Consider the following 57671-nt stretch of genomic DNA (forward strand, 5'->3'; position numbering starts at 1 on the left):
GCTCCCGGCGTTCCAGCGTGGGAGCGGTATTCGAGATTAGCCTCAGTTTCCCGAGGTTATCTCGATCCGTAGGGTAGTTTGGCCACGTGTTACGGAGCTTTCCGCTACGAGTCTAAACTCGTACAACTAGCATGGCTAAATCGGACCCCGATAGCAATGACCTCCGGCAGGATCAACCGGAATGTTCCTGTCCTGACGGACAGGGGGTGGCGGGAATCACGTCAAAGACGTGATCACCTATTGCGTGGTCCGAGCTCAGTGACACCAACCAGGTGTCACCGAACTATCGAGGCTAACATCAGATACCGTCTTGCGGCGGACCGCAGGGGCGGAATCCTCATTTCTTGCGGATTTCAACCAACTCCTGGCAAGGGCATAAACCCTTCGGAGTGGGTCGAACGTCGGCGAACTCGACCGGATGTGAACCGGACGGAATTCGCACGGTGTCTTTCGCATTCCAACCGAATCGCCGTTCACACTTAAGGTCGTCGGAACGGACCCGGCGAGACCCGGATTGGGTCTGCCGGTTTCGTCCGGACCCGACTGCCTGTCCGTGTGATAAGCGTCGGCGTGAATTTGCGACATCGCCCCAGAGGGGCGTGCCGTGTCACCCGGGTTCGGCCCGGGCGACCTTCGCATTCGTTCGGATGGCAGGGCAGCATAAAAGGCCGTCGTTTCAACCGCTCCCAGTCATGCGGTTTCACGGGGACGTGACTCACGGGCACAGTCGAACGATAGGGACCGACACCGGCTGGACGCATCCTGGTCTTCGCGTGGATACGCATACGATTACATGGAGACACGCGTGGGCGGCTCCGTCAGAAGAACGCAGTCGCTCTCGGCGTGGCGGCGCAAAGAACGTCCAGAACTCCGGCGTCAGCTCTCGAGGTGCTCGATGCCCTGCTTCGAGACGTTCGCTTCGGTGATCTCGTCGGGCATCCAGTCGGGCTTGTTGTCGGGCGCCTCTTCGCGCCACGACCAGCCTTCGTAGATGTGGACCTTGTCGGTCCCCTTCTCACGAAGACGGAGCTCGACGCGGTCGGCCGCGTCCTCCGAGCTGGCTGGTTCCAGCCGACGGGCCGCTTTCAGTGCGGCCTGTCGGGGAGTGTTTCCGGAGTAGACGCTCTCCTCGGTTCCGTCCGATTCGCGCAGCGCGAAGTTTCGCTTACCGTCTTCACGTACCATGGTTTTTCGCCTCCGTGTGACGGCAGCACACACGGTATGATAAACGTATCGGGGAAGTGACCCCTACTCGAAGAAAGACTTTTGTATGATAGCGGCTGGTTCCGCCGGTTTCTCGCTACAGACCCGGGCGAAACCGGGCGCGCGTCGGCTCACGGCCCGCGGTACTGCTCGCGCGCGCCGGATTTGCCGACCGCAAGGGGGTAAACCAACACTTATGTATCCCGTGCGGCGAATCACCGGGTACCACAAGGCGATGGTCCGGAAAAAGACGCTCAGTCCGAGTGGCGCCAAGGACGAGAACGGCGAGTACCACAACGTACACGTGAACCTCCACGAGGACGAGCTGGAAGTGGCCGGCATGGACATCGGCGACGAGGTGTTCGTCAGGGTCCGTGACGGCAAGATAATCATCCAGAAAGCCGACGCCGACGACGTCGAACACGACTTCTAATCGGTCCGTACCCCCTGCGTTCAAGCACCCGCGAGCCGAGGCGCTACTCGATGAGGGCGTACGACCTCGCCAAGCCCGCGCTGTTCGCGCTGCCGCCGGAGACCGCCCACGGGGCGACCCACCGGCTGATGCGCGCCGTTCAGGGAACACCCGTCGAGTCGCTCGTGCGTGACCGCTACGCCGTCGACGACCCGCGGCTCCGCACCGAGGCGTTCGGACTGCAGTTCCCGACGCCGGTCGGCGTCGCCGCCGGATTCGACAAGAACGCTCACGTCCCGCGGTTCCTCGCCTCGCTCGGGTTCGGCCACGTCGAGGTCGGCGGCGTCACCGCGGAGCGGCAGCCCGGGAACCGTCGCCCGCGCATGTTCCGGCTTCGCGAGGACGAAGCGCTCGTGAACCGGATGGGGTTCAACAACGACGGCGCCGACGCGGTCGGCGAGCGACTCGAAGCCGTCCCGGACCCGGACGTCCCGGTCGGCGTCAACGTCGGCAAGTCGAAGTCGACGCCGCTGGCGGAGGCCGCGGAGGATTATCTCTACACGTACGAGCGCGTGGGCGCCCACGCGGACTACGTCGCCGTCAACGTCTCCTCGCCGAACACGCCCGGCCTCAGGTCGCTGCAGAACCGCGACGCCCTCGAGTCCATCCTGGGGGCGCTCGTCGACGCCGGCGCGTCGCCGCTGCTCGTGAAACTGTCGCCCGACCTCCCCGACCCCGCCGTCGAGGAGGCGCTGTCGGTCGTCGACGACCTCGGCCTCGACGGCGTCATCGCGACGAACACGACCACGGACCGCCCCGCGTCGCTGCGGAGCCCGAACGCCGCCGAGCGGGGCGGCCTCTCCGGGAAGCCGATAGAGGAGCGCGCCACCGACCAGATCCGGTTCATCGCCGAGCGGACGGACGTCCCGGTCGTCGGCGTCGGCGGCGTCTCGGACGCCGAGGGCGCCTACCGGAAGATCCGCGCCGGCGCGAGCCTCGTCCAACTGTACACCGGCCTCGTCTACGAGGGGCCGAGCCTCGCACGCGACATCAACGAGGGGCTGCTCGACGTACTGGAGCGCGACGGCTTCGACTCCGTCGCGGACGCGGTCGGCGCGGACCTGTAATCGAACCGGCGAGCGGCGGGCGCCGAAAGGAGAACCAGTCGCGGCGACGCGGTCAGGCGCACCGAATCCGGGAGCGGCGCGTCCGGCGGCGTGGGCGGTGAAGATGACGAGGGAGGCGGTGATGAGGCCGGCGGTGAGAGCGGCGGTGACTGTGCCGGCGGGTCAGTCGTGGACGATGACGACGGCGTCCTCGGGTTCGAGCAGTTCGCCGTCGCCGGTGTAGCGGCGTTCGCGTTCCACGTCGAACAGCGACTCGTCGAGCGTCTCGCCGGCGACGTGGAGTTCGCCGTCCTCGATGGTGTAGTCGCCGGCGTCGATGCCGGCGTCGATGTCGCCGACCTTCTCGCCGTACTTCGGGCCGACCTCGGCGTAGTCGAGGTCGATGCCGGTGACGACCGACTCGATTTCGGGTTCGGCGGCGAGCACGTCGAGGTCGTCGACGTTCATGACGCCGCGGATGTCGTCGGCGAACGCCTCGACGTCGCCTTCGCCGTACACTTCGACGCGGTCGAGTTCGGCGTTCAGCGGGAGCTGGCGTTCGCTCTTGTACCGGCGGAGCGCGCCGATGACGGCGGTGGCGGTGCGGCCGGCGGCGTGGTCGGCGTCGACGCCGAGCGGCGCCGGCCAGTCCTGCAGGTGGACCGAGTCGACCGCGTCGTCGCCGGCGGCGTCCGCGGCGTCGGGGTCGGCCGCGGCGTCGGCGTACATGTCGTGCCACAGTTCCTCGGTGACGTGCGCGAGGAACGGCGCGAACAGCTTCAGGAAGCGCCGGTGGGCGACGCGGAGCGCGTACTGCGCGGCCGGGTCGTCGTCGTCGGCCTCGCGGACCCGGGTCTTCGCGACTTCGAGGTAGTCGTCACAGAAGGTGTGCCAGAAGAAGCCGCGGAGGCCGTCGCGGGCCTTCGAGAACTCGCGCTGTTCGAGCTGGTCGGTGAGCGTCTCGGTGAGGTCGTCGAGTTCGGCGAGCAGCCAGCGGTCGAGTTCGCGGAGGTCGTCGTGGGCGACGTCCGGGTCGTCGTCGGGGGTGAGCGAGTCGACGAGCTTCGAGGCGTTCCAGAGCTTCTGCAGCAGCTTCTCGCCGGCGCGCAGCCCCTTCTCGTTGTACGGCAGGTCGTCGCCGACGGCGGAGCCGGCGGCCCAGTACCGGGCGGCGTCGACGGGGAACTGCGCGAGCACCTCCTCGGGGGCGACGACGTTCCCGACGGACTTGCTCATCTTCTCGCGGTTCTCGTCGAGCACCATCCCGTTGATCATCACGGAGTCGAACGGCACCTCGCCGGTGTGCTCGTAGCACTTGACGACGGTGTGGAACAGCCAGAAGCTGATGATGTCGTGGCCCTGCGGCCGCAGGTCGAACGGGAACAGCTCCGGGCGCTCCATGGTGAACTCCTCCGCGTCGGCGTCCCAGTCCCAGCCGGCGTTGACGAGCGGCGTCAGGCTGGACGTCGCCCACGTGTCGAGCACGTCGCTCTCCGGTTCGAACTCGTCGTGGCCGCAGGCGGGGCAGGCGTCCACCGGCGGGTCGTCCGACAGCGGGTCGACCGGCAGGTCTTCCTTGTCGGCGACGACGACCTCGTCGCAGTCGTCGCAGTACCACACCGGGAACGGGATGCCCGAGGAGCGCTGCCGGGAGATGAGCCAGTCCCACTGCAGCCCCTCGATCCAGTGTTCGTACCGCGTGAACATCTTCTCGGGGAACCAGTCCATCTCGCGGCCGGCCTGCAGGTACTCGTCGGCGCGGTCGAGCATCCGGATGTACCACTGCTCGGTGACGAGGAACTCGACGCTGACGCCACAGCGCTCGTGGACGTTGACGGTGTGCGTGATGGCCCAGCGGTCGAGCAGGTACCCTTCGTCGTCGAGGTCGGAGACGATGGCTTCCCGCGCCTCCGAGGAGTGCAGCCCCTCGTAGGCGCCGGCGACGTCGGTCATGTGGCCTGACTCGTCGATGGCGACGCGGAGGTCCAGGTCGTGCGCCTGGTACCACTCGATGTCGTTCTGGTCGCCGAACGTACAGCACATCACGATGCCGGAGCCGGTGTCCATGTCGACGCGGTCGTCGGCGATGACCGGGACGGTCTGGCCGAACAGCGGCACCTCCGCCTCCGCGCCGACGAGGTGCTGGTTGTCGTCGTCGTCCGGGTGGACGAAGACGGCGACGCACGCCGGCAGCAGTTCGGGTCGCGTCGTCGAAATCGTGAACTGCTCGTCCTCGCCGGCGACGTCGAAGGCGATGTCGTGGAAGTGGCTGTCCTGCTCGTCGTCTTCGGTCTCCACCTGCGAAATCGCGGTTTCGCACTCCGGACACCAGATGGCCGGCGCCTTCTCGCGGTACTCGCGGCCCTGCTCGTACAGGTCGAGGAACGACAGCTGGGAGATGCGCTGGACGCGCGGCTCGATGGTCTGGTACGTCTGGTCCCAGTCGACCGAGATGCCGAGCCCCTGGACGTTCTCGGTGAACTGCGACTCGTAGTCGGCGCAGACGTCCCGGCACTTCGCCTGGAACTCCCGGCGCTCGAAGTCCTGGTGGCGAATCCCGAGTTCCTCCTCCGTGAGCCGCTCGGAGGCGATGCCGTTGTCGTCGAACCCGAACGGGAAGTAGACGGTGTCGTCGTGCATCCGGTGGAACCGGGCGACGATGTCCTGCAGCGTGAACCCGTACAGGTGGCCCATGTGGAGACTCCCGGAGACGGTGGGCGGCGGCGTGTCGATGGAGAAGACGGTGTTGGGGTCGGTCGCGGCCTCCTCGTCGTAGGCGTACGTGTCCGCCTCGACCCACCGGCGCTGCCACTTCGACTCGGCGGCCTCGGGGTCGTAGTCTCCGCTGGGCATTTCCGTCCGTCACTACCCCGGAACGCCTGTTAAACGACTCGATTGTCCCGGGACGCCTGCCACGACCGCTCACGGGACCGTTCTCGGGACGCACCGCGGAGCCGTAGACGAGGAAGTTCAGCGACGACCCCCGAGCGGCGGAGATGAGCGACGGTGAACTGTTCTTGTCTCCGGCGCGTGGCGGCCGCGCTACGTCGCGGCCGGGAGCGCGCGAGGGGCGGCGGCACGGCCGAGCGACAGCGAGGCCGCGCCGGCGTCGGCTGGGGAGGGTGAGGCCGGTCGCTGAACCGTTCCCGGAGCCGTGACAGCCGCGACCGCACCGTGGACGCGGCGGCGGCGCGGCGCCGGCCGCCGCCGGCGCGGAACGCCGAGAAGGAAACACCTATCCGCGAAAGCGTCCCGACGTACTCGTAGCTACCGGCGCGGGCCGCGTCGCCGCCGCGGCCCCGCCACCTGCCCTACACTCAACAGATGAAAGTCGCAGACGCAGTCCCAGAGTTCGCCGACGCGTTCGGGTTCGAGGAGTTCAACCGGATGCAGCGCGAGGCGCTGCCGGCGATTCTGGAGCGCGACGACAACATCGTCGCGGCCGCGCCGACCGCCTCCGGGAAGACGGCGCTCGCGGAGCTCGCCATCTGCGAGACGCTGCGCGAGGACGGCACCGCGCTGTTCGTCGCGCCGATGCGCGCGCTCACCAACGAGAAGGAGTCCGAGTGGGAGCGGTTCGAGGAGCTGGGCTACTCGGTGTACGTCGTCACCGGCGAACGCGACCTGAATCCGCGGCGCGCCGAGCGCGCCGACATCCTCGTGATGACGCCGGAGAAGGCCGACTCCGCCACTCGGAAACACGAGTCCGCCCGCTACGGCTTCATCGCCGACGTCGACTGCTGTGTCATCGACGAGGTCCACCTGCTCGACTCCGAGAAGCGCGGCGCCGTCCTCGAAGTCACGATTTCGCGGCTCCGCCGCATCTGCGACCCGCGCGTCGTCGCGCTCTCGGCGACGATGCCGAACGTCGGCGACGTCGCCGAGTGGCTCGACGCGCCGCCGGAGACGACGTTCCAGTTCGGCGACGAGTACCGCCCGGTCGACCTCGAAACCGGCGTGAAGACGTACACGCACGGCGAAAACGGGTTCGCGGACAAGTACCGCCGGCTGTACCGCGCGCTCGACCTCGCCGAGCCGCACATCCGCGAGGACGGCCAGTCGCTCGTGTTCGTCTCCTCGCGGCAGGACACCGTGATGGCGGCGAAGAAGGCCCGGGACGAACTCGCCGAGCGCGACGTCCCGATGGGCGCCCGCGGCGACTACGACTTCCACACCGAGGCGAAGGAGCTGAACAACGAGACGCTGCGCCACTCCGTCCCGGACGGCGTCGCGTTCCACCACGCCGGCCTGTCGAAGTTCGACCGCGACAAGGTCGAAGCGTGGTTCAAGGAGGGGAAGATTCAGCTGCTGTTCTCCACGTCGACGCTCGCGTGGGGCGTGAACCTCCCGGCGCGCTGCGTCGTCATCCGCGACACGAAACACCACGACCCGCTGGAGGGCGACGTCGACATCAGCCCGCTGGACGTCCTGCAGATGCTCGGCCGCGCCGGCCGCCCCGGCTACGACGACGTCGGCTACGGCTGGGTCGTCTGTGACCGCTCGGACGCCGACAAGTACCGCGCGCTGCTCCGAGACGGCAAGGAGATCGAGTCGCGGCTCGCCGCCGAAGTCGAGTCGCACCTGAACGCCGAAATCGCGCTCGGCACCATCACCGGCCTCGACGACGTGATGGACTGGCTGGAGACGACGTTCTACTACGTCCGCGCGAAGTCGAAGCCGGACGAGTACGACTTCGAGGGCATCCGCGACCGCGTCCGCGACACCCTGAACTCGCTGGTCGACAAGGGGTTCGTGGAGACCGACGACTCCCTCGGCGTCGAGGCGACGACGCTCGGCCGGCTCACCTCGAAGTACTACCTGCGGCTCGAAACCGCAGAGCGGTTCAAGCGGCTCGCCGACCGCGACGACGTCGACGAGGCCGGGGTTCTGCGGACCGTCGCGGCGGCCGCCGAGTTCGACTCCGTGTCCGCGCGCGCCTCCGAGACCGACGCCGTCGACCGCGTCCTCTCGGACACGTCGACCGACCTGGAGGACGGCCACCGGAAGGTGTACGCCATCCTGCGCGCCGCCGTCCGCGGGAAGACGCCGTCGGACCTCCGGTCGGACGCGTGGGTGATTCGGCAGAACGCGCTGCGGCTGCTCGCGGCGCTCCGGGAGTTCCTCGACGACTTCGCGGGCGCCCGCGCGGCGAACCTCGCGCGGCGCGTCGAGGCCCGCGTCGAACACGGCGTCCCGGCGGAGGCGGCGGGGCTCACCGCCGTCGACGGCATCGGGTCGAGCCGCGCCGAGAACCTCGCCGCCGGCGGCCTGACGTCGCCCGCTGCCCTCGTCGCCGGCGGTGCGTCCGAACTCGCCGCGGCGGGGCTCTCGGAGGGCGTCGCCGAGCGCGTCCTGAAGCAGGCGAAGCGGCTTCCGCGCGCCGAAGTCGAGTGGGCGGACTTCCCGGACAGCATCGGTGTCGGCGAGAACGACGTCCGGGAGTTGACGGTGCGGAACCGCGGCGGCGGCGCCCGCGCCGGGATTCGCGTCACCGCGAACGGCGTCGAGATGCACGAGAAGACGCTGTACTTCTCCGACGAGACCACGGTCCCGGTCGGCGTGTTCGGCGCGGCCGGCGAATCGGAGATGCGCTACGAGGTCGAGGTCGTCTACCCCGAACTCCCGCTGCTCCCCGAGACCGACGCCCGAACCGTCTCCATCGACTGACCGCGGCACGGCGAACGGGGCTGGTTCCCCGGGCCGTCCCGGCGAAACCGCTCGACCGGGACGGCGTCGCGGACGCCGAGCCGGCCGTGCGAGGTCGGAACGACTAACCGACGACACGCCGCACACTCACCCAACGAAATGCGACGTCCACACGCCCAGGTCGCGCTGCTGGAGGCAGCGAGCGCGACCGACGCAAAGACCGTCGAACAGCTCGCAGACGAGACGGACCTGAAGCCGGCGACCGTCACCCGCGCCGCCTTCGACCTCCGCGACGACGGCCTCGTCGCGGTGACGGAGTCCGTCGAGGAGTCCGCCGAACTCACCGAGGAGGGCCGGCGGTACGCCGAGGCGGGGCTGCCGGAGATTCGGCTGTACCGCGCCGCCGTCGACGCCGGCGCCGACGAGGACCCGGTGTCGATGGGCGAGGTCATCGGCGCCGCCGACCTCGACGGCCCGGCCGTCGACATCGCGCTGTCGAACTTCGCGCGGAAGGGGTACGGCAGCATGGACAGCGGCGAACTCAGCGCCGACCCGGACGCCGCACCCGGCGAGGACGAAGAGGCCGCCGCGCTCGCGGCGCTCGCCGCCGGCGACGACGTGGCCGACGGCGACGTGCTCGACGAACTGGACCGGCGCGGCCTCGTCGAGCTGTCCGAGCGCACCGTCCGGTCGGTGACGCTGACCGACGAGGGTGTGACGGCGCTGATGGAGGGCGTCGAGACGGCGGAGACCGCAGACCGGCTCACGCCGGAGCTGCTGACGTCCGGCGAGTGGGCGGACGTCGAGTTCACCGAGTACAACGTCGAGGCAGACGCCCCCGACGTCGACGGCGGCCGGACGCACGTCCTGCGGAACATGGCCGACCGCGTGAAGGACGTCCTCGTCGGCATGGGCTTTCAGGAGATGGAGGGGCCGCACGCCGACGCGGACTTCTGGATCAACGACTGCCTGTTCATGCCGCAGGACCACCCGGCGCGGACGCACTGGGACCGGTTCGCGCTCGACGTGCCGCCGGTCGACGACCTCCCCGCCGACCTCGTCGACCGCGTCGAGGACGCCCACCGGAACGGCGTCGGCGACGACGGCGACGGCTACCACTCGCCGTGGAGCGAGGACTTCGCGCGCGCCGTCGCGCTGCGCGGCCACACGACGTCGCTGTCGATGCGGTACCTCTCCGGGTACGCCGGCGCCGACGTCGACCCGCCGAAGCGGTACTTCTCCGTCGAGAAGGCGTACCGGAACGACACGCTCGACGCCACGCACCTGCTGGAGTTCTTCCAGATCGAGGGCTGGGTGATGGCCGAGGACCTGTCGGTGCGCGACCTGATGGGGACGTTCGAGGAGTTCTACCGCCAGTTCGGCATCGAGGAGATACGGTTCAAGCCGCACTACAATCCGTACACGGAGCCGAGCTTCGAGCTGTTCGGCGAACACCCGGAGACGGGCGAGGAGATCGAAATCGGGAACTCCGGGCTGTTCCGGGAGGAGGTGCTGTCGCCGCTCGGCGTCGACTGCGACGTGATGGCGTGGGGGCTCGCGCTCGAACGGCTCGCGATGCTCACGACCGGCGCCGAGGACATCCGCGACCTGCACGGGACGCTCGCGGACCTCGAGTTCCTGCGGAACGCAGAGGTGACCTACTGATGCCAGTCGTCGACATCGACACGGACGAGCTACGCGAACTGACCGGCCACGACGAAAAGAGCGACGACGAGTTCAAAGACGACCTGTTCGCGCTCGGCCTCGAGTACGAGGGCGACACGGACGAGGGCGAACTCCAGTTCGAGTTCGGCCCGGACCGGCTCGACCGGCTGTCCGTCGAGGGCGTCGCGCGGTCGCTGCGCTACCAGTACGGCGACGCGCGCGGCGTCCACGTCCCCGACACGAACGACCCGGACTGGACCATCGAGGTGGACGAGTCCGTCCCGGACGAGCGGCCGTACGTGACGGGCGCCGTCGTCCGCGGCGTCGACCTCGACGAGTCCGCGCTCGACTCGCTCATCCAGCTGCAAGAGAAGCTGCACGCGACGATGGGGCGGGGGCGCGCGAAGGGCGCCATCGGCATCCACGACCTCACGATGCTGAAAGGCGCCGGGCTCGGCACCGCCGGCGGCAGCCTCGACCTCGGCGGCGGCCTCGCCGGCGGGAGCAGCGACCTCGACGACGCCGGCGACGACGCCGAACCGGACGTGGACGCCGACCTCGGCGCGGACCTCGACGGCTCCGAGGCGCCCGAGGACGTCGGCGACGGCCGGTCCGCGGCGGAGGCGTCCGCGAACAGCATCACGTACCGCGGCGTCGACCCGGACGGCGACCGGTTCGTGCCGCTCGATTCGGACGCCGCGATGACGCCCGGCGACGTCCTGACGGACCACCCGACCGGCGAGACGTACGCCGACCTCGTCGAGGACCTGGAGCGCTACCCGGCCATCTACGACGAAATCGGGCTGTTCTCGTTCCCGCCGGTCATCAACGGGTCGCGCACCGAGGTGTCGACCGACTCGCGGGACCTGTTCGTCGAACTCACCGGGACCGACCAGTGGACCATCGACAAGATGTGCGTCATCATCTGCTACGCGCTCGCCGCCCGCGGCGGCACCGTCGAGGAGGTGGAGGTCGTCTACGCCGACGGCGCCACGACGCCCGACGAGTACGGCGCGGAACTGGTCCGGCCGGACCTCGACACCGACGAGAAGTCCGTCTCGCACGACCGCATCGAGACGATGCTCGGCGTCGACCTCGACGCCGACGACGTCGTCGACCTGTTCGAGCGCAGCGGCCTGGACGCGACGTACTCGCTCGGCGAGGAGACCGTGTACGACGTGACGATTCCGCCGTACCGCGTCGACGTCCTCCACCCGCTCGACCTCGTCGACGACGTCGGCCGCGCGTACGGCTTCAACGAACTGGAGCCGACGTACCCCGACATCGGCACCATCGGCGGCCGACACGAACACAGCCGGCTCGAAGACGCCGTCCGCACAAGCCTCGTCGGCCTCGGCTTCGAGGACATGCTGAACTTCCACATGACGTCGGCCGCCGAGAACTACGACCGGATGCGGCTCTCGGAGGGCGACGACGACTTCGGGGCGGCGCCGCGCGCGGAAATCACGAGCCCGTACAGCGAGGAGTACACGCAGCTCCGGACGTGGGCGCTGCCGTCGCTGACGCAGGTGCTGGAGAACAACACCCACCGGGCGTACCCACAGGACCTCGCCGAGGTCGGCTTCGTCGCGCACCGCGACGACGACGTCAACACCCGGGTCGCAGAGTCCCGGCACGTCGCCGCCGTCGTCGCCCGCACCGACGCGACCTACGAGGACGCGAAGGCGCGGCTCCAGGCGCTCTGTGACGACTTCGACGCGGAACTGGAGACGCCGGCGACCGCACACCCGAGTTTCATCCCGGGCCGCGTCGCCGACGTCGTCGTCGACGGCGAGCGCGTCGGCGTCATCGGCGAACTCCACCCCGAAGTGCTGGTGGAGCGCGACCTCGAAGTGCCGGTCGCGGCGTTCGAGTTCGACGTGTCCGCGCTCGAATAGGCCGCCACTGAACGGTCGCCCGACGCCCGATTTTTGCGGGGGCGCTTCCACAGCCCACAGCCGCGCACCCAGTGGCGACGAAACCCGACGACACCGGAGGGATTCCGCTTCGGATTCCACCGGAAGCGAGGGGGTTCAGACGCCGCCGGAATCGGCACCCGAAACGCCCCTTCGATGCGGCCGCCGGAACGCGGCAACCCCGGCGACCGCGGCGGCAGCACCGGGAGCCGGCCGGCGACGCCGCCGGAGCGACCACTTCCACCGTGCCTCCGACAGTTTAAACCGCCGAACGGGGCTAGAGACGGCAATGAAGCCATCCGACGTCTCGACCCTCCCGCCGGGCGTCGCCGACGCGCTCGAAGGGGAGGGCATCGAGGAGTTCTATCCGCCGCAGGCGGCCGCGGTGGAGGCCGGCGTCGCCGACGGCGAGTCGGTCGTCGCGTCCGTCCCGACGGCGTCCGGGAAGACGCTGATCGCGGAGCTCGCGATGCTGTCGGCGGTGCAGCGCGGCGGGAAGGCGCTCTACATCGTGCCGCTGCGGGCGCTGGCCTCCGAGAAGAAAGCGGAGTTCGAGCGGTGGGAGGAGTTCGGCGTCGACGTCGGCGTCTCCACCGGGAACTACCAGTCCGACGGCGAGTGGCTGGCCAGCCGGGACGTCATCGTCGCGACCTCCGAGAAGGTGGACTCGCTGATACGGAACGGCGCGCCGTGGGTGGACGACCTCACCTGCGTCGTCTCCGACGAGGTCCACCTCGTCGACGACAGCCACCGCGGCCCGACGCTGGAAGTGACGCTCGCGAAGCTCCGCCGCATCAACGCGGGGCTGCAGGTCGTCGCGCTCTCGGCGACCGTCGGGAACGCCGACGAGGTGGCGTCGTGGCTGGACGCGACGCTCGTCGAGTCCGACTGGCGCCCCATCGACCTGAAGATGGGGGTGCATTACGGCAACGCCGTCTCGTTCGACGACGGGAGCAAGCGCGAAGTCCCGGTCGAGGCGGGGGAGAAGCCGACGTCGGCGCTGGTCGCGGACGCGCTCGACGAGACCGTCGACGGCCAGCGCGGCTCGTCGCTGGTGTTCGTGAACTCCCGCCGGAACGCCGAGGGCGCCGCGAAGCGGCTCGCGGGCGTGACCGCGAAGCGGCTCGAACAGGGCGAACGCCGCGAACTGGAGGAGCTCGCGGCCGACATCCGGGACGTCTCGGACACCGACACGGCCGACGACCTGGCCGACTGCGTCGTCGACGGCGCCGCGTTCCACCACGCCGGGCTGGCGAGCGAACACCGCAGCCTCGTCGAGGACGCGTTCCGCGACCGGCTCATCAAGTGCATCTGCGCGACGCCGACGCTCGCCGCCGGCGTCAACACGCCCGCGCGCCGCGTCGTCGTCCGCGACTGGAAGCGCTACGACGGCGAGTTCGGCGGCATGAAGCCGCTCGACACGCTCGAAGTCCAGCAGATGATGGGCCGCGCCGGCCGCCCCGGCCTCGACCCGTACGGCGAAGCCGTGCTGCTCGCGAACGACCACGACACCCAAGAGGAGCTGTTCGAGCGGTACATCTGGGCCGACCCGGAGCCGGTCCGGTCGAAGCTCGCCGCCGAGCCGGCGCTCCGCACCCACCTGCTCGCCACCGTCGCCTCCGGCTTCGCCAACAGCCGCGACGGCCTGCTCGAGTTCCTCGGCCGGACGCTGTACGCGAGCCAGACCGACGACGACCAGCGGCTCGAATCCGTCACCGACCGCGTCCTCGACTACCTCGACGCGAACGGCTTCGTCGACCGCGAGGACGGCACCGTCACCGCGACCGGCATCGGCCACACCGTCTCGCGGCTCTACCTCGACCCGATGAGCGCCGCCGAAATCATCGACGGCCTCCGGGACGCGCTGGACACCGGCGACACGCGGACGAGCACGCGGACGCGCCGGTCCGCCGGCACCGACGAGAACGCCGACGCCGCAGACGCCGACGACGTCGACGCCGCAGACGCCGAGTTCGTCACGGGCTCGGACCTCCTCGACGCCGCCGGCGACGCTGACAGCGACGACGCTGCCGGCGAGGCCGACGGTACCGGCGAGACCGACGCCGGCAACGACGGTCCTGACGCGGAATCCGACCCGGAGCTGACGCCGCTCGGCCTGTACCACCTCGTCGCCCGGACGCCGGACATGTACCAGCTCTACCTGAAATCCGGGGACCGCGAGACGTACGAGGAGGAGTTCTACGAGCGCGAACCGGAGTTCCTCGGCGGCGCGCCCTCGGAGTTCGAAGACGTCGCGTGGGAGGACTGGCTCGCGGCGCTGAAGACCGCGCGGCTGCTTGAGGACTGGGCGAGCGAACTGGACGAGGACCGCATCGCCGAGCGGTACGGCGTCGGCCCCGGCGACATCCGCGGGAAAGTGGAGACCGCGGAGTGGCTGCTCGGCGCCGCCGAACAGCTCGCCGGCGAACTCGACCTCGGCGTCAGCGTCCAGATTCGCGAGGCGAAAAAGCGGGTCGAGTACGGCGTCCGCGACGAACTGCTCGACCTCGCCGGGGTTCGCGGCGTCGGCCGGAAGCGCGCCCGTCGGCTGTTCGAGGCCGGCATCGAGAGCCGCGCCGACCTCCGCGACGCCGACAAGTCGGTGGTGCTCGCGGCGCTCCGCGGCCGCCGGAAGACCGCCGAGAACGTCCTCGAAGCCGTCGGCCGCCCGGACTCGTCGATGGACGACGTGACCAAGGACGCCTCCGTGTCGGCGGCGACCACCGCGGCCGCGAACGGCGACGACGACGGCGGACAGGCCACGTTCGGTGATTTCTCGTGAGGCTCGTCGACGGCCGCGCGGTCATCGACGACCTCGACGCCTTCCTCGGCGACCTCGACGCCGTCGCCGACGACGCGGGCTGCACCGTGCAAGCGTTCGACGCGCGCTACGTCGTCGGCCGCGACCACCTCGCTCGCGCCGTCGAACTGGCCGACCGGGCGTTCACCCGCGGCGAGAACGTCGCCCGCGACCGCGGCATCGAAATCACGCTGTACGCCGCCGGCCGCCGGCAGATAAACGAGGCGCTCGACCTCGGCGTCGCCGAGGGGGAGCTGCCGGTCGTCGTGCTCTGTGACGGCGGCGACGAGGCGGAAGCCGCCGCAGAGGACCGCGTCCGCGACCTCCTCGACGACTCCGTGGACGCGCTCGGCGACTACGACGAGGCGCTCGTCCGGGAGTTCTTCGACGTCACCGCCACCGAACTGGCGGCGACCGACGGCGACCTCGGCGACGTCGTCCTCGAGCGAGTGGCGCTGCTCGACGTCAGGAAGTAGTTTGGAGCGTCCCGAAGGCCGGGGACGCCCGGAGCGCGCAGAGCGGACAGAGCCACCATCTGACGCGCGTCAGACACACCCCATCATTTCGACTGGAAACAGCGTGACTGCGCAGGGAATCGTCTCGACACGAAACGAGCGGAAGGATAGTCCATACTGGATTCGAACCAGTGTCGTTGCCCCCAGAAGGCAACAGGATTGGCCACTACCCCAATGGACTGCGTGCATTCGCCGACGGCGCCTCCGTCAGCATCACTCCGTAGTCGGTTGGAACATATGAGTGTTGCGAACCCGGTTCGGGCGGCGACCCGCGGCCGTCACGGGTGTCTCAGCCGCCGCCCCCGCCGCGCTCGTCCGTGCATACACCGCCACCTATTTGCCGAGTCGATGGGCAGTATCGTGTATGTACCTCGGCCGTTTCGTCGTCGTCGGCCCGAAAGTCGGCGCCTACCGCGTCTCCTCGCGCAGCTTCCCGAACCGCGAAATCGTGCGCCGCGGCGACGACACCCTGACCGTCGGCCCGACCGCCGAGGCGGAGCCGACCGACAACCCCTACGTGTCGTACAACTGCGTCCGCGTCGCCGGCGACGACCGCGACCCGTCCGCCGTCGTCGGAAACGGCTCGCACGTCGACCCCGTCGCCGAGAAGGTCGACCGGGGCTACCCGGCGCGGGACGCGCTCGTCGAGGCGCTGCACGCGCTCGACTACGAGAAGGACGACTACGACACGCCGCGGGTCGCCGGCGTCGTCGACGACGACACCGCCCACGTCGGCATCGTCCGCCGCGACGCGCTGCTCGTCCGCGAGGTCGACGAGCCGCACCTGGTCGCGACGTACGAGGAGGACGAGCCGCGGCCGTTCGACTTCGAGCCGACCACCGCCGTGTCGGCCGCCCGCACCGCCTACGGCCTCGACTACGAACACGCCGTCTGCGCCGCCGGCGTCCACGTCGGCGACGACAGCGTCGGGCTGGCGGTCGAAAACGGGGAACGCGAGGCGGAGTGAGGGAGCGGAGCGACCGAACGACGCCTCGACTCACGGCGGCGAGGTCCGCAGGGCCGAGCCGCCACGTACTGCTGTAAAACACCGAATAAGCGAGCGAAGCGACCGAACGACGCCTCGACCCACGGCGGCGAAGTCCGCAGAGCCGAGCCGCCACCTACGGTTTTGCGAACGCGGAGCGAGAGAGCGGCGTCGCTGGAGGTAACAGGCGTGACGCCGTACGGTGTCCCGTGCAACTGGGAGTCATCTCAGACGTCCACGGCAACAGGGTCGCGCTGGAGGCGGTGCTCGACGACATGCCGCCGGTGGACGGCGTGGTGTGCGCCGGCGACGTCGTCGGCTACGGCCCGTGGCCGGGCGACTGCGTCGCGGCGCTGCGGGAGCGCGGCGTCCCGACGGTGAGCGGGAACCACGACCGCGCCGTCGTCGCCGGGTCGGCGCCGGGGTTCAACGGGATGGCGAGAGCCGGCGTCGAGTACGCGCGGGAGACGCTCGACGAGGCGGCGGTGGAGTGGCTCGGCGGCCTGCCGCACCGCCGCGTCGTCGGCGGGAACCGTGTCGCGGTCGCGCACGGCCACCCGGCGGAGCCGGACCGCTACACGTACCCGAAGGAGTTCACCGGCGGCCTCGTCGACACCGCGGCCGACCAACTGGCGGTCGACCCGGGCGGGCTGGACGCGCTGATTCTCGGCCACACCCACGTCCAGGGCCACGAGACGTTCCCGGAGGGCGTCGTGTTGAACCCCGGGAGCGTCGGGCAGCCGCGCGACCGCGACCCGCGGGCGGCGTACGCCGTCCTCGACGTCGAAGACCGGTCGGTGACGGAACACCGCGTGGAGTACGACGTCGACGCGGTCGCCGAGGCGGTCGACGACGCCGGCCTCCCGTCAGCAATCGGGGAGCGGCTGTTCGACGGGAAATAGAGGCAGGCGAGGCGGAGAAGAGCAGTGAGGAGCGGAGCGGAGAAAAGCGAAGAAGAGCGGAGCGGCGCGGCGGAAGCCCGACCGCGGCTCAGAACTCCTCTTGGACGATTTCGAGCGCGTCCTCGGCGTCGGCCCAGTCGACGAAGAGGGCGACGGAGGTGGCGGAGGTGATGATGTCGTGGACGTTGATGCCGGCGGCGGCGATGGGGCCGACGATGTCCGAGATGACGCCGGGACGGTTCGGGAGTTCGCCGCCCATGACGCGAACGACCGCGAACTCCTCTTTGACGGTGACCGACGACAGCGACTCGTCGGTGACGACCTCGTCGTGCAGCGCGGTCTCGGCGCGCTCGGCGAGCGCCGTGTCGACGTAGAACGTCACGGAGTCCATGCCGGAGGCGACCGCGTCGATGTTGACGTCGGCGTCGCGGAGCGCCGTCGAGAGGTCCGCGAGGATGCCGGGCCGGTTCCGGATGGCGCGGCCGGCGACCGTGATGCAGGCGAGCGACCCCTCCCGCATGTCGATGAGGTTCTCGAAGCTCCCCTCGATGGTGGTGCCGCCGGCGAGCAGATCGCCGTGCTGGTAGTGGACGACGCGGACGTCGAGGTCTTCGTCCTTGTAGCTGAGCGCCGACGGCGCGACGACTTCGGCGCCGCGGAACGAGAGGTTCCTGAGTTCGTCGACCGTGATGCGCGCGACGTTCCGGGCGCCCTCGACGACGTGCGGGTCGCCGGTCATGACGCCCTCGACGTCGGTGACGATGACGACCTCGTCGGCGTCCATGAACCGGCCGAGCATCACGGCGGTCGTGTCCGAGCCGCCGCGTCCGAGCGTCGTCACCTTCCCGTCGAGCGTCTGCGCGAGGAACCCGGTGATGATGGGGACGACGCCGTCCATCTGCGCGGCGAGTTTCTCCGCGCGCTCGCGCGTTGCCTCGGCGTCGACCTCGCCGTGTTCGTTCGTGATGACCGGCCAGTCGTCGCTCCCCGGTTCGAGGAAGACGGCGTCGACGCCGCGGGCCGACAGCGCCGCCTTCAGCATCCGGACCGAGGTGCGTTCGCCCATCGAGACGATTTCGGCGCGGTCGTCCGGCTCCACCTCGAACTGTATCTCCTCGAGCAGGTCGTCGGTCGTCGACCCCATCGCGGAGGCGACGACGGCGATCTCGTGGCCCTCCTCGACGGCCTTCGCGACGGTGTCGGCGGCGCGGTCGATTCGGTCGCCCGACCCGAGCGACGTGCCGCCGAACTTCGCGACGACCCGCATCAGCACGCCACCTCTCGGCGGCGGAATCGGCAGACTCGACGGTGACAAGCGGCGTCAGGGTTCATGACCGCCCGTAGCACGGGTCGGCGTTTAACGCTGTCCTCCGTCCCGAGGATTGCCGCAGCCGCGCGGACCCGAGTCGTCGGTGCGGGGTCGACCCCCGCGGCGTCGGCCGCGCGGGGCGCCGCCCGCATCGCTTTTGTGTCGGAGGAGTGACTGGGACGTATGGTCGGACGCAGCCGCCGGTACGCGCTCGCGGACACCGCCCAGCAGGTCGTCGGCGGCTTCCTGCTCGCCGGCCCGTTCGTCGTGACCGACGAGGTGTGGGGGCTCGCCGCCAGCATGAGCTGGCTGCAGACCGCCGCGACGGTGTGTCTGGTGTTCGCCATCGGCTACGGCGCGCTGTACAAAGCCGACGACGACCGCGACCCCGACCGGGAAGCGGAGGTCGCCGGCGTCCCGGTTCGGTTCCTGTCGCTCGTCACCGTCTCGTACCTCTCCGTGCTCATCCTGGCGCTGTCGTTCGACGCGCCGGCGACGCTCATCCCGAACCACGTCGAGCCGCCGGTGCCGCTCCGGACGACGGTGCTCGTGACGATGAAGGCCGTCTCCGTCGGCGCCGTGTTCTCCGTCGTCGGCGCCGCCACCGCCGACTCCGTGTTCTGACGGCGGCCGCCGGACTCCGGGCGCCGGACGACGGACGCGGAAGCGGATGCTGAACGCCGAGCGCCCGACGTCACGGCTCGGCGGTCCGAGACTCCAAATAGGAAGCCGAGGGCATCGTCGCCATGCCAGCGACCCTCCGCGTCCTCGCCGGCGACTGCACCACCCGGTTCGACTCGCCCGGCGACGGCCTCCTCCAGCGCGGCCACGTCGTCGTGGTCGTGAAGCCCGACAAGACCGTCCTGGTCCACGACCGCGGCGGCTACCAGCCGGTGACGTGGCTCACGCGGCCCGACTCGGTGACCGTCGAGGCGGACGACGACGGCTTCGCCGTGACCGCCCGCGACGGCGAGCGGACGCTCCGCGTGCAGTCGCACGACGTCGGGCGACGCGTCGCGTTCCCGGTGACGGACGCCGGAACGCCGGTCGGAGACTGCCCGGACTGCGGCGCCGCGCTGGTCCGCGCCGGCGGCGACGTCGTCTGTCTCGGCTGTGACGACCGCTACGGTCTCCCCGCGGGCGCGACGGTCACCGACGAGGCCTGCCCGGACTGCGGGCTGCCGACGATGCGGGTCGCCCGCGGCGACGTGTTCGAACTGTGTGTCGACGTCGCCTGCGAGTCGCTGAACGACGCCGTCCGCGACGCGCTCGACCGCCGGTTCGACTGCCCGGACTGCGGCCGCGACCTCCGCGTCCGCCGGCACCGCGGCCGGCTGTTTCTCGGCTGTGACGGCTACCCGGACTGCAAGACGGCGTTCTCGATTCCGGCCGGCGAGTTCGCTGGCACCTGCGAGTGCGGCCTCCCGCTGTTCGAGACGGCGTCCGGCGTCCGCTGTCTCGACGGCACCTGCGAGCGCCACCCGCCCGGCACCGCCGGCCCGTGACCACCGGGAGATAATCACCGAGGTTAAATATTATCGAGTGCGACCACCCAGTAATGACACGGAGCAGGCGACAGTTCCTGACGGCGGCGGGCGCGACGGGCGCCGCGCTGCTCGCCGGCTGTCAGGCCCAGAAAGTCGACACAGAGACGCCGACGAGCGACACGCCCGGCGGTGCCGGAACCACCACCGGCGAGCCGACGCCCGCGACGGCGAACACGCTCGTCGTCACGTCGTACCCGGCGTTCACGAACGCGCCGAGTTCTAGCCCCGGCGCGTGGCTGAAACGGCGGTTCGAAGACGAGTTCGACGCGACGCTCGTGTACAAGACGCCGCAGAACGAGCTGAACTACTACATCGAACGCGCCGCGCAGGGCGTCGACTTCGAGGCGGACGTCTACATCGGCCTGGACGTGAACGCGCTCATCCGGGCGGACGAGAAGCGCGGCACGGGCCAGTTCACGAAGCCGCTGTTCACCGAGTACCCCGAACTCGACGGCGCGAGCCGAATCAAGGACAACCTCTGGTTCGACCCGAAAGACCGGGCCGTCCCGTTCGACACGAGCTACGTCAGCCTCGTCTGGAACGCCACCAAGGAGGGCGGCGAGTTCGTCGCGCCAGAGACGTTCGACGAACTGACGAAGCCGGCGTTCGAAGGCGACCTCATCACGCAGAACCCGACGTCGGCGGTCACCGGGAAGCGGTTCATGCTGCACACCGTCAAGCGGTACGGCGAGGACGGCTACCTCGACTACTGGGAGCAGTTGAAGCAGAACGGCGTGCAGGTGCTCGGCAACTGGTCGGACAGCTACTCCGCGTACACCAGCGGCGAAGCGCCGATGGTGACGTCGTACTCCACCGACCAGGTGTACGCGAACCGGTACGACCAGAACATGCAGAAACACCAGATTCGGTTCTTGAACGACCAGGCGTACGGGAGCTCCGAGGGGATGGCGCGGTTCCGCAGCAGCGACGCCCCGGAGCTCGCTCGGAAGTTCATGGAGTTCGTGCTGCGCCCCGAAATCCAGGTCGGCATCGCCAAACGCAACGTCTCCATCCCGGCCATCACGGACGCGCCGCTCCCGGAGGACTACAGCAAGTACGCGAAGGTGCCGCCGGAGCCCGTGGAGTTCTCCTACCAGGAGCTGAAAGGGAACGTCACGCGATGGACGGACCAGTGGGCGAAACAGTTCGCCTCGAACTGACCGGCGCGCCCGCCCGACGTGTCGCCTGCGCCGGCTGCGTCGCCTCCGCCGGCGAGGCACGGCGATGAGTCGCGGGCTCGGCAGTCGACTCCGCAGCCGGGCGCTGCCGTTGCTCGCCGCGGCGACGGCGCTGCTGCTGGTGGCGCTGTTCTACTACCCGGTCGCGACGGTGCTCGTCGACGCCGTCGTCGTGGACGGCGAGCTCACGGCGGCGCCGCTCGCGGCGGTGCTGACCAGCGAGTTCTACCTGGGCTGGGTCGGCCGGCTGCTCGCCGACCCCGTCGGCTTCGCCGGCTACCTCGCCGGGACGATGCTCGCGGACCCGCTCGCGGCGCTGTGGACGCTGCAGACGCTCGGCCTGTTCGGGTTCACGGCGTGGCAGGCGCTGCTGTCGACGGTCGCCTCGGTGGCGCTCGGACTGCCGGGCGCGTGGGTGCTGGCCCGGTTCGAGTTCCGCGGCCGCCGGACGCTGCGGTCGCTCACCATCCTCCCGTTCATCCTCCCGTCGGTGATGGTCGCCGTCGGCTTCTACGCGACGTTCGGCGCGTCCGGGACGCTGAACGCGGCGCTCGCGGCGGTCGGCCTGCCGCGGCTGAACCTGCTGCCGTCGCTCACTGCCATCGTCGTCGCGCACGCCTTCTACAACGCGCCGCTCGTCACCCGCGTCGTCGCGGCGTCGTGGGAGCAGGTGGACGCCTCCGCCGTCGAGACCGCGCGGGCGCTCGGCGCGTCGCCGCGGCGGGCGTTCCGCGACGTGGTCGCCCCGCAACTGCTGCCGGCGGTGCTGATGGGGGCGACGCTGACGTTCGTGTTCACGTTCGCCTCGTTCCCCATCGTGCTCGCGCTCGGCGGCGCCCGGTACGCGACGGTCGAGGTGTTCGTCTACGCCGCGGTCCAGCAGCTCGACTACCACGAGGCGGCCGCGCTGGCGACGCTGGAGTCCGGAGTGTCGCTGACGCTGACGGCGCTGTATCTGCGGTACGAGCAGGCGACGACCAGCCAGCACCGGAACGCCCGGAAGCAGCCCCGTCGCCCGCTGCTTCCGGCGTCGTGGACGCCGAAGCGGACCGCGGTTCGGGTCGCCGTCGCCGGCTACGCGGTCGTCGTCGCCGCGGTGTTCCTCGCGCCGCTCGCCAGCATGGTGTACGGCAGCCTCACCGTCGACGGGCAGGTGACGCTGGACGCCTACCGGTTCCTGCTGCAGCGGCAGGTGTCCGGCGGCCAGTTCCAGGTGAAGCCGCTGCCGGCGGTGAAGAACTCGCTGCTGTTCGGCGCCGGGACGCTGGTGGTGGCGCTGCCGACCGGCGTCGCGATGGCCGTCGTGACGACCCGGCGGTTCCGCGGACGGTGGGCCGTCGACGCGCTGTCGATGGCGCCGCTCGCGGTGTCCGGCATCGTCGTCGGCCTCGGGCTGCTCCGCGGGCTCGTGTTCGGCGTCACGCTGTTCGGCTACCGAATCTCAGTCGCCGGCCCCGTCGCCATCGTCGCCGCGCACGGCGTCGCCGCCTACCCGTTCGTCGTCCGGAACGTCGCGCCGCAGCTCGGCCGGCTCGACCGGTCGCTCGTCGAGTCCGCGCGCGCACTCGGCGCCTCGCGGCTCCGCGCGGTCGTCGACGTCGAACTGCCGCTCGTCTGGCCGGGCGTCGTCGCCGGCGCCGCCTTCGCGTTCGCCATCAGCATCGGCGAGTTCGACGCGACCGTCGTGCTCGCGGAGGGCGGCGGCGCCTACACGATGCCCGTCGCCGTCGAGCGGTTCATCGGCCGGCGGCTCGGCCCGGCGACCGCGATGGGGACGGTGCTGCTCGTCGTCACCGCCGCGTCGTTCCTCGTCATCGAACGCGTCGGCGGCGGACTGGGGGGCGACGGGGACGGCGGAGGCGGCGGCGGGGGCGGGGCGCTCTGAAACGTTCGGCGGTCCGTCGTCCGTCGCCGCCGGTCAGGGGGCGACGCCGACGGTGAGCAGCGTCCCGTACGTCCGGTAGCGCTCCACCATCTCCTCGCGGGAGTCCCAGCCGTCGGTCGGGAACGCCGACGCCGGCGGGACGTCGACGTCGCGGTCCGGGATGTTGTCCTGCTCGGCGACGTGGAGGCCGGCGTCGCGGAACGCCTCGCGGTACCGGTCGGCGTCCCACCGCGTCATCTCGACGGAGATGTCGTCCTGCCAGCCGTGGCTGTGGACGTTCTCCTCGTAGTAGTTCACGGCGCAGTAGAACGTCCCGCCGGGGCGGAGGACGCGGGCGACTTCCGCGAGCGTCTCCGCGGGGTCGTCGCTGTAGTAGAACGCCTCCATCGAGAAGACGTGGTCGACGGCGTCGGCGGCGAACGGCAGCGACCCGAAGTCGCCGACGACGAAGCCGACGTCCGCGTCCGGGTCGGCGTCGAGCGTGTACTGACGGGCGTTCCGCGCCATCTCCGGGGCGCCGTCGAGGCCGTAGCCGCGGCCGATTCCTTTCGTCTCGGCGAGCGCGCGGAGCGCGTAGCCGCTTCCGGTGCCGAGGTCGACGACAGTGTCGCCGGCCTCGACGGGCATCCGGGCGAGCGCGTGCTTGGCGGTGTGCCAGTGGCGCTCCTCCATCCCTCTGTCGCGGCCCTGCGCGGCCCAGGCGTCGAACTCCTCGCGGACGCTCATGGTCGTCGGTCCGCGGCGCGGCACGTAAGCGTCGCGGCTCCGACCGTCCGCGACGCCATCGCTGTCGCCGTTTCGGTCCGCGCCACCCGGGCTGTCCGCGGGTTTTACGTCGTCTCGGCCGCAGACCGAGGTATGCACGTCCGTGACGCGGTCGAGGCGGACGCCGACCACATCGCCGCCATCGCCGACGCCCCGGCCGAAGCGATGCGTGACGTCGTCCACGACCGAACGGTCCGCGTCGCCGCCGTCGACGAGCCGCCGACCGACCCGAACGAGGACAACGACGCCGACCCGGCCGACCTCCGCGGGTTCGTCGCGTTCGACGTCCGCGACGGCGTCGTCCACGTCACCGGGCTCGGCGGCACCGCCGACGCCTGCAAACGCCTGCTCGAAGAGCCGATGCGGTTCGCCGCCGCCGAGGACATGCCGGTGGAGCTGTTGCTCGTCGACGACGAGTCGACGCTGCGGGACGCCGCGGCGGAAGCGGGGTTCGACGCGGTCGGCGACGGCCCGCGGTTCGAGGGGAAGCCGACGACTCGGTACCGAATCGAGCGGGACTGACGGCCGACCGGACCGGCAGCGTCGCGTCCGGCACTGCGAACCCTCTTGGGTCCGGGCTCAGGCTCCGTCGCCCCGCCCGGGTCAGCTGAACTTCCGGACCGTCATGTCGAGCGTGTCGAGGTCGAGAATCGGGGCGTAGCCGGCGTCCGGGTCGATGTTGACGGACTTCTGGAACGCGGTCTGCTCCTGCCAGCAGCCGGAGTTGACCGCGAGGACGTTGTGGTACTTCCCCCAGCCGAGCTTGTGGACGTGGCCGGTGTGGAACACGTCCGGCACCTCGTCCATCACGAGGTAGTCCTTCTCCTCGGGGGCGACGCGTGTGTGGCCGCCGAACTGCGGCGCGACGTGCCGCTTTTTCAGGAGCTGATACATCGCCTTGTGCGGCTCGTCGTAGCTCGCCTTCTCCTCGGGGAGTTCGGCGATGACCTCGTCGAGCGAGACGCCGTGGTACATCAGGACCTTGACGCCCTCGACCGTGACGAGCGACGGGTTCCCCGTGATCTGCGGGTCGTGCACCGACATGATGTCCCGGAGCTCCTCGTCGAAGCCGGGCTGTGGCTCCGCGAGCCTGACGGCGTCGTGGTTCCCCGGAATCATCACGATTTCAAGGTCGCCCGGCACCTCCTTCAGGTACTCCGCGAACGCCTCGTACTGGTCGTAGATGTCGATGATGTCGAGCTCCTCGTCCTGGTCGGGGTAGACGCCGACGCCCTCCACCATGTCGCCGGCGATGAGCAGGTACTCGACGGCTTCGGCCTCCTCGGTGTACAGCCAGTCGGCGAACGACGACCACGCGTCGGCCATGAACTCCTGTGACCCGACGTGGACGTCCGAGATGAGCGCCGCCTGGACGTGGCGGTCGGCGGTCGACGGCCGGTGGGTCCGCGGGACGTCCGGGAAGTGGATGGCGTCGACGAACACGATGCCGGCGTCGTCGGCGAGCGTCCCGGACACCGCGATGCACTCGTCGAGCAGCAGTTCGTCGACGAGGTCGGCGATGTCGCGGTCTTTCATCACGAGACACGGGAACGTCCCGGTGGTGTCTTCGAGTTCGACGAGCCAGTGGCCCGACGCGGTCGACCGGATGTCGTTGACGAGCCCGATGAGTTCGACGTCGGCGCCGCCGCCCATCGCCTCGATGGTGTCGGCGGGCCGGTGGTTCACGCGGCCGCGGAGCTGGGAGGCGAGCCGTTCGTACCGGTCGCGGAACACCTCCACGAACTCGTCGTACTCGCCTGTCCCCGTGGACTGGCCGGTGACGTCGTTCGCGACGTCCGCCGGCGGCGGCGACCGTGACCCGACGCGGGACGACCCCCCTGTTTCACGTGGAGCGTCGTCAGCGGCGCTCGCGTCGGTACTTCCCGAAGTCTCGCCGCCTGTTCCAGTCGAAACGGAGGGGGTCGGGTCGCCCTGTCCGCCGGGGACTGCAGACGGCGTCTCCGCCGTCGTCGGCGCCGGTTCGGCCGCCGCGGCGTCGTCCGGCGTGACCGCGTCCGGGTCCGGGACGGGCGCGGTTTCGAGCGCCTCGCGGACGTGCTCGGTGGTGAGAACGAGCGTGTCGTCCGGGGCGGCCTCGACGGCCGCCTCCAGCGCGAGCGCGGGCGCCTCCGCCTCCGAGATGAGCGTGACGGCCTCCCGTTCGGCGTTGTAGCCGCGGCCCGCGAGCGCCTGCACGACCCGGGAGGGCGTCTCCAGTGGCACGGCGCGACGTGGGGCGGCAGCGCGGAAAAGCGTAGCGAACCCGGGGTTCGCCGGACGCCGTCTCGACGTCACCGGCGACCCGGTATCGTCGACGGCACCGGTATCGCCGTCGATGTCGGCGTCGGTGTCGGTGTCGGCGGGGCCCCCGTAGCAGAAGGTTCAACACCGGCGCCCGGGTACGACGGTGCAATGAGCGACGACAGCCCTCCGTCGCCGGGGCCGCTGAGGCGGTTTCTCACGGCGAAGTCGGGGCCGCTGATGTTCGTTCGCGAGGTGCTCTCCTCCGCGCTCGCCGTCGTCCTCGTCGGCATGCTCCTGTTCGCGGTTTCCGGCGTGTGGCCGCCGATGGTCGCCGTCGAATCCGGCAGTATGCAGCCGCACATGCAGAAAGGCGACCTCGTGTTCATCACCCAGCCCGACCGGTTCTCGCCGGAGTACGCCTACGACGAGACCGGCGTCGTCCCGTACGACATCGCAGCGGAGCACAACTACACCACGTTCGGGTCGTACGGCTCCGTCGTCGTCTACATGCCGCCCGACCGGGTCGGGGCGCCCATCATCCACCGCGCCCGGCTCCACGTCGACCGGGGTGAGAACTGGTACGACCGCGCGAACCCGGCCTACCTCGCCGGCGACTCCTGTGCGGAAATCGCGTACTGCCCGGCGCCGCACGCGGGCTTCATCACGAAAGGCGACCACAACGACATGTACGACCAGGCGAACGGCCTCGCGCCGCCCGTGAAGACCGAGTGGATTCGCGGCGTCGCCCGCGTCCGCATCCCGTACCTCGGCTGGGTGCGGCTGCTGTTCTCGGGCGCCGCCTCCACGCCGACGATTCCGACGGGCGTAGCCCCGTCGGTTCCGGTGGAGGTAGCCGCAGGCGCCACCGCCGGCCCGGTGTCGACGGAGTCCGCGAACGCCACCGTTTCACCTGGAACCAGTTCTGGCGGAAAAGCAACAGCAATAGCCGGGTAGTCCAGGAGAAATAGAGGGGTGTCGTCCGGTCGGTTGCGGTCAGCCGTAGTTCAGTTGTCGAACCGAGCCTGGACGAACGGCTGTGCGTCCTCGATGTCGCCGAGCCGGGAGTCCGAAAGCAGGACGGCCTCGGTCTCGTCGATGGGGACGGAGAGGCTGATCTCCTTGGTGCGGCCGTAGCGGCCCTTCGAGACGACGACGGCGTTGACGATGCCGAGCATGTCGAGTTCGGAGATGAGGTCGGTGACGCGCCGCTGAGTGAGGACGTCCGCGTCGATCTCCTCACAGAGCCGCTTGTAGATGTTGAACACCTCGCCGGTGTTGACGTTGTGGACGCCGTTCTTCTCCAGCAGGATGATGCTGAACAGCACGATTTTGCTCTGCGTCGGGAGCGTCCGGACGACCTCCACGACGCGGTCCAGTTCGATCTTGTCCTGCGCCTGCCGGACGTGTGACTCCTCGACGAGGTCGGCCTGTGACCGCTCGGCGAGTTCGCCGGCCGTCCGCAGCAGGTCCAGCGCGCGGCGGGCGTCGCCGTGCTCCTGCGCGGCGAAGGCGGCGCACAGCGGGATGACGTCCTCGGTGAGCGCGTCCGCCTTGAACGCCGTGTCCGAGCGGTGCTGGAGGATGTCGCGGAGCTGGTTCGCGTCGTACGGCGGGAAGACGATCTCCTCCTCGCCGAGGCTCGACTTGACGCGGGGGTCGAGGAAGTCGGTGAACTTCAGGTCGTTCGAGATGCCCATGATGGAGATGCGGGAGTTCTCCAGCTCCGAGTTCATCCGCGAGAGGTTGTACAGCGTGTCGTCACCGGACTTCTCGACGAGCTTGTCGATCTCGTCGAGCATGATGACGACGACGCGCTCGTGGTAGTCGACGGCGTCGAAGAACGTCGAGTAGACGCGGTCGGTCGGCCACCCGGTCATCGGCACCTCCTCCATCTCCTCGCGGTCGTCTTCGAGGTCGGCGATGCGGTCGTCGAGGGCGGCGACGGCGTCGAACTCGGTGCCGGCGATGGCGGCCGGGTCCTCGGTCGCTCGCGACCGGAGGTCGCGGAGTTCGTCGAGCCGGTCGTCGATGAGGGTCTGGTTCTTCTCGATGAACTTGTTCGCGAGCTGTGCGAGCACGCGGTACTGCGTGTCGGTCACCTCGCAGTTGATGTACTCGACCTCGCAGGGAACGTCGTACTTCTGGGAGGTGGATTCGAGCTCCTGGGAGACGAACTTCGCGGAGGCGGTCTTCCCGGTCCCGGTCTTCCCGTAGATGAGGATGTTCGACGGCGTCTCGCCGCGCAGCGCGGAGACGAGGATTGTCGCCATCTTGTTGATCTGGTCGTTCCGGTGCGGGAGTTCGTGCGGCGTGTAACTCGGCCGCAACACCTCCTTGTTCTCGAAGATGGGTTCGCCCGAGAGCAGGTCGTCGAACAGCCCGGTGCTGTCCTCGTCGTCGTCGTCCTCGCCGAGCACCTCGTCGACGTCGAGGTCGACCTCCGTCTCCGTGCGTGCGCGAGAGCCGAACTCGAAGCTCCCGGCGGCGTCGTCGCCGCCGACGGCGTCGCCGTCAACCGAGGTGTCGGCTGAGCTGCCGGTCGACGTGTCGGCCGAGGTTTCGGCCGGGGTCCCGGCCGGGTCGGCCTCGTCGACCGCCCCGTCGTCCGCCTCCACTTCAGGTGGAGCGTCGTCACGGACGTCCGCACCGCCGGTTTCCCCGTCGCTCCCCGGGTCCGTGACCGGCGCCGATTCGGCGTCACTGGCGGCGGTAGCGCCGTCGGCGGTGTCGGCGGCGGCGGGGCCACGGCGGTCTGTGCCGTCGCTGGTGTCGCCGGCCATTCCCTCGCTGGCCGGCGGTTCGTTCGATTCCGCGTCCGTCCCGGACGTGGCGCGCTGTCGGTCGCGAGCGGCGTCGTCGACGGTGTCGCTGTCGGCGGGGACGGCGTCGACGGCGTCGTCCGCGTCGCCGTCGTCGTCGCCGTCAGCCGCGTCGTCGACCGCGCGGGCGTCGTCCGATGGTTGGTTTCTCGTCACGTACAGTCACCCCTCCATTTCAACTGGAACGCGCCCGGGATACCCCGGAGAATTCGGCGTCAGCCGGGGATATACGGAAGAATCCGGCGTGAAGCCGTTGCGTGCGGCGTCCAGGTGATGCAGACGAACCGGACGAAGAGGGGGAACAAAAACCTTGCTCTTCGCCGGATGATTCACCTCGCGTCTGACCGAATCGAACGACGTCGAGCACGGTGAGGCGGCTCCGACGTCCGCTGAGTCGGCGTCCCGACCGATTCCGGCTGGCCTCGGTGTCGTGGTAGGAGGTGGCCACTACCGGACTGCTGACACCGTGCTCGACAAGACCTTAGTTTCAACTGCATAGCTCGGATTTTCGCCCGTTCAGACTAATGGTCTACTAGTACGAATTCTGATCTTCTAGGCCACCTAGCGGACGTCTGTCGCCCGGACCGCCACGTATCGAGCTGGCTGATCTGCTGGGCGAACTGACCAGTCCGTAGTCGCGGTTATATCAGCCACATACAGTAATCGCAGTGATTCACGAGAAAATAGATGAGAGAGGCTTCGAGGCGGCTATCGAGTCGGTTTAACTCGTGCGAGAGGGATGACGATGGAGGCACGTGGAGCCGGGCGTCGCCGCTAGACTGGAAGTCAGGGTCGGGGGTCCTAGACGGGAAACGAAGGGTGAACGGATCGAATCGATGGCGGTGCCGTCGGCGTGTGGAACGTCTAGTCGACTAGAAACGAGGGGGAGGTACCCGATCGCGGTTCGGGGGACGGCCGTCGGTTTCTCCTAACCGCCGAAACCCCCCCACCCCTTCGTTTCGGGTGCAACAGTCAACACGGGTGGGTGGGGGACAGCCCCCATCTAGTCAGCGGCACCTTTATGTCCCAACCAACACAACCATACCCGAACGACTAGCGAAAACGGTTGTTTTCTGGTGTTGTGCTGTGAGGTAATGGTGTCAGCTGGCTCGACCGCCCACAACCGAGGACCGTTCCACCTGAAACGAGGGGGTGTGGGGGCGGGTTCCCATCCACGACACCCGACGATGGAGGACGTCACCACCCTCCTCGTCAGCCGCACCTCCCGCCTATCGGCCAACCTTCCCGGCCGACGCCACTGACTCACTCCAGAATCCCCCGACTTCCCGAGTTCTCTCGACTGCTCCAACACTCACCGACGAATCCGTGAACTCTCAAGCGTTCCACCGAGGTCGTTCCACTAGGCTCACCGGACGGCTTGCTGTCGGTCGATCGGGTCGCTTGCTGCCGATTTTGGCTCGGTCGACCGGCGCTGTGTAGGGCCCGTCACCGCCGCCGTCCAGACGCCGAGTTCCCGCGATATCGGTCCGTACAGCGACCAACGAGCCGTCCAGTGCCCGTCTGACGTAGTCCTTAAGTGTCGCGCCCGGCTTGGTGCGGTAACGCCCTCGCGCGGAACAAGGGGGAGGAGGTCAGAATGGGTCTACTCACAAATCTCAGAGACAGCATCTCACGGGCGACGGATCGGCTGTTCGCCGACGACGAGCCCAAACGAATCGGCATCTACGGTCCGCCGAACGCCGGGAAGACGACGCTCGCCAACCGCATCGCTCGCGACTGGACCGGCGACGCCGTCGGTCCGGAGAGTCACATCCCGCACGAGACGCGGCGCGCCCGCAGGAAGGAGAACGTCACCATCGAGCGGAACGGGAAGACCGTCACCATCGACATCGTCGACACGCCCGGCGTGACGACGAAGGTCGACTACAAGGAGTTCCTCGACCACGACATGGACAAAGACGACGCCGTCAAGCGGTCCCGCGAGGCGACCGAAGGCGTCGCCGAGGCCATGCACTGGCTCCGCGAGGACGTCGACGGCGTCATCTACGTCCTCGACTCCACCGAGGACCCGTTCACGCAGGTGAACACGATGCTCATCGGCATCATCGAGAGCCAGGACCTGCCGGTGCTCATCTTCGCGAACAAGACCGACCTGGACGACTCCGACGTGAAACGCATCTCGGACGCCTTCCCGCAGCACGAAACCGTCCCGCTGTCCGCCCTCGAGGGCAACAACATGGACGAGGTGTACGAGAAGATCGCGGAGTACTTCGCCTAACCATGCCCGAAGCAACCACACCAGACGGCGACGACGGCGTCCGTATCGACCTGATCAGCGGCGCCCGCATGGACGGGCTCACGTCGATGGAGAAGATTCGGCTCATCCTCGACTCCGTCCGCGACGGCGACATCGTCGTCCTGGAGGAGGGGCTCAGCCCCGAGGAGGAGTCGAAGCTCATCGAGGTCACGATGACCGAGATCAGCCCGGACGACTTCTCCGGCATCGAAATCGAGACGTACCCGAAAAACGAGTCCGGCGGCAGCGGCGGGCTCGTCGGCCGCATCCTCGGCAAAGAGCAGACCGCGAAGAAGCTCACCGTCATCGGCCCGGCGAACCAGATCGAGACGCTCCACAAAGACGAGAACCTCATCAGCGCGCTCGTCTCGCGCAAGTAGCATGCCCCACCAGTGTACAAACTGCGGCCGGACGTTCGCCGACGGCTCCAAGGAGATGCTGTCGGGCTGCCCGGAGTGCGGCGGCAACAAGTTCCAGTTCCGGCCGGAGGGCGCCGTCGACGGCGACGCCGCTGCCGGCGCTGACGCCGCTGGCGACCCGGACCTCGGCGGCGGAGCGCCCGCCGGCGCGGCCGACCAGGTCGGCGCCGGCTCCGAGAACGGCGCGCAAGCCGAGGCGCGGTCGGAAGTCGTCTCCGAGGACGAACTCGCCGACGCCGCCGCCGACGCCGCCGCCGACGCGGACGCCGACCGCGCCGCAGCGGCCGACGCGGCGGACGACGCCGCGGCCGAGGAGTCGTCCGACCCGAACCTCGACGCGCTTCGACAGAAGCTCAACGACCAGTTCGAGTCCATCCGCATCGTCAACCCCGGCCAGTACGAACTGAACCTCATGGAGCTGTACGACCGCGAAGAGTACATCATCTCGCTCCGCGAGGACGGCCGGTACGTCATCGAGATGCCCGAGTCCTGGGGCCCGCACGACGACTGACGCGGTCGACGACCCGCCTCCCGAACCCCCACTCTCGACTCTCCAGCACCCGACATCTGGTCTCCGGCTTCCCGGTTTCTGACTCCTCAGCACCCCGGTTTCTGACTCCCTTCCTCCTCGGTTCGCCTTGGTCGGTTTCGGTTCGCGTACCAAGTCCACCGGTTCCGACACGCCCTTGAAAGCGACGCACGCAGTTCCGGTGAATGCTGTCCTCGTTGCGGGCGCGGATTCGCGAGACGCTCCTCCTGTTCCCGGCGGTGCTGGCCTCGCTCGGCCTCGTCGACCGCGAGAAGGGGCGGGACGCGTTCGACCTCGCGATTCCCGTCATGATCACCGGCGGGATGCGGACGCTGCTCCGGGTCGCCGACTTCCTGATGGTCGGCGTCTACGCCGGCAGCGCCGCGGTCGCCGGGCTGGAATTCGGCTTCCAGTACTACTTCATCCCGTTCGGGCTGGCGCTCGCGCTCACCTCCGGCACCATCAGCGTCGTCTCCCGGCTGAAGGGCGCCGGCGACGACGCGGAGGCGAACTTCGCCATCAAGCAGTCGCTGTGGCTCGCGCTGCTCGTCTCCGTCCCCATCACGGTGTTCACGTTCTTCTTCGCGGAGGAACTCGTCGGCGTGCTCACGAACGACGCGGTGACCCGGCGGTACGGCGGGACGTACCTCCGAATCGTGATGTACTCGGTGGCGTTCCGGTTCTGGTCGATGATCGCGGCGCGGGCGCTCGCCGGCTCCGGCGACACCCGGACGCCGATGTACGTCCGGCTGTTGACGCTCCCCACCAACATCGGGCTGAACGCCGTGCTCATCTTCGGGGTCGGCCCGTTCCCGGAGCTCGGCATCGCCGGCGCCGCCTGGGGGACGACCGCCGCGAACACGCTCGCCGCCGCGATATTCGCGTGGGCGCTGCTCTCCGGTGACTACTCGGTCCGGTTCCCGGTCGGCGGGAAGCAGTGGGACACGTCGCTGGCGCGCGAACTGGTCAGGGTGAGTCTGCCGCTCGCCGGGACGCGGCTGTCGCGGACGTTCGGCCGGTTCCCGTTCCTGTTCATCCTCGGCGTCCTCGGGACGAACGTCGTCGCGTCGTACGCCATCGCCCGCCGCATCATGCTGCTGGCGCTGATGCCGGCGTGGGGGTACGCGACGGCGTCGTCGACGCTGGTCGGCCAGTCAATCGGCGCCGGCGACGACGAGACGGCGGACGAGTACGGCTGGCAGACGCTGCGGCTCGCGCTCGTCACGCAGCTGCTCATCGGCGCGGCGCTGTTCGTCGTCGCGCGGCCCGTGGCCGCCGCGTTCAACCCGGACGACGTCGGGATGACGGTCGTGTTCGTCCGCGTGTTCGGGCTCGGCGTCGCCGGCTTCGCCGTCTCGCGGACGATGCGCGGCGCGCTGCGGGGCGCCGGCGACACCCGGTGGCCGCTGTACGGCGCGCTGGTCGCGACGTACGTGGTCAGGCTCCCAATCGCGGTGTTGGCGCTGCCGGCCGGCTACGCCCTCACGCTGTTCGCCGGCCCCGCCTCGCAGTTCGTCGGGCTGTCGCCGGTGTCGGTGCCGCTCCCCGGGATGGGGCTCGGGCTGCTCGCCGTGTTCGCCGCCATCGTCGGCGACTTCTACACCCGTGCCGGCGTCAACCTCGCGCGGTACTGGAGCGACGCCTGGAAGCGCGTGGCACGCGAAGCCGACGTCGGCACCGAGCCGGCGAGCGACTGAACGCTCCGTTTCGGGTGGAACCGTCCGTCCTCCGTGCTGGGAACCGTCGGTTCTCCGTGCCAAGTGGGCCCGCGGTCTGTGAACCGGCCGGCCGCGTCGCCGTCGGGGCGCGGCGCACGCCGCCGAACTGAAGGCTTTATGCCGGACGCCTCGCCACGTGTTCGCATGAGTAAGGCGACGAAGATCGTCCTCAGCGTTGTCGGCGTGTCCGGGCTCCTCGCGGTCGGCATGGTGCTGGCGCTCGCGCTCGGATAGGGGATGTTCGAGCGACGGGACCTGCCGTCGCGGCTCCGGGACGTCCGCGCCGCGTACGCCCCCGACTGCGTCGTCCTCGACGCGGAGTCGGACTTCGAGACGCTTCCCCCGGCCGCCGCCGAGGACCTCGGGCTGCTCGTCGACTCGCTCGACCCCGCGGCGTACCCCACGGAGTGGCTGCCGGACGACGCGCCGCAGGCGCTCCGGCGGTACGCCGGCAGCGACTTCACCGTCGGGATGCCCGGCGACGGCACCGTCGTCTGGACCGACCAGACCGCACCGCCGACCGTCATCGCGAAGAAGCGCGCCGAAACCACGCCGGCCGACTTCCTCGAGTTCCTGCTCGCGGAGGCGTTCGTCGAAATCGGCGTCGGCGTCCCCGAGCACTTCCTGCCGTTCTTCGGCGACCAGTACCGCGAACTCGACGCCGTCGTCCCGCTCGGCCCCGCCGACGTCTACCAGCTCGCGGCGGCGCTGTTCGACGCCTGGGTCGGCCTCCACACCCGCGAGGAGTTCGCGGCGTGGGCGGAGCCGCACCCCGACCTGTACGACGCCTGGGTCGACGCCGGCGACCGCCTGACCGGCCGGCTCGACGACCTGCCGCGGGACGTCGCGCGCGGCCGCACCGACTTCGCGGCCGCCACCGAGTACGCCTGCGCCGCCGTGAAACACGACCTTGACCTGCCGGCGCCGTTCGCGGCGCTCGACACCGCGGCCTACCGCGAACACGGCGCGCCGTACGCCGTCCAGTGGGCGGAGAAGACGTTCGCGGCGCTCACGGAAGACTGACGAAACGGACGAAACCGACGCAGGACCACGATACTGACGGGGATTGGCCGCTGAGCGACGAAGAGTGATGAAGAGCAACGAAGAGCGACGAGGACCGACAACAAAGACTGACCGCTGACTGACTGGCGTCGACGACGCTACACCAGGTCGACGGTGGCTTCGCCGTCCTCGTCGAGGTCGATGACGTTCCCGAACAGGTCGCGGAACCGCTGAATCGTCTCGTCGTCGTGGACCTCCTTCGACAGGTGGAACAGGCCGACGGCGTCGTGCTCGTCGAGCAGCGCCAGGATGGCTTCGGCGGCGTCGTACGTCCCGTCGACGTCGGCGTAGTACGCCATTTCGGTGAGCGAGTCGACGCTGACGCGGCGCTTCCCCTCGTGGCCGGCGAGGAACGACTCGACCTGCGCCACGATGCCGTCGAGGTCGTCGGGGGCGGCGACGTAGTGGAGGTGGTCCGACGAGCGCCGGGAGTAGCCGCGCTCGACGGAGATGGTGTCGAGGATGTCAGCGCGCGACTCGTCGACGTCGTAGTGCTCCAGTTTCTGCTCGACTTCGCGGGCCGTCGTTCGCGTGGAGACGACGAGGAAGTTGTCGGTGTCCGTCTTCAGGAAGTCCGTGTCGATGCGGTCCGTCTCGCCGATGCTGGGGTGGAGAAGAAGCAGGCCGGTCCCGCCCGGAATCGTCGTGTCGACCCCGTCGATGGCGAGTGTGTAATCCATATCCGTGGCTCCGGCCGCGCCGACTTAATTCTGCGGGGACGCCGAGCCGCCGGGTCCGACTGCCGAGTCGAGTCGGCACTGGCCGGACAGCCGAGCGGAGTCGAAACAGGGTCAGACTGCCGGGTCGAACGGCCGGCCCGACCCGCCGCCGCGCCGTTTATCCCCGCAGCGGTGCTTGTCGCAGCCATGTCAGACGGGGATACGGCTCTGAACGCGGCTATCGGTGCGGTCGTCTCGCTCGTCCTGTTCTTCCTCCCGTTCTCGCCGGCGCTCGGCGGGGCGGCTGCGGGCTACCTGCAGGGCACTGACCGACGCGACAGCGCCGTGACCGGCGCGCTCTCGGGCGTCGTCGTCGGCGTCGTCGGCGCCGTCTTCGGGTCGCTCGTCGTGAGCGTCTTCGTCATCGTCGGCCCCGGGATGCGGAGCGGCGTCCTCGTGTTCGTCGCGCTGTTCCTGGTCCTGTTCGTCGCCGTCGGCCTCTACGGCGTCGTCCTCGGCGCCGCGGGCGGCTACGTCGGCGCGTTCGTCCGCGAGGAACTCGACGCCCCCGCGGAGACCCCGCCGGAACGACTCCGCGGCGACGACGCAACCGGGGACGACGACGCGGCAGACGCCGCCGCTGATTCCGAAGCCGATGCCGATACCGACAACCATGCCGGTGCCGATACCGAAGTCGATGCCGGTGCTGATGGTGTTGACGGCGACGCCGACGCTGACGGCGGCGGCGATGCTGACATCGACGGCGACGTCGGCAACCATGCTGACGCCGACGTCGACGCTGACGAATCTCGGTAGCTCGGCCGAGAAAAACGGAGGGACGGTCGCGGCTACTCCTCGGCGCTCGGCGTGATGCTGCGGCGGCTCTCGGCGACGTCGAGGTCGACGTCGAGGTCCGCGAGCAGCTCCTCGGCCTCCTCGCGCTTCTCCTGGTGTTCGGCGAGGAACTCCTCCATCAGTTCGGCGGCCTGCTCCTTGCAGCCGCCGCAGAGCCGGTCGCCGTTAGCGCACTCCTCGTACACCTTCTCGGCGAACTCGTCGTCGTCGCCGGCGAGCAGGTAGGCGTACAGCTCGTACACCGGGCACTCGTCGGGCTTCCCGCCGAGTTCGCGCTGCTTCTCCGCGGTCTCGCGGCCGCCGGTCGCAGCCGCCTTCACCTTGTCGTACCCCTCCTCGGGGTCGTCGAGCAGCGAGATGTGCGACGCCGGGTCCGACGACGACATCTTCCCGCCGGTCAGCCCCGTCATGAAGCGGTGGTAGATGGACGACGGCGCGACGAAGCCGAAGCCGCCGGCGTCGACTTCGACCTCGCGAGCCAGCGCCTCCGCCGCCGCCCGGTCGAGGTCGAAACTGTCGACGTGCGCCTCGAACACGCGCTTTTCGCCGTCGACGGCGTCGACGAGCGCGTCGAACGCCTCGTCGGTCGCGTTCCGGTCGAGGAACCGGACACGCGGCCGGAGCGGCTCCATCCCGGCGTTGTCGAGCTTTTCGAGCAGCGACTCCGTCGTCGCCTGGTCGGCTCCCCACGGCTGCTCGTCCGTGTCGGCTTCCCGGAGCCGCTCCGCGGCGTCCTCACAGCGGAGCGTGTCGTCCGCGTCGTCGTCGCCGTCGCCGTCCGCGTCTTCACCGTCCGCGTCGCCGTCGGCGAGCGAGTCGTACACCTGCGCGAGCAGCCGGCGCTCGTCGTCGTCGAGTTCGAAGCTCGCGTACGCCTCGGTGACCTTGAAGTACCGCATGCGGGCGGCGAGGTCGCGGGCGAACCGGACGTGCGGGTCCTGGTCGGGGCCGACCGGGATGACGGTCGGCTTCGGCTCGTCGACCAGCTGCGGATAGAGGATGTCGGCCATCTGCGTGACGACCGACTGCATGTGCGACACCGACGTCTCTCCGCCGAACCCGTAGATGCCTTCGAACTCGGCGTACCGCGCCTTCGACCCGAGTTCGAACGCGAGGTCCTGGAGTTCCCGGTTCGTGGACTGCCGGTACAGCGTCCCCTCCTCGGGGTCGAAGCCGAGCGCGATGAGGCTCAGCAGGTAGTCGCGGGCGTGCTCGTCGATGTCGTCCCACGTCATGCCGCGCGCCGAGTGGGCTTCGAGGTCCGCGATGAGCCCGTAGGTGTCCGCGCCGGCGCGCTGGTGGTAGATGAGTTCGTCGAAGACGAGCTTGTGGCCGATGTGCGGGTCGCCGGTCGGCATGAAGCCGGACAGCGCCGCGGCCGGCTCGTCGTTCCGGAGCGCCTCGGCGACGGCGTCGTAGCCGCGGTGCCCGAAGATGACCTTCCGCCGCATCAGGTAGTGCGGGTCCGGCGTCTCGTCGATGACGTCCGCGAAGTCCTCGATGCCGAACTCCTCGAACAGCTTCGGGTAGTCGTCGACGGCCGCCGACCCCCACGGGTCGAGCGCCACGCCACCGTCGGTTGCTGCGCTCGATGCGTCGTCGGTCGTACCCCCGTCGGGGGCGGTGTCGTCGTCGGTCATGCTGTATCGTCAGTCATCGCTACGGGGTGAGTCGCGCGACCGTCAGGTACGCGACCGAGTCGTCGCCGGCCAGCGCAAAAACCATTCGCTTCCGGACGCCGCCCGCCAGTCTGACGTCCAGCGCGAGCTCTCGCGGGTCGAACCGGTGGTCCGCCGGCACCACCCGGACAAGCGCCTCCGAGTGCGGCAGCGACTCCACGGAGTCGACGTCGTCGTACGTCCGGAAGTCGGCGCCGAACTTGTAGCCGGTCTTCGGGACGACGCCGCGGTCGCGCAGTCGCCGGTAGACGCCGAGCCGCCGGTCGAACCTGTCGCCCTCCACGTCGCGGCCGCGGGCGACGACGTCGTCGGCGTCGAGGTCGACGGCGCCGCGCTCGGCGAGGTCCGCGGCTTCGAGCAGCGACAGTTGGAGCGCGTCGACGGCGGCGGCGTCGCGGCCGGAGACGGGCTGGCCGTAGAACGCCGAGCCGTACAGCGACGCCGGCGGCTCCCAGCACACCGCCCGGTCGTCCAGCAGGTCCGCCTCGACGCCGCGCGGCAGGTCGTAGTCGGTGGCGCCGTCGAAGCCGCCGCCGGCGGTACAGTCGAAGTACGTCACCTCGCTCTCCTCGTCGACGACGGCGAGCGTCACGCCGTCGAGCCGGTCGGCGGCCAGTTCGGCGCGTTCGCCGACGACGCGCAGCCGATACGCGACGTCGCCGCCGGGCTTCTCCCCGCGGGCGTACACCGCGAAATCCACGTCGCCGCCGCGGTCGCCGTCTCCGCGGTCTGAGTCGCGGTCGCCGTCTCCGCGGTCTGAGTCGCGGTCGCCGCCGCTCCCTCCGCTGCCTTCGCCGCCTGCGTCGCCTCCGCTGCTGCCGGCGGCCGCGCCGCCCGGCCATCCGTCGCGGGTCGGCGAGACGTAGAAGCCGCGCTCTCGGACGTCGGCGTACGTCAGGAACCGCGCCGCGAACCGGTCGGCGGCGCGGACGGAGTCGACGAAGAACTCCCGGAACCCCATGCCGTCGACGGCGTCGATGTCGCCGCGGTACAGCAGGTGTGCGGCCTCGACGCGCGCCAGGTCGACCTCGGCGCCGCGCGCTCGACCGTAGCCGCGCGAGTCGTGAAACCGCTGCCGCGCGTCGCCCCCCGCCGTGACGACGCCGCCATCCAGCGTTGCCTCCATCGTATCGTTCGGCGCGCGGCGACGGTTTAGGGGCTACGGTCGCGTGTCACCGCCTCCGACGCCGACGGCCGACTCGGGATCGGCGCTTCCTCCGGTCGGGGGAACGGTTTAGGGGGTCGGCGCTGGCTGTGCTGACGTGCAACTCTGCCGTCGCGCCGCGCTCGGGTGGCTGCTCGCCGGCCTCCTCGTCGTCACGGGGGTGGTGCTCGCCGAGGTCGTCCAGACCGTCGTGTTCGCCGTCACGGTCGCGTACGTCCTCCACCCGGTGCGTCGGGAGGTCCGCGAGCGCGGCGGTTCGCGCCGCGTCGCCGCTGCGGCCGCGACCGGCGCCGCGTTCGTCGCCGTCGTCGTCACCGCGGCGCCGCTCGTCTACCTCGTCTACCGGCAACTCGACGGCATCCTGACGTTCCTGTCGTCGCTCCCGGAGTCCATCCCGGTGACGCTCGCCGGGTTCACCTACGTCGTCGAAACCGGGCCGCTGTTCGACCTGCTCGTCGACGTCCTCCGACCCATCGGCCGCGCCGCGGCCAGCGCCGCCCCGGTGCTCGCGCTGAAAGTGATGCTGTTCGTGCTCGTCGTCTACGGGCTGCTGTACGATCCGTCGGCGCCCCGCGCCGCGATGCTCCGGCTCGCACCCGCCGAGTACCACGACATCGTGCTGGCGCTGCACCGCCGCACCGCCCAGACGCTCCGCGCCATCTACGTGCTGCAGGCCGCGACCGCCGTCGGGACGTTCGCGGTCGCGTTCGTCGTGTTCGCCGCGCTCGGCTACCAGTCGCCGTTCGCGCTCGCCGTCGCCGCCGGCGTCCTCCAGTTCGTCCCCGTCGTCGGCCCGAGCATCGTCGTCGGCGCGCTCGCCGGCTACGACCTCGTCGTCGGCAACGTCGTCCGCGCGCTCCTCGTCACGGTGCTCGGACTCGTCTTCGTCGGCTTCGCGCCCGACGCCGTCATCCGGCCGCGGCTCGCCGGCGAAACCACTGACCTCCCGGTGTCGCTGTACTTCGTCGGCTTCACCGGCGGCCTGCTGACGCTCGGCGCCGTCGGCTTCGTCGTCGGGCCGCTCGTCGTCGCGCTGCTCGCCGAGGTCGTCGCGCTGCTGTCGGCCGGGCCGTCCTCACAGCAGACGACGCTCGCCGAATCAGCGCCACCCGACCCGGTCGACCCGGCCGCCGCGGCGACGGGGTCTGCGGCGACGGAGTCCGCGGCGGCGACGCCGACCGAGCAGTCCGGCGGCGACGAGCCGTCCGAGCGCTGACTCGGCGCAGCGCGGCGACCGCGGCCGTCACTCGTCGCGTTCGGAGACGACGTCGCCGCCGCGGTCGGTCCACTCGGTGAGGCTGCCCTCGTAAAACAGGAGGTCGTCGTAGCCGAGGTGTCGCAACACGAGGTAGGTGTGGCTGATGCGGCGCGCGGTGTTGCAGTACAGGAGCACCCGCCTGTCGGGGGTGACGCCGGCGCCGGCGAGGATTGTTTCGAGCGCGTCCCGCGGTTTCAGGCCGCGGGTGTCGGTGTCGACGAGCTCCTTCCAGTCGAGCTGGACGGCGCCGGGGAGGTGCGCGTCGGCGTACTCCTCGGGTTCGCGGGTGTCGACGACCACGACGTCGTCGCGGCCGAGCAGCCGCTCGACCTCGTCGAAGCCGACCAGCGGGGCGTCCGTCGGCTCCGCGACGGCGTAGTCGGTCGGCTCCGGGTCGACCGCGTCGGTGCTGGTGGCGTGTTCGCGGCTCCAGCTGCTGTAGTCGCCGTCGAGCACGTGGAGCCGCTCGGGGTCGTGGCCGTACAGCTCCGCGGTGACGACGAACCGGGCGGCGAAGACGCCGTGGGTGTCGTCGTAGGCGACGACGTCGTCGCCGGCGTCGACGCCGGCGGCCGACAGCAGCGCGGCCCAGTCGTCCGGGTCGGGAAGCATGCCGTCGTCGCCGACGCGGAACTCGTCGAACGGAACCGAGACGGCGCCGGGGACGTGACCGATGCCGTCGTACTCCCAGCCGTCGCGGACGTCCACGACGACCAGGTCGTCGTCGCCGAGGCGGTCGGCGACCGCGTCGTCGGAGGCGAAGATGTCCATGCCGCCGCTTGGCGCCGCCCGGGGAAAAGCACGGCCGACGCGGCGACCCTTCCCGGGCGTCCCCCGAACCGGAACTTGTTGCCGGGAGTTGGCGCCGGCGTCACGGCGACCCCGCCGCAGTGTCCGGGGAGCGAGACGTAGCCTCGCCGACACCGCGAAACAACCAGAAATACTTGCCTGTTCGCGAAACGAATGGCCGGGTCTGCCGGTGCTGCGGGTATTATGACGGGCGAACACGTACACCGGGACGCAATGTCAGACTACGCGAAGGACGTACTCGTCTCTCCGGAGTGGGTGGAGGACCACCTCGACGAGTTCCAGTCCGACGACCCGGCGTATCGGCTGGTCGAAGTCGACGTGGACACGGAGGCGTACGACGAGAGTCACGCCCCCGGCGCCATCGGCTTCAACTGGGAGACGCAGCTCCAAGACCAGGTGGAGCGAGACGTCCTCAAGCAGGACGACTTCGAGGAACTGAACGAGTCGCACGGCATCTCCGAGGACACCACGGTCGTCCTGTACGGCGACAACTCGAACTGGTTCGCCGCGTACACCTACTGGGAGTACAAGTACTACGGCCACGACGACGTGAAACTGGTCGACGGCGGCCGCGAGTACTGGGTGGAGAACGACTACCCGACCACCGACGAGGTGCCGTCGTTCCCGGAGACCGACTACGACGCCGACGAGGCCGACGAGTCCATCCGCGCGTACCGCGACGACGTCCAGGACGCCATCGACGCCGACGTGCCGCTCGTCGACGTCCGCTCGCCCGAGGAGTACAGCGGCGAGGTCCTCGCCCCGCCGGGCCTGCAGGAGACCGCCCAGCGCGGCGGCCACATCCCCGGCGCCCGCAACATCTCGTGGGCCGACGTCACCGACGAAGAGGGCAAGTTCCTGTCCGCAGAGGAGCTCGAAGAGCTCTACAGCGACGTGCTCGCCGAGGGCGACGACGAAATCGTCGCCTACTGCCGCATCGGCGAACGCTCCTCCGTCGCCTGGTTCGCGCTGCACGAACTCGTCGGCGCCGACCAGGCCGTCAACTACGACGGCTCGTGGACCGAGTGGGGCAACCTCGTGCGCGCCCCCATCGAGACCGGCAGCGGCGAGTAACGCCGCCGCCTCCATCCGCGTCCGCGACGACGACCCCGTCTCGACGCGTCTCTCTGTTTCCGCTTTCTCTCCGCCTCGACGCGTCTCCCCGTCCCCGTTTCCTCTCGATTCGCTCCGGCGACGAGCAGCGTCGCCCGCGACTCAGCCGAGCACGAGCGCCGCGACGCGCGGCGTCACGAACGCTTCGACGAACGCCGCGGCGACGAACACCACGGCGAGGCCGACGAACACCCGCGTCGCCCGCCGGAGTTCGTCGGCGACGGCCGCCGCGGTGGTCCGGCCGCGGACGGCGCGCCACCCGACGGCGCCGAGGTGGAGGCCGACCGCGGCGGAGACGGCGAGCGCCGGGAGTTCGACGACGCCGTGGGGCGCGACGAGCGCGAGGAACGCCGTCCGGTCGTAGATTCCGGCGAGCGCCCCGATCAGCGCGCCGTTGAACACCAGACCGGTCACGGCCGGCACCCCGAACGCGAGGCCGCCGAACGCGCCGCTGACGCCGACCAGCCAGTTGTTCGCGGCGATGGTGACGAACGGCCCGACGGGGACGGCGCCGAACGTCCCGGCGACGTCGTCGGGGACCGGCAGCCGGACGTCGTACGGCGCCGTCAGCCCGTAGCCCGCGGCGAGACCGGCGACCAGCACGGCCGCGGCGGCGACGGTGGCGGCGACGTGGCCGCGCACGAACCCGGCGAGCGCCCGGCAGCCGTCCGCGACCGCCGACGCGACGCGGCTCCGCGCGCTGCTGCGGTCGGCGGCGGGCAGCGACGCGTCGCCGTACAGCGCGACGACGAACGCGTCGAGGACCGGCGTCAGGAGCAGCGGAACCGCGACGCCGACGACGCGCCCCGCGGCGGCGACGTTCAGCGCCGCGGCGGCGACGCCGGCGGCGACCACGGCGCCCGCGGCGATGAGCGCGTACGCGACGGCGCGGACCGGACGCCGCCGGATGAAGCCGACGCTGCCGCGGACCGCGCCGCCGACGCCGACGTCGTCGACGACGACCGCGGCGGGCGCGAACGCCAGCAGGAAGGCGACGGCGACGGCGAACAGCACGCCGAGCAGCGCGACGAGGACGCCGGCGACGACGCCGACTGCGGTGCCGGTCGCGGCGAGCCCGACCGCGGCGACGACTGCGACGCCGAGGCCGGCGACGGGCAGCGCGCCGCGGAGCAGCGTCAGTCCGAGGAACGTCCGCCACCGCGCCGCGCCGGCGACGCCCGCGGCGAGCGGGTCGTCGCGGCCGTTCAGCGCCGCCAACACGGTCTCGTGGGTGACGGCGGCGGCGACGCCGCGACCGAGCAGCGCGACCACGACCGCGCCGAGGAGGCCGGCGACGAGCAGCGCGCCGACCGTCGGCGTCGCGAGCCCGGCCGCCGCCTCGGTGAGTTCGGGCGGCAGCGTGCCGCCGGAGACGATGGATTCGTCGTCCGCGGCGCGCTGGGCGTCGACGTACGCTTCGGCGACCGGCTCGATGCGGCCGGCGCGGGCGAGCAGCGCGACGGCGACGCCCGCGGCGGTCAGCAGCGGGACGCGCGCCGCCGGCAGGACGCCGAGCGCGAGCAGGTACGCGGGCAGTACTGCGGCGGGGCGGTCGAGGAGGACGCGGCCGGCGGCGGTCAGCGCGCCGCCGACGGACGGCGGGGAGTCCGACATGTGGGGACACTCCCGGCCGTCCGCCCTAAGCGTACCGCCGACGGACCGACCGCCGACCGACTGACCGACAGACTGACCGCCGACCGACCGTCGCCTCGCGAGCAGTTCGGTTCGGGGGCCGCCCGGCCCGCTGCCGGGGGTTTCAAGCGCCCGACTCACCTAGCTGTCCGCATGGACGCTGACGCTTTCGACGACGAGGTTCGCGACGCTCACGAGACGCCGCTGTCCCGGCTCGGCTCGTCGAAGTCGCTGTACGCGCTGACGGGCGGCGAGATGGCGGCCGACGCGGTCCGCGGTGCCGTCGCCGCCGAGTACGACGCCGCCGCGGAGACGTTCGAGGCGTGGAGCGCCGACGAGGGGAGCGGCGACGCGGCGGCGCTGTTCGGCGCCGTCGCCGAGGAGTCCCGCGACGCCCGCGACGCCGTCGCGCCGGACGACGGGCCGGCGGACCGCGACTACCCGGAGTACGAGACGCTCGCCGACCTGGACGCGTCGACGGCGCGCGCCGGCGGCCTGTACGCCCGGTGCCTCCTCGCGCACACGCGCGTCGCGCAGGCCGTCGGCTTCTTCGTCGGCGACGCCGACCCGACCACCGCAGCCGAGTTCCGCGGCCACCGCGACGACCTCGACGGGCGCCGCGAGGACGCGCTCGACCTGCTCGCCGAACTGTGCGACACCGACGACGACTGGGCCGCCGCCCGCAACGCCGCCGACGCCGTCGTCGAAGCCGCCTACGACGACTACGTCGACACGCTCGAAGGCATGGGCGTCCAGCCGAAGAACGTCTGCTGAGCCGGCAGCTACACGGAAACCCGCTCGTCCCCTCCCCGTCCCGTCCCGCTGCATCCGCCCGGCCGTCAGGCCTTTTGACGAGTCCGCGCTGGACACGACAACAGGTGTCCCCAGCATGACCGACGAGACCACTCAGCGACTGCGTTCGGCGGTGCTGACCGGGCTGCTGGTTCTGGCGGCGGTGACGGCCGGCGGAGCAGCCGCGGCGGCACCCGACCCCGCTCACCAGCCCGAAGCGGCCGCGTCACCGGCGGCCGCAACCACCGGCAGTACCAGCATCGCCGCCAGCACCACCGGCGCCAGCACCGCGAACGTCTCCGGCGGCGTCGCGTTCGCGTACGTCGACACGAGCACGAGCCAGCTCACGCTCGTCGGCGCCGACGGCGCGAGCCACGTCGTCGAGGAGTCCACGACCGCCGAAATCCTCGGGCCGCCCGCCGACCTCGACGACGACCCGGCGCTCGAAGTGCCGTACGTCGACTCCAGCGGCACGGTCTACGTCAACGACCGGACCGGCGAGGAGGTCGCGCTGACGGACAGCCAGGTCGCCGACAAGCAGCTGACCCGGCTCGCGACGGCCGACTGGGACGGCGACGGTCACGCCGCGGTGGTCTACGTCAACACGACGACCGACGGCGCCGACGTCTACCGCGTCGAGCCGTCGACCGGCGAGCGCGCCCGCGTTCTCGACCCCGCCTCCCCCGCGCAGGCCGTCCTCGGCGTCGGCCAGTTCGACGGCGACGGCGGCGCTGACCTCGTGTACGCGACCGCCGACTACGAGGTGAAGTACCTCGACCGCGCGACGGGCGACGTCGAGACGACGAACTACACCAGCGTCGGCGCCGACAGCAACGGGCTCGGCGTCGGCACCCTGACCGACTTCGACGGCGACGGCCAGGCGCGGCTCCCCGTCGTCGACGGCGAGAACGACGTCGTGCTGCTCGCCGCGAACGGCTCCACGACCACGGTCGCCGGCGGCGCCGACAAGGCACCGGTCGCCACGGTCGACTGGGTCGGCGACGCCCGACAGGAAATCCTGTACGTCGGCGCCAGCAGCGGCCAGATACGCTACGCGGCGCTCGACGGCTCCACCGGCGCGGTCCGCGTCGACAACAACACGGTGTCGCCCGCAGACAGCGCCGGAATCGCCGGCGCGCCGAACCGCGGAGCCGCCCGAAACGTCGACTCGTCGGTGCAGGAGGAACCGGGCGCGACGCCGACCGACTCGCCCGGCTCTGACTCAGCCGGGACCGACGCCACGACCACGGCGGACGGTACCGCCGCGACGGACGCCGAGACCGGCGCCGCCGCCGACGCGACGATTACGACCACTACCCCCGGGTTCACCGCGCTGCTCGGAGTCGTCGCGGTCGTCGGTGCTGCGCTGCTGGCCGCTCGCCGCGACTAACCGCGCGGCCGACGACGCCGCACCGCTCTCGGGGACGCGGACCGCTGGCCCGGCGAACCGCGGACTGTTCTCCCGAGTCGCCCCGAACGTTCAAGTACGAATCCGCGGCCAGACGCCCGTATCACGTAGCGACGACCGCGGGTCACACACGGCGGGTGTGCGGCACACTGCTCCGCGAGCGGACCGACGGTGCCGCCTGTCAGCCACCAACTGGTCGCTGAGCGACCGCGTTCGTCAAGTGGCTTCGGCGCCTTCCGCGACCAATGAGTGAATCGGAAGGGCCGCTGTCGCCGGACCGGCCCGGAGCGGACAACGAGTTCCGCGTCGACGCGCCGTTCGACCCGGCCGGCGACCAGCCGGAAGCCATCGAACAGCTCGTCGAGGGGTACGAGTCGGGGATGACCGAGCAGACGCTGCTCGGCGTCACCGGCTCCGGGAAGACGAACACGGTGTCGTGGACCGTCGAGCAGCTCCAGCAGCCGACGCTCGTCATCGCGCACAACAAGACGCTGGCGGCGCAGCTGTACGAGGAGTTCAAGAACCTGTTCCCGGACAACGCCGTCGAGTACTTCGTCAGCTACTACGACTACTACCAGCCGGAGGCGTACGTCGAGCAGACGGACACGTACATCGACAAGGAGATGACGATCAACGAGGAGATCGACCGGCTCCGCCACTCCGCGACCCGGTCGCTGCTCACCCGCGACGACGTCATCGTCGTCGCCTCCGTCTCCGCCATCTACGGGCTCGGCGACCCGGCGAACTACCGGGAGATGGCGCTCGAACTGGAGGTCGGCGAGCAGGTCGGCCGCGACGAACTGCTCGCGCGGCTCGTCGACCTCAACTACGAGCGCAACGACGTCGACTTCCAGCAGGGGACGTTCCGGGTCCGCGGCGACACCGTCGAGGTGTTCCCGATGTACGGCCGGTACGCCGTCCGCATCGAGCTGTGGGGCGACGAGATCGACCGGATGCTGAAAGTCGACCCGATGCAGGGCGACGTGGTCTCCGAGGAGCCGGCCGTGATGGTCCACCCGGCGGAGCACTACTCGATTCCGGAGTCGGAACTCGAAACCGCGATCGACGAGATCGAGGACCTGATGGAGAAGCGGGTGCGGTACTTCGAGCGGAACGGCGACCTCGTCGCCGCTCAGCGCATCGAAGAGCGCACCACGTTCGACATCGAGATGCTGCAGGAGGCCGGCTACTGCTCCGGCATCGAGAACTACTCGGTCCACCTCTCCGACCGCGAGTCCGGCGACGCCCCGTACACGCTGCTGGACTACTTTCCCGACGACTTCCTCACCGTCGTCGACGAGTCACACCAGACCATCCCGCAGATAAAGGGGCAGTTCGCCGGCGACAAGTCACGGAAGGACTCGCTGGTGCAGAACGGGTTCCGGCTCCCGACGGCGTACGACAACCGGCCGCTCACGTTCGAGGAGTTCCAGGAGAAGACCAACCGGACGCTGTACGTCTCGGCCACCCCGGGCGACTACGAGCGGGAGCACTCCGAGCAGATCGTCGAGCAGATCGTTCGGCCGACCCACCTCGTCGACCCGAAAGTCGAGGTTGCGCCGGCGAAAGGGCAGGTCGACGACCTGCTCGACCGCATCGACGACCGCGTCGAGCGCGGCGAACGCACGCTGGTGACGACGCTCACCAAGCGGATGGCCGAAGACCTCACCGAGTACCTCGAAGAGAGCGGCGTCGACGTCGCGTACATGCACGACGAGACCGACACGCTGGAGCGGCACGAACTCATCCGGTCGCTCCGGCTCGGCGACATCGACGTGCTCGTCGGCATCAACCTCCTCCGGGAGGGGCTTGACATTCCGGAGGTGAGCCTCGTCGCCATCCTCGACGCGGACCAGGAGGGGTTCTTGCGGTCGGAGACGACGCTGGTGCAGACGATGGGGCGCGCCGCCCGCAACGTCAACGGCGAGGTCGTGCTGTACGCCGACGACACCACGGAGGCGATGGAGGCCGCCATCGACGAGACGCAGCGCCGCCGCGAAATCCAGCGCGAGTTCAACGAGGAGCACGGCTACGAACCCAAGACCATCGAAAAGGAGGTCGGGGAGACGAACCTGCCCGGCTCGCAGACCGACACGTCCGGCGTCGCCGGCAGCGACGTCGCCGACGAGGAGGAGGCGCACGCCCGGATTCGGGCGCTCGAAGACCGGATGGAGGAGGCCGCCAGCAACCTCGAGTTCGAGCTGGCCGCCGACATCCGCGACCGCATCCGGGAACTCAGCGAGGAGTTCGACGTCGACGCCGGCGACGACGGGGTCGCGCCGCCCGAACCGGAACGCGGCGTCGACTTCTGACGGACGGACGACCGGCTCAGTCCGCGGCGGTGCCGGACGAGTCCCCGGCGTCGTCGGCGGCGCGCTCGTGCAGGCCGGAGCCGGTGGAGTAGCGGAAGTAGCCGCAGAGGCCGACCGCGGCGACGACGTTCGACACCGTCACCGCCCAGAACGGGCCGAGCGCGCCGTAGCCGAGCGCGAACGCGCCGACGGCGGCGACCGGGACGCGGACCGCCCAGTACTGCAGCATCGTCGAGTACATGCTGACCTCGGTGCGGCCGGCGCCGTTGAACCCGGCTTCGACGGCGTAGATGGCGCCGAGCGCCCAGTACCCAAGCGCCAGTATCTGCAGGTATAGCAGCGCGTACCGGACGGTTTCGGCGTCGGCGCCGGGGATGAACAGGTCGACGATGACGCCGGGGAACGCCCACTGGAGCGCGCCGAGCGCGCCGAGCCCGACGGTCGCGGCGCCGACGCCGAGCCAGGTCGCTCGCGTCGCGCGGTCCGCGCGGTCGGCGCCGAGGTTCTGCCCGACGAGCGTCGTGCTCGCCTGGCTCAGCCCGATGGCGGGAACGAACGCGACCGTCGCGACGCGCGCGCCGACGGTGTAGGCGGCGAGCGCGGCGGCGCCGCCGGTCACCGAGATGATGGAGACGACGACGAGCCGCGCGACCTGCCGCGCGATGCTCTGGCCGGCTTTCGGCGCGCCGACCGTGACGAGTTCGCGGAACTCGGCGACGTCGACGTCGACCGCGCCGCCGTCGAAGTCGAAGCCGCCGTAGGCCGACAGCGCCACCGCGATACCGAGGAGGCCGCCGACGGCGTAGCCGACGAGCGTCGCGTAGGCGGCGCCGGCGATGCCGAGCCGCGGGAAGACGCTCCAGCCGAAGATGAAGAACGGGTCGAGGACGATGTTGACGCCGATGGCGACGAGGTTCATCGCGAGCGGCGTCCGGGAGTCGCCGGCGCCGAGGAAGCCGTACTCGAAGACGTCGCTGACGGAACTGACGAGGTAGGCGACCGCCATGGCGCCGAGGTACACCGCGGCGAGCCGGGCGACGTCGTCGCCGGGGTTGAACAGCCGGGTGACGTCGAGCGCGACGAGGTTCGCGACGACGGCGAGCACCGCCATGCTGCCGACGGCGGCGAGCAGCGCGTGGAACACGGTGCGGCGGGCGCCGTCGCCGTCGCCGTTGCCGACGCGCTGGGACACGAGGACGTGCTCGCCGGTGTACACCGCACCGACGACGGCGGCGAGCAACCCGATCATCGGTGCGGTCAGGCCGACCGCGGCGACCGCGTCGCCGCTCAGCCGGCCGAGCCAGAACACGTCGACGACCTGCTGGGCGACCAGCGCGAACTGCTGGGCGACGAGGGGAATCGAGAGGAACGCCAGCGCCTTGCCGAGCGACCCCTCGGTTATTTCCTCCGTCGAGACGTCGAACATATCGGTCGTTTTCTTCTCTTGACCGGACAGTAAAAATTTACCGATACGTGTCGCGTCGCTGTGGGGTCGACGCATCCGTATCCTTTTGCCGCCGGCGGTGAAGCATCCGGTATGAGCAGTCGGCGGCGGAAGCCGGACTGGCTGAAGATGCAGCCCCCCGCGGGCCAGCGCTTCACCGAGATCAAATCCACGCTGCGCGAGCACGACCTCCACACCGTCTGCGAGGAGGCGAACTGCCCGAACCTCGGCGACTGCTGGTCGGGCCGCGACGGCCCCGGTACCGCGACGTTCATGCTGATGGGCGACCGGTGTTCGCGCGGCTGTAACTTCTGTGACGTCGCCACCGGCGGCATGGAGCCGCTCGACCCCGACGAGCCCGCGAACGTCGCCGACGCCGTCGCCGAAATCGGGCTGGACTACGTGGTGCTCACCTCCGTCGACCGCGACGACCTCGCCGACGGCGGCTCGGCGCACTTCGCCGAGACCATCCGCGAAATCAAGCGCCGCGACGCCGACACGCTCGTCGAGGTGCTCATCCCGGACTTCGGGGGCGACGAGGCGGCCGTCCGCCGGATCATCGACGCCGGCCCGGACGTCATCGCGCACAACGTCGAGACCGTCGACCGGCTCCAGTGGCCGGTCCGCGACCGCCGCGCGACGTACGAGCAGACGCTCGACGTGCTCGAACAGGTCGACCGCGAATCCGACATCCGCACCAAGACCAGCATCATGCTCGGCCTCGGCGAGTACGACCACGAGGTGTACCAGACGCTCCGCGACCTCCGGGAGGTCGGCGTCGACATCGTCACGCTCGGCCAGTACCTCCAGCCGTCGGCGTCCCACCTCGACGTCACCGAGTACGTCCACCCGGACGTCTTCGACACGTGGCGGCGCGTCGCCGAAGAGGAACTCGGCTTCCTCTACTGCGCGTCCGGCCCGATGGTCCGGTCGTCGTACAAGGCCGGCGAGTTCTTCGTGGAGGCGCTGCTCCGCGACGGCGAATCGCCCGAGCAGGCCCGGACGATGGCGCGCGCCGCCGACGGCGACTGACTCGCGCCGCCGACGGCGACCGCCGGCGACACCTGCTTCGCGCCGGGTCACCCGGATTCTGAATCATCGTTTGTCCAGAACGCAGCGGGATTTTTCGTCGTTCACCGTCGACACCGGCAGTGACTCCTGGCTGGCTGGACGATCTTGCAGAAGTCGGGGAGGGAACTGGACGGGGCGACGACGTCCGGCAGTATTTCTGTTCACAGTAAACTATTTACGAAAACACTATGCCGTGGGCGGGCCAGTCTACAGCCATGCGAAGGTGGGACCCGTGAGCACCCTCGAACGCGACCCGCGCGACGGGACGGTTCAGGTGCTCGACGAGGACGGCAGCGTCGTCGGCGACATCCCGGACCTGTCCGCCGACGAACTGGTCGCGATGTATCGACACATGAAGCTGGCCCGCCACTTCGACCAGCGCGCCGTGTCGCTCCAGCGGCAGGGCCGCATGGGGACGTACCCGCCGCTGTCCGGCCAGGAGGGCGCGCAGGTCGGCTCCGCGATGGCGCTCGCGGACGACGACTGGCTCGTGCCGTCGTACCGCGAACACGCCGCACAGCTCGTCCGCGGCCTCCCGCTCGACCAGACGCTGCTCTACTGGATGGGCGACGCCCGCGGCGGCCGCGTCCCGGACGAGGCGAACATCTTCCCGGTCGCCGTCCCCATCGCCTCCCAGATTCCGCACGCCACCGGGATGGCGTGGGCGGACAAACTCCGGAACGGCGGCGACACCGACACCGCCGTCCTCTGCTACTTCGGGGACGGCGCCACCTCCGAAGGCGACTTCCACGAGGGGCTGAACTTCGCCGGCGTCTTCGACACCCCGAACGTGTTCTTCTGCAACAACAACCAGTGGGCCATCTCGGTGCCGCGCGAACGGCAGACGGCCTCCGAGACGCTCGCGCAGAAAGCCGTCGCGTACGGCTTCGAGGGCGTTCTCGTGGACGGCATGGACCCGCTGGCGGTGTATCAGGTGACGACGGAGGCGCTCGCGAAGGCGAAAGACCCCGGCGAGGACGAGCGCCGCCCGACGCTCATCGAGGCGGTCCAGTACCGGTTCGGGGCGCACACCACCGCCGACGACCCGTCGGTGTACCGCGAGGACGACGAGGTTGAGCGCTGGAAGGCGAAAGACCCGATTCCGCGGCTGGAATCGTTCCTGCGGAACCAGGGCATCCTCGACGACGACCGCGTCGACGCCATCCAGGAGTCCGTCGAAGACGAGGTGGCCGACGCCATCGACGCCGCCGAGTCCACGGAGCGCCCCGACCCCGAATCGATGTTCGACCACGTGTACGCAGAGCAGCCGCCGGGGCTCCGCGAGCAGGCGGAGTCGTTCGCGGCGTTCCGCGACGAACACGGCGACGAGCCGTTCTTGGAGTAACAATGAGTACGCACGACACAGACGCCACGCAGAACCTCACGCTCGTACAGTCGGTCCGCGACGCGCTCGCGACGGAGATGGAGCGCGACGACGACGTCGTCGTCATGGGCGAAGACGTCGGGAAGAACGGCGGCGTGTTCCGCGCCACCGAGGGCCTGTACGACGAGTTCGGCGAGCACCGCGTCATCGACACGCCGCTCGCCGAGTCCGGCATCATCGGCACCGCCATCGGGATGGCGGCGATGGGGATGAAGCCCGTCCCGGAAATCCAGTTCTCCGGGTTCATGTACCCCGGCTTCGACCAGATCGTCTCGCACATGGCGCGGCTGCGCGCCCGGTCGCAGAGCCGGTTCACGCTCCCGATGGTGCTGCGCGCCCCGTACGGCGGCGGCATCCGCGCCCCCGAACACCACTCGGAGTCGAAGGAGGCGTTCTACGCACACGAGGCCGGACTGAAGGTCGTGATTCCGTCGACGCCGTACGACACGAAGGGGCTGCTCATCTCGGCGATGCGCGACCCGGACCCGGTCGTGTTCCTCGAACCGAAGCTCATCTACCGCGCGTTCCGCGGCGACGTCCCCGAGGCGGACTACGAGGTCCCCATCGGCGAGGCGGCGGTGCGCCGCGAAGGCAGCGACGTCTCCGTGTTCTGCTACGGCGCCATGACCCGGCCCGCGCTGGACGCCGCGGCGGAACTCGAAGCGGACGGCGTCGACGCCGAAGTCGTCGACCTCCGCACCGTCTCGCCGCTCGACCGCGACGCCATCGTCGAGTCGTTCAAGAAGACCGGCCGCGCCTGCGTCGTCCACGAGGCGCCGAAGACCGGCGGCCTCGCCGGCGAAATCACGGCGATTCTCCAGGAGGAGGCGCTGCTGTACCAGGAGGCGCCGGTCCAGCGCGTCACGGGCTACGACGTCCCGTACCCGCTGTACGCGATGGAGGACTACTACATGCCGAACGCGACGCGGGTCGCCGAAGGTATCAGGGAGGCGGTCGAGTTCTGAGTATGGCGACGAAAGAGTTCAAACTCCCCGACGTCGGCGAAGGCGTCGCCGAAGGGGAACTGGTCAACTGGCTCGTCTCGCCCGGCGACACGGTCACGGAGGACCAGCCCGTCGCCGAGGTCGAAACCGACAAGGCGCTCGTCGAGGTGCCGAGCCCGTACGACGGCACCGTGAAGGAGCTGCTCGCCGAGGAGGGCGAGATGGTGCCGGTCGGCGACGTCATCATCACCTTCGAGGTCGGCGAAGAAGCACCGGAAGGCGGTTCGGAGGAAGCCGAAGCCGGAACGGAGGCGGAAGCCGAGGCTGAATCCGAGTCCGAAGCGGCGCCGGCCGAGGAGTCCGCGGAGTCCGCGGAGTCCGCGGAGTCTGCGGAGTCCGCGGCGCCCGCGCCGGGGAGCGGCCGCGTGTTCGCGCCGCCGTCGGCGCGGCGGCTCGCCCGCGAACTCGGCGTCGACATCGGGGCCGTGCAGGGCAGCGGGCAGAGCGGCCGCATCACCGAAGCGGACGTCCGCGAGCACGCCGAATCCGGCGGCGGCGAGGCGTCCGAGTCGGCCGGTCCGAAGGACGTCGAGGTCGGGACGCGGCCCTCGGCGACGACGAAGCGCGGCGAGGAGTCCGCGTCGGCGGCGGCAGGCGGCGCGGAGGAAGGCGGCGCGGCGCCGAGCGGCGTCGAAGCCGCGGGCCGCGACCGGACGCTCGCCGCGCCGGCCACCCGCCGCGTCGCCGAGGAGGAGGGCGTCGACGTCGACGACGTGCCGACGGACGAACTCCGCGAGGGCGAAGCGTTCGTCGACGAGGCGCAGGTCCGGCAGTACGCCGACGCCGTGAAGCGAGCGAAAGCGGCGGAGGCCGAAGCGGCGACGGAAGCCGAACCGTCCGGTGCGGAGCCGTCGGCCGCGGAGTCCGGCGCAGAATCGGGGGCTGCCGCGGAGTCCGGCGCGGAGCCGGAGACGATTCCGTACCGGGGCGTCCGGCGCACCATCGGCGAGCAGATGCAGCAGTCGAAGTACACGGCGCCGCACGTCACCCACCACGACACCGCGACCATCGACGACCTGGTGGAGACGCGGACCGAACTCAAAGAGCGCGCCGCCGAACGCGACGTGAAGCTCACCTACCTGCCGTTCGTGCTGAAAGCCGTCGTCGCGGCGCTGAAAGAGCACCGCCACCTCAACTCCGAGCTCCGCGAGGACGACGACGAAATCGTCCTGAAATCCGAGTACAACGTCGGTATCGCGGTCGCGACCGACGCCGGCCTGATGGTGCCCGTCGTCGACGACGTCGACCAGAAGGGGCTGCTCGAAATCGCGGCGGAGGTGAACGACCTCGCCAGCCGCGCCCGCGACCGGTCGCTGAGCCGCGAGGAGATGCAGGGCGGGACGTTCACCGTCACGAACTTCGGCGCCGTCGGCGGCGAGTACGCGACGCCCATCATCAACTACCCTGAGACCGCGATTCTCGGCCTCGGCGCCATCGAAAAGCGCCCGGCCGTGAAGGAAGTCGACGACGGCGGCTTCATGGACGACGACGGGCCGTCCGAACAGGTCGTCCCGGCGCACACGCTGCCGCTGTCGCTCTCCATCGACCACCGCGTCGTCGACGGCGCGGACGCCGCCCGGTTCACGAACCGCGTCATCGAACTGCTGGAGAACCCGCAGCTCCTCCTGCTCGAGTAGGCCGGCCGGAGCCGCTGCGTCCCGCTCCGGCTCCGCCGTTTCTTCGGTCCGTGGTAAACAGTCACGTTCCACCTGAAACGGAGGGGTTGTGGCGGCGGCGGTCGCGTCGCCTGCACGCGGTTCCCCGATATTTTTCTGAAGCACCGCAGAATCAGGGGTGCCGCGAAGCCCCGGCCGTCCGTGTTGCTCGACCGGCTCCCGGTCCGCGGCGCGCTCGGCCGCGTCAGGTGCGTTCGCCGTCGGCGCGGTGCTCGGAGATGATTTCGTCCACCATCTCGACGGTCTGTTCGCGTTCGCGCTCCTCGGCGCGGTCCTCCCAGTCGTCGACGACGGCCTCGACGTCGCTCTCGCGGGCGACGGCGAGTTCGTCGACCTCCTGCAGCCGGACGTCGTCCGCGGGGCCGACCGGGACGCCGCGGTCGAACAGCACCTCGTCGGCCTCCTCCGAGAGGCCGCCGGAGCGCAGGACGACGCGGGGCTCCGTCTCCGCGAGCAGTTCGGCGGTCGCCCGGCCGGCGCCGGAGGCGTCGCGGAGGTAGACCACGTCGCCGGCGGCGAGCCCGTACTGGGCGTCGGCGTGCTCGATGGCGGTCTTCGTGAACTGGTCGACCACCTTCACCGGGACGAGGTCGCGGCCCTGCGCGACGTCGGCGAAGTTGTCGTGGTCGAGCTTCCACAGCGTCTTCAGCCGGTCGAGTTTCCCCTCCAGTTCTTCGACGCGCGCCTCGGCCTCGTCGCGTTCGTCCTCCAGCCGGTCGTTGTCGCGGCGGAGCCGCGTGACCTTGCGGTCCCGGCGGGCCGCGCGGCGCTCCTCGCGGCGCGCCTCCGACAGCTCCGCTTCGAGTTCCTCGATGCGGTCGTCCTTCGCGTCGAGGTCGTCGTTCAGGTCGTCGACGTGCGACTGGAGCCGGTCGACCTGCTCCTCCAGGTCGCGGATGCGCTGCTCTTCGGCCGTGAGTTCGCGCTGCTCGTGCTCCTCGTCGCCGTCGTCGTCCGGCTCGTCGTCAGAGAGGTCGCGCAGCACGGCCTCGACCGACTCCTCGCCGGCGACGACGCGCGAGATGACTTCGCCGCGCTCGATGCCGGCCGGCACCTTCCGGGTGACGCGGTCGAACTGGTCGGCGTGGGCGTCGTAGGCGTACAGCGCGGCGGCGAGCGCGTCGCGCTCGTGGTCGTTGTCGTAGGCGGCGTCCTCGGTGCGGTGGAGCTTCTCGTCGACCGGCAGGTCGGCGTCGGGCGCCCAGCCGGCGGCGTCGAAGCTCCGCCGGAACTTCTCGACTGTTTCGGGCATCGGGTTCACGTCGGCGGCGACGATGACCGGGCGGCCGCGCTCGACGAGCCACTCGATGACGTCGGCGGTGTCGGCGGTCCGGGTCGACAGCACGTCCAGCGGGTTCCCGTCCAGGTCGAGGACGGCGGCGGCGGTCGTCGTCCCCGGGTCGATGCCGACGATGACGTGGTCGCGGCGCTTCGCCAGCGGCTCGAACTCGATGCCGTCGCGGCGCTCCCGCTCGATTTCGACGCGGGTGTCGCCCGAGCGGTGCTGGGACACCGGGACGTCCTCGGGCCGCCCCTGCACCGTGAACACGGCGTTCGAGAAGCCGCCGTACTTCTCGGTGACGTCGCGGTCGTACTCCAGGTTCGCGTCTTTCAGTTCGGACTCGACCTGGCGGGCGCGCCGCTTCACGCTGCCGTGGATGCGGCGCGTGTACCGGTCCTGGCTCCACCCGCCCTTGCCGGTGGAGCGGCCGCGAGACACCTTCACCGTCGTCGTGTCGGTGAAGGCGGACACCTCGTAGCCGACGTTCGCGGCGGCGAGCCGCGCGGCGGCCTCGGCCTCCTTCATCGGCTCTTTCCCGTACGGGACGCCGTGGCGGGAGGCGACCCGCGAGAGCGGTTCGGGCCGCTCCGCGCCGGTCACCTGCACCAGCCGCGTGCCGTGCGGCAAAGAGCCGAGCAGGTGGACGAGCGCGGACTTGTCCTCCGCGAGCTCGTACATGTTGTCGGTGGCGACCAGCGCCGGCTCCTCCGAGTCGATGAGCCGCCGCAGCTTCCGGTGGCTGACGACGTCCCGCGTCAGCGACTCGCCGTCGAAGACGACGAGTGCGTACGACGGCGCGTCGCCGCGGATGTCGCCGCTCTGCACGTCGACCCCGAACACGACGGAGTCGAGCGCGCTCGTCCGGGCGTTCACGGTGTTCATTGGTCGGCCGCGGCGTAAAAACTCCGCGCCGTTGCCGGGTGTTCACGGCCCCCGTGGGTCACGGTCACACCGCGGAGCAGTCGGCCGGTCACGGCTCCCGGTCCGGCGGGAACCGGTCCGCACGGACCACGCCGCGGACCGTCGCCGCGAACCGCCGGAACGTCGAACTGCGCCCCTTCTCGACGTACGCGGCGGCGGCGCTGCGCACGTCGGCCGGGACGTCGCCGATTCGGGCGCCGGTGACCACGACGACGGGCGCGCCGAGCCCGGCCCACTCCGCCCGCGCGACGTCGTCTCGCCCCCGCGGGTCGACCGCGACGCAGTCCACGTCGCCGCCGGCGGGTGCGGCCTCGTCGAAGCCGG

General features: G+C 70.2%; 45 protein-coding genes and 1 rRNA gene (1 of these 46 running past the window's edge). 31 read left to right on the top strand and 15 right to left on the bottom strand.

Features of this window, described 5'->3' with window-relative positions:
- A 16S ribosomal RNA gene (locus ACQUS7_RS05120) occupies positions 1 to 183 on the bottom strand; the annotation flags it as partial.
- 693 nt (positions 184 to 876) lie between these two features.
- Positions 877 to 1185 (bottom strand): non-histone chromosomal MC1 family protein, encoded by a 309-nt coding sequence (locus ACQUS7_RS05125; RefSeq protein WP_435123665.1) that lies wholly within the window; start codon positions 1183 to 1185, stop codon positions 877 to 879.
- A 253-nt stretch (positions 1186 to 1438) separates the two neighbouring features.
- Between ACQUS7_RS05125 and ACQUS7_RS05130 the strand changes: the two genes are divergently transcribed.
- Positions 1439 to 1636: a hypothetical protein gene (locus tag ACQUS7_RS05130; protein WP_435126046.1), complete on the top strand. Its 198-nt coding sequence runs from the start codon at positions 1439 to 1441 to the stop codon at positions 1634 to 1636.
- 50 nt (positions 1637 to 1686) lie between these two features.
- Positions 1687 to 2742, top strand: a complete 1056-nt coding sequence (locus ACQUS7_RS05135) for a quinone-dependent dihydroorotate dehydrogenase (protein ID WP_435123667.1) — start codon at positions 1687 to 1689, stop codon at positions 2740 to 2742.
- 162 nt (positions 2743 to 2904) lie between these two features.
- Here ACQUS7_RS05135 and ACQUS7_RS05140 read toward each other — a convergent pair whose 3' ends face one another.
- Entirely contained in the window at positions 2905 to 5574 is a 2670-nt protein-coding gene (locus tag ACQUS7_RS05140) for a valine--tRNA ligase (protein ID WP_435145273.1), read from the bottom strand.
- A 471-nt stretch (positions 5575 to 6045) separates the two neighbouring features.
- Between ACQUS7_RS05140 and ACQUS7_RS05145 the strand changes: the two genes are divergently transcribed.
- The 7 genes from ACQUS7_RS05145 (at position 6046) to ACQUS7_RS05175 (ending at position 17150) form a co-directional block, all read left to right on the top strand.
- On the top strand, positions 6046 to 8388 hold the full coding sequence (locus ACQUS7_RS05145) for a DEAD/DEAH box helicase (RefSeq protein ID WP_435145275.1): 2343 nt from the start codon (positions 6046 to 6048) through the stop codon (positions 8386 to 8388).
- Between the two features lie 138 nt (positions 8389 to 8526).
- Entirely contained in the window at positions 8527 to 10032 is a 1506-nt protein-coding gene (locus ACQUS7_RS05150; protein WP_435145277.1) for a phenylalanine--tRNA ligase subunit alpha, read from the top strand.
- Entirely contained in the window at positions 10032 to 11930 is a 1899-nt protein-coding gene (gene pheT, locus ACQUS7_RS05155; RefSeq protein WP_435145279.1) for a phenylalanine--tRNA ligase subunit beta, read from the top strand. Before ACQUS7_RS05150 ends, pheT begins: the two co-directional genes overlap by 1 nt.
- A 307-nt stretch (positions 11931 to 12237) precedes the next feature.
- A complete protein-coding gene (locus ACQUS7_RS05160) occupies positions 12238 to 14730 on the top strand; it encodes an ATP-dependent DNA helicase (protein ID WP_435145282.1) in 2493 nt (830 codons plus the stop codon).
- The gene (cgi121, locus tag ACQUS7_RS05165; protein WP_435123676.1) at positions 14727 to 15224 is read left to right on the top strand and encodes a KEOPS complex subunit Cgi121; all 498 of its coding nucleotides are present in this window, start codon (positions 14727 to 14729) and stop codon (positions 15222 to 15224) included. The genes ACQUS7_RS05160 and cgi121 overlap by 4 nt, the downstream gene beginning before the upstream one ends.
- A gap of 403 nt (positions 15225 to 15627) precedes the next feature.
- Positions 15628 to 16230, top strand: coding sequence for an IMP cyclohydrolase (locus ACQUS7_RS05170; RefSeq protein ID WP_435123678.1), 603 nt, complete (start codon positions 15628 to 15630; stop codon positions 16228 to 16230).
- A gap of 227 nt (positions 16231 to 16457) precedes the next feature.
- Positions 16458 to 17150: a metallophosphoesterase family protein gene (locus ACQUS7_RS05175; RefSeq protein WP_435145285.1), complete on the top strand. Its 693-nt coding sequence runs from the start codon at positions 16458 to 16460 to the stop codon at positions 17148 to 17150.
- 88 nt (positions 17151 to 17238) lie between these two features.
- Here the strand turns inward: ACQUS7_RS05175 and ACQUS7_RS05180 are convergent, their stop codons facing one another.
- A complete protein-coding gene (locus ACQUS7_RS05180) occupies positions 17239 to 18417 on the bottom strand; it encodes an aspartate kinase (RefSeq protein ID WP_435145288.1) in 1179 nt (392 codons plus the stop codon).
- 225 nt (positions 18418 to 18642) lie between these two features.
- Here ACQUS7_RS05180 and ACQUS7_RS05185 point away from each other — a divergent pair, with 225 nt between their 5' ends.
- The 4 genes from ACQUS7_RS05185 to ACQUS7_RS05200 all read left to right on the top strand — a co-directional run bounded on the left by ACQUS7_RS05185 (position 18643) and on the right by ACQUS7_RS05200 (position 23069).
- Positions 18643 to 19083, top strand: a complete 441-nt coding sequence (locus ACQUS7_RS05185) for a DUF2391 family protein (RefSeq protein ID WP_435123683.1) — start codon at positions 18643 to 18645, stop codon at positions 19081 to 19083.
- A 122-nt stretch (positions 19084 to 19205) separates the two neighbouring features.
- The gene (locus ACQUS7_RS05190) at positions 19206 to 19964 is read left to right on the top strand and encodes a topoisomerase DNA-binding C4 zinc finger domain-containing protein (protein ID WP_435145291.1); all 759 of its coding nucleotides are present in this window, start codon (positions 19206 to 19208) and stop codon (positions 19962 to 19964) included.
- Positions 19965 to 20017: 53 nt separating this feature from the next.
- Positions 20018 to 21166, top strand: coding sequence for a thiamine ABC transporter substrate-binding protein (locus ACQUS7_RS05195; RefSeq protein ID WP_435145294.1), 1149 nt, complete (start codon positions 20018 to 20020; stop codon positions 21164 to 21166).
- 64 nt (positions 21167 to 21230) lie between these two features.
- Entirely contained in the window at positions 21231 to 23069 is a 1839-nt protein-coding gene (locus tag ACQUS7_RS05200; RefSeq protein ID WP_435145297.1) for an ABC transporter permease, read from the top strand.
- A 33-nt stretch (positions 23070 to 23102) separates the two neighbouring features.
- On the opposite strand, the gene ACQUS7_RS05205 is transcribed toward ACQUS7_RS05200, so the two are convergent.
- Positions 23103 to 23795 (bottom strand): class I SAM-dependent methyltransferase, encoded by a 693-nt coding sequence (locus ACQUS7_RS05205; RefSeq protein WP_435145300.1) that lies wholly within the window; start codon positions 23793 to 23795, stop codon positions 23103 to 23105.
- A gap of 132 nt (positions 23796 to 23927) precedes the next feature.
- Between ACQUS7_RS05205 and ACQUS7_RS05210 the strand changes: the two genes are divergently transcribed.
- The gene (locus ACQUS7_RS05210) at positions 23928 to 24356 is read left to right on the top strand and encodes a hypothetical protein (protein WP_435145303.1); all 429 of its coding nucleotides are present in this window, start codon (positions 23928 to 23930) and stop codon (positions 24354 to 24356) included.
- 81 nt (positions 24357 to 24437) lie between these two features.
- Here ACQUS7_RS05210 and ACQUS7_RS05215 read toward each other — a convergent pair whose 3' ends face one another.
- The gene (locus ACQUS7_RS05215) at positions 24438 to 26057 is read right to left on the bottom strand and encodes a DNA-directed DNA polymerase II small subunit (protein WP_435145306.1); all 1620 of its coding nucleotides are present in this window, start codon (positions 26055 to 26057) and stop codon (positions 24438 to 24440) included.
- 189 nt (positions 26058 to 26246) lie between these two features.
- On the opposite strand from ACQUS7_RS05215, the gene ACQUS7_RS05220 reads away from it, so the two are divergent.
- Positions 26247 to 27032 (top strand): S26 family signal peptidase, encoded by a 786-nt coding sequence (locus ACQUS7_RS05220; protein WP_435145309.1) that lies wholly within the window; start codon positions 26247 to 26249, stop codon positions 27030 to 27032.
- Between the two features lie 50 nt (positions 27033 to 27082).
- On the opposite strand, the gene ACQUS7_RS05225 is transcribed toward ACQUS7_RS05220, so the two are convergent.
- Complete coding sequence (locus tag ACQUS7_RS05225) at positions 27083 to 28858, bottom strand: Cdc6/Cdc18 family protein (RefSeq protein WP_435145879.1); 1776 nt, start codon at positions 28856 to 28858, stop codon at positions 27083 to 27085.
- A gap of 1636 nt (positions 28859 to 30494) precedes the next feature.
- Between ACQUS7_RS05225 and ACQUS7_RS05230 the strand changes: the two genes are divergently transcribed.
- The 6 genes from ACQUS7_RS05230 to ACQUS7_RS05255 all read left to right on the top strand — a co-directional run bounded on the left by ACQUS7_RS05230 (position 30495) and on the right by ACQUS7_RS05255 (position 34843).
- Positions 30495 to 31136 (top strand): Era-like GTP-binding protein, encoded by a 642-nt coding sequence (locus ACQUS7_RS05230; RefSeq protein WP_435123696.1) that lies wholly within the window; start codon positions 30495 to 30497, stop codon positions 31134 to 31136.
- A 2-nt stretch (positions 31137 to 31138) separates the two neighbouring features.
- The gene (locus tag ACQUS7_RS05235; protein ID WP_435123698.1) at positions 31139 to 31534 is read left to right on the top strand and encodes a DUF2073 domain-containing protein; all 396 of its coding nucleotides are present in this window, start codon (positions 31139 to 31141) and stop codon (positions 31532 to 31534) included.
- 1 nt (position 31535) lies between these two features.
- On the top strand, positions 31536 to 32084 hold the full coding sequence (locus tag ACQUS7_RS05240; protein ID WP_435145313.1) for an OapC/ArvC family zinc-ribbon domain-containing protein: 549 nt from the start codon (positions 31536 to 31538) through the stop codon (positions 32082 to 32084).
- A 203-nt stretch (positions 32085 to 32287) separates the two neighbouring features.
- Positions 32288 to 33799, top strand: coding sequence for an MATE family efflux transporter (locus tag ACQUS7_RS05245; protein ID WP_435145316.1), 1512 nt, complete (start codon positions 32288 to 32290; stop codon positions 33797 to 33799).
- Positions 33800 to 33964: 165 nt separating this feature from the next.
- Complete coding sequence (locus ACQUS7_RS05250) at positions 33965 to 34054, top strand: hypothetical protein (RefSeq protein ID WP_435123704.1); 90 nt, start codon at positions 33965 to 33967, stop codon at positions 34052 to 34054.
- Between the two features lie 3 nt (positions 34055 to 34057).
- A complete protein-coding gene (locus tag ACQUS7_RS05255; RefSeq protein ID WP_435123705.1) occupies positions 34058 to 34843 on the top strand; it encodes a DUF7089 family protein in 786 nt (261 codons plus the stop codon).
- Positions 34844 to 34980: 137 nt separating this feature from the next.
- Here the strand turns inward: ACQUS7_RS05255 and ACQUS7_RS05260 are convergent, their stop codons facing one another.
- On the bottom strand, positions 34981 to 35562 hold the full coding sequence (locus ACQUS7_RS05260) for a DUF7090 family protein (RefSeq protein ID WP_435145320.1): 582 nt from the start codon (positions 35560 to 35562) through the stop codon (positions 34981 to 34983).
- A 186-nt stretch (positions 35563 to 35748) separates the two neighbouring features.
- Here ACQUS7_RS05260 and ACQUS7_RS05265 point away from each other — a divergent pair, with 186 nt between their 5' ends.
- Positions 35749 to 36357 (top strand): DUF5518 domain-containing protein, encoded by a 609-nt coding sequence (locus tag ACQUS7_RS05265; RefSeq protein ID WP_435145323.1) that lies wholly within the window; start codon positions 35749 to 35751, stop codon positions 36355 to 36357.
- 32 nt (positions 36358 to 36389) lie between these two features.
- Here the strand turns inward: ACQUS7_RS05265 and ACQUS7_RS05270 are convergent, their stop codons facing one another.
- Positions 36390 to 38036 (bottom strand): tryptophan--tRNA ligase, encoded by a 1647-nt coding sequence (locus ACQUS7_RS05270; protein WP_435145326.1) that lies wholly within the window; start codon positions 38034 to 38036, stop codon positions 36390 to 36392.
- Positions 38037 to 38055: 19 nt separating this feature from the next.
- Positions 38056 to 39201, bottom strand: a complete 1146-nt coding sequence (gene endA / locus ACQUS7_RS05275) for a tRNA-intron lyase (RefSeq protein WP_435123712.1) — start codon at positions 39199 to 39201, stop codon at positions 38056 to 38058.
- A 136-nt stretch (positions 39202 to 39337) separates the two neighbouring features.
- Here endA and ACQUS7_RS05280 point away from each other — a divergent pair, with 136 nt between their 5' ends.
- Positions 39338 to 40456 (top strand): AI-2E family transporter, encoded by a 1119-nt coding sequence (locus tag ACQUS7_RS05280; RefSeq protein ID WP_435145330.1) that lies wholly within the window; start codon positions 39338 to 39340, stop codon positions 40454 to 40456.
- Positions 40457 to 40483: 27 nt separating this feature from the next.
- Here the strand turns inward: ACQUS7_RS05280 and ACQUS7_RS05285 are convergent, their stop codons facing one another.
- Positions 40484 to 41269, bottom strand: coding sequence for a sulfurtransferase (locus ACQUS7_RS05285; protein ID WP_435145333.1), 786 nt, complete (start codon positions 41267 to 41269; stop codon positions 40484 to 40486).
- Between the two features lie 252 nt (positions 41270 to 41521).
- Here ACQUS7_RS05285 and ACQUS7_RS05290 point away from each other — a divergent pair, with 252 nt between their 5' ends.
- A complete protein-coding gene (locus ACQUS7_RS05290) occupies positions 41522 to 42382 on the top strand; it encodes a sulfurtransferase (RefSeq protein WP_435123717.1) in 861 nt (286 codons plus the stop codon).
- Between the two features lie 141 nt (positions 42383 to 42523).
- Here the strand turns inward: ACQUS7_RS05290 and ACQUS7_RS05295 are convergent, their stop codons facing one another.
- The gene (locus ACQUS7_RS05295) at positions 42524 to 44035 is read right to left on the bottom strand and encodes a stage II sporulation protein M (protein WP_435145336.1); all 1512 of its coding nucleotides are present in this window, start codon (positions 44033 to 44035) and stop codon (positions 42524 to 42526) included.
- A gap of 171 nt (positions 44036 to 44206) precedes the next feature.
- Here ACQUS7_RS05295 and ACQUS7_RS05300 point away from each other — a divergent pair, with 171 nt between their 5' ends.
- The 3 genes from ACQUS7_RS05300 (at position 44207) to uvrB (ending at position 48565) form a co-directional block, all read left to right on the top strand.
- A complete protein-coding gene (locus tag ACQUS7_RS05300) occupies positions 44207 to 44827 on the top strand; it encodes a transcription antitermination protein (RefSeq protein ID WP_435123720.1) in 621 nt (206 codons plus the stop codon).
- 115 nt (positions 44828 to 44942) lie between these two features.
- Positions 44943 to 46235 carry a PGF-CTERM sorting domain-containing protein gene (locus ACQUS7_RS05305; protein ID WP_435123722.1) on the top strand — a complete coding sequence of 431 codons (1293 nt, stop codon included), beginning with the start codon at positions 44943 to 44945 and terminating at the stop codon, positions 46233 to 46235.
- Positions 46236 to 46498: 263 nt separating this feature from the next.
- Positions 46499 to 48565: an excinuclease ABC subunit UvrB gene (gene uvrB, locus ACQUS7_RS05310; protein ID WP_435145341.1), complete on the top strand. Its 2067-nt coding sequence runs from the start codon at positions 46499 to 46501 to the stop codon at positions 48563 to 48565.
- 16 nt (positions 48566 to 48581) lie between these two features.
- Here uvrB and ACQUS7_RS05315 read toward each other — a convergent pair whose 3' ends face one another.
- Positions 48582 to 49991 carry an MATE family efflux transporter gene (locus tag ACQUS7_RS05315; protein WP_435123725.1) on the bottom strand — a complete coding sequence of 470 codons (1410 nt, stop codon included), beginning with the start codon at positions 49989 to 49991 and terminating at the stop codon, positions 48582 to 48584.
- 111 nt (positions 49992 to 50102) lie between these two features.
- Here ACQUS7_RS05315 and lipA point away from each other — a divergent pair, with 111 nt between their 5' ends.
- From lipA to ACQUS7_RS05335, 4 genes are all read left to right on the top strand, one after another.
- The gene (gene lipA / locus ACQUS7_RS05320) at positions 50103 to 51041 is read left to right on the top strand and encodes a lipoyl synthase (RefSeq protein ID WP_435145344.1); all 939 of its coding nucleotides are present in this window, start codon (positions 50103 to 50105) and stop codon (positions 51039 to 51041) included.
- 271 nt (positions 51042 to 51312) lie between these two features.
- Entirely contained in the window at positions 51313 to 52425 is a 1113-nt protein-coding gene (gene pdhA / locus ACQUS7_RS05325; protein ID WP_435145347.1) for a pyruvate dehydrogenase (acetyl-transferring) E1 component subunit alpha, read from the top strand.
- Between the two features lie 2 nt (positions 52426 to 52427).
- A complete protein-coding gene (locus ACQUS7_RS05330; protein ID WP_435123730.1) occupies positions 52428 to 53429 on the top strand; it encodes an alpha-ketoacid dehydrogenase subunit beta in 1002 nt (333 codons plus the stop codon).
- 2 nt (positions 53430 to 53431) lie between these two features.
- A complete protein-coding gene (locus tag ACQUS7_RS05335) occupies positions 53432 to 55105 on the top strand; it encodes a dihydrolipoamide acetyltransferase family protein (RefSeq protein WP_435145351.1) in 1674 nt (557 codons plus the stop codon).
- Between the two features lie 223 nt (positions 55106 to 55328).
- On the opposite strand, the gene ACQUS7_RS05340 is transcribed toward ACQUS7_RS05335, so the two are convergent.
- Together ACQUS7_RS05340 and ACQUS7_RS05345 are read right to left on the bottom strand one after the other, a co-directional pair.
- Positions 55329 to 57299: a DUF460 domain-containing protein gene (locus ACQUS7_RS05340; RefSeq protein ID WP_435145354.1), complete on the bottom strand. Its 1971-nt coding sequence runs from the start codon at positions 57297 to 57299 to the stop codon at positions 55329 to 55331.
- A 97-nt stretch (positions 57300 to 57396) separates the two neighbouring features.
- Positions 57397 to 57671, bottom strand: the 3' portion of a protein-coding gene (locus ACQUS7_RS05345; RefSeq protein ID WP_435123735.1) for a hypothetical protein. The gene runs 136 nt beyond the window's last position; only the last 275 of its 411 coding nucleotides appear in the window; its start codon lies beyond the right edge, outside the window; the stop codon is at positions 57397 to 57399.

The organism is Halobaculum sp. P14 (assembly GCF_051195155.1).
Classification (GTDB): Archaea; Halobacteriota; Halobacteria; order Halobacteriales; family Haloferacaceae; genus JBNTKA01.

What these genes read in the sequence shown, in the direction of transcription:
- ACQUS7_RS05230 (WP_435123696.1), top strand. Translation starts at nt 30,495, where the DNA reads ATGGGTCTACTCACAAATCTCAGAGACAGCATCTCACGGGCGACGGAT.
- ACQUS7_RS05130 (WP_435126046.1), top strand. Translation starts at nt 1,439, where the DNA reads ATGGTCCGGAAAAAGACGCTCAGTCCGAGTGGCGCCAAGGACGAGAAC.
- pheT (WP_435145279.1), top strand. Translation starts at nt 10,032, where the DNA reads ATGCCAGTCGTCGACATCGACACGGACGAGCTACGCGAACTGACCGGC.
- ACQUS7_RS05295 (WP_435145336.1), bottom strand. Translation starts at nt 44,035, where the DNA reads ATGTCGGACTCCCCGCCGTCCGTCGGCGGCGCGCTGACCGCCGCCGGC.
- ACQUS7_RS05210 (WP_435145303.1), top strand. Translation starts at nt 23,928, where the DNA reads ATGCACGTCCGTGACGCGGTCGAGGCGGACGCCGACCACATCGCCGCC.
- ACQUS7_RS05225 (WP_435145879.1), bottom strand. Translation starts at nt 28,858, where the DNA reads ATGGCCGGCGACACCAGCGACGGCACAGACCGCCGTGGCCCCGCCGCC.
- ACQUS7_RS05300 (WP_435123720.1), top strand. Translation starts at nt 44,207, where the DNA reads ATGGACGCTGACGCTTTCGACGACGAGGTTCGCGACGCTCACGAGACG.
- ACQUS7_RS05135 (WP_435123667.1), top strand. Translation starts at nt 1,687, where the DNA reads ATGAGGGCGTACGACCTCGCCAAGCCCGCGCTGTTCGCGCTGCCGCCG.
- lipA (WP_435145344.1), top strand. Translation starts at nt 50,103, where the DNA reads ATGAGCAGTCGGCGGCGGAAGCCGGACTGGCTGAAGATGCAGCCCCCC.
- ACQUS7_RS05185 (WP_435123683.1), top strand. Translation starts at nt 18,643, where the DNA reads ATGGTCGGACGCAGCCGCCGGTACGCGCTCGCGGACACCGCCCAGCAG.
- ACQUS7_RS05160 (WP_435145282.1), top strand. Translation starts at nt 12,238, where the DNA reads ATGAAGCCATCCGACGTCTCGACCCTCCCGCCGGGCGTCGCCGACGCG.
- ACQUS7_RS05140 (WP_435145273.1), bottom strand. Translation starts at nt 5,574, where the DNA reads ATGCCCAGCGGAGACTACGACCCCGAGGCCGCCGAGTCGAAGTGGCAG.
- endA (WP_435123712.1), bottom strand. Translation starts at nt 39,201, where the DNA reads ATGGAGGCAACGCTGGATGGCGGCGTCGTCACGGCGGGGGGCGACGCG.
- ACQUS7_RS05305 (WP_435123722.1), top strand. Translation starts at nt 44,943, where the DNA reads ATGACCGACGAGACCACTCAGCGACTGCGTTCGGCGGTGCTGACCGGG.
- ACQUS7_RS05260 (WP_435145320.1), bottom strand. Translation starts at nt 35,562, where the DNA reads ATGGATTACACACTCGCCATCGACGGGGTCGACACGACGATTCCGGGC.
- ACQUS7_RS05285 (WP_435145333.1), bottom strand. Translation starts at nt 41,269, where the DNA reads ATGGACATCTTCGCCTCCGACGACGCGGTCGCCGACCGCCTCGGCGAC.
- ACQUS7_RS05270 (WP_435145326.1), bottom strand. Translation starts at nt 38,036, where the DNA reads ATGACCGACGACGACACCGCCCCCGACGGGGGTACGACCGACGACGCA.
- ACQUS7_RS05240 (WP_435145313.1), top strand. Translation starts at nt 31,536, where the DNA reads ATGCCCCACCAGTGTACAAACTGCGGCCGGACGTTCGCCGACGGCTCC.
- ACQUS7_RS05145 (WP_435145275.1), top strand. Translation starts at nt 6,046, where the DNA reads ATGAAAGTCGCAGACGCAGTCCCAGAGTTCGCCGACGCGTTCGGGTTC.
- ACQUS7_RS05330 (WP_435123730.1), top strand. Translation starts at nt 52,428, where the DNA reads ATGAGTACGCACGACACAGACGCCACGCAGAACCTCACGCTCGTACAG.
- uvrB (WP_435145341.1), top strand. Translation starts at nt 46,499, where the DNA reads ATGAGTGAATCGGAAGGGCCGCTGTCGCCGGACCGGCCCGGAGCGGAC.
- ACQUS7_RS05250 (WP_435123704.1), top strand. Translation starts at nt 33,965, where the DNA reads ATGAGTAAGGCGACGAAGATCGTCCTCAGCGTTGTCGGCGTGTCCGGG.
- ACQUS7_RS05290 (WP_435123717.1), top strand. Translation starts at nt 41,522, where the DNA reads ATGTCAGACTACGCGAAGGACGTACTCGTCTCTCCGGAGTGGGTGGAG.
- ACQUS7_RS05265 (WP_435145323.1), top strand. Translation starts at nt 35,749, where the DNA reads ATGTCAGACGGGGATACGGCTCTGAACGCGGCTATCGGTGCGGTCGTC.
- ACQUS7_RS05125 (WP_435123665.1), bottom strand. Translation starts at nt 1,185, where the DNA reads ATGGTACGTGAAGACGGTAAGCGAAACTTCGCGCTGCGCGAATCGGAC.
- ACQUS7_RS05190 (WP_435145291.1), top strand. Translation starts at nt 19,206, where the DNA reads ATGCCAGCGACCCTCCGCGTCCTCGCCGGCGACTGCACCACCCGGTTC.
- ACQUS7_RS05235 (WP_435123698.1), top strand. Translation starts at nt 31,139, where the DNA reads ATGCCCGAAGCAACCACACCAGACGGCGACGACGGCGTCCGTATCGAC.
- ACQUS7_RS05195 (WP_435145294.1), top strand. Translation starts at nt 20,018, where the DNA reads ATGACACGGAGCAGGCGACAGTTCCTGACGGCGGCGGGCGCGACGGGC.
- ACQUS7_RS05220 (WP_435145309.1), top strand. Translation starts at nt 26,247, where the DNA reads ATGAGCGACGACAGCCCTCCGTCGCCGGGGCCGCTGAGGCGGTTTCTC.
- ACQUS7_RS05205 (WP_435145300.1), bottom strand. Translation starts at nt 23,795, where the DNA reads ATGAGCGTCCGCGAGGAGTTCGACGCCTGGGCCGCGCAGGGCCGCGAC.
- ACQUS7_RS05315 (WP_435123725.1), bottom strand. Translation starts at nt 49,991, where the DNA reads ATGTTCGACGTCTCGACGGAGGAAATAACCGAGGGGTCGCTCGGCAAG.
- ACQUS7_RS05255 (WP_435123705.1), top strand. Translation starts at nt 34,058, where the DNA reads ATGTTCGAGCGACGGGACCTGCCGTCGCGGCTCCGGGACGTCCGCGCC.
- ACQUS7_RS05150 (WP_435145277.1), top strand. Translation starts at nt 8,527, where the DNA reads ATGCGACGTCCACACGCCCAGGTCGCGCTGCTGGAGGCAGCGAGCGCG.
- ACQUS7_RS05335 (WP_435145351.1), top strand. Translation starts at nt 53,432, where the DNA reads ATGGCGACGAAAGAGTTCAAACTCCCCGACGTCGGCGAAGGCGTCGCC.
- ACQUS7_RS05200 (WP_435145297.1), top strand. Translation starts at nt 21,231, where the DNA reads ATGAGTCGCGGGCTCGGCAGTCGACTCCGCAGCCGGGCGCTGCCGTTG.
- ACQUS7_RS05245 (WP_435145316.1), top strand. Translation starts at nt 32,288, where the DNA reads ATGCTGTCCTCGTTGCGGGCGCGGATTCGCGAGACGCTCCTCCTGTTC.
- ACQUS7_RS05170 (WP_435123678.1), top strand. Translation starts at nt 15,628, where the DNA reads ATGTACCTCGGCCGTTTCGTCGTCGTCGGCCCGAAAGTCGGCGCCTAC.
- ACQUS7_RS05180 (WP_435145288.1), bottom strand. Translation starts at nt 18,417, where the DNA reads ATGCGGGTCGTCGCGAAGTTCGGCGGCACGTCGCTCGGGTCGGGCGAC.